Genomic DNA, 57,671 nt, shown 5'->3' on the forward strand with positions numbered 1-57,671 from the left:
AAGAACAGGACCTGGTGCGGTCCATGCTCGAGGAGAAGGCGAAATCTCCGGAGAACGGGCACCTGGCCGAATACGTCCAGGAGTGGGACCGGCTGAAGGGGATGGTGGGGGAAGGGTGAAACGCCTCCGCGATGATCGTACAGACCGGATAGTTACTACGTGGTGGAACTCGATCAGCACCTCGCGGTCTGACGACGTTACTGGTGTAGATAATGGTGGAGGCTCCGACGGCTTTGTAGACCGATGTCCACGTGTATCGTCGCGTGTGCCGACAAGTTCCCCGAGGAGGCCGTAACTCGCGCCGTGCCGGTCGACACCGCCGTCACCAGGCCGGTGGCGTCCACCGTGACGATTTCAGGGTGGCTGCTCGACCAAACCACCGCCGCGCCCGGGATGATCCTGGTGTTCGAGTCGTAGACCACAGCCGTGAACTGGTCCGTCTCGCCCGGATGCGTCAGCGTGATGGAGGATGGCAGAATTTCGATACTGTCCACCGTCTGCTCCACCGAGACTATCGCGATTGCCCTGGCGTCACCCGACGTGACGTAGATTTGCGTCGTACCGTTCCCCGCGGCCGTCACCACGCCCCGGTCGCTGACCCTGGCGACGTTTTTGTCCGCGCTTCTCCAATGCACCGTGGCGTTGGTAAGCACCCCGCCGTCCTGGTCCAGAACCGTGGTGTCGATGAGTACATGGTCGTTGACGGCCGTGAACACGATCCGGTACGTCGACAGCGTGATCGTGGTGGGTTCCTGCGCCGGCGGACTGGACGGATTGGTCAGGCAGGCCGACAGGCAGGCCAGGGACAGGGTCATGAAAACGGCCAGGAATCGAGTTCCGGGAGCGTAACTCACCATACCGTAATCCCGAACGGATGGTTCAACATCGATGTGGCACAAGGTCGTTAACGATACCATTAGACCACGAACAATGCCGGTCAATTGACGACTCCTGCATACGTTTTGAGCGATAATTTCACAAGTTGATCTCTTTTCTTTCATAGTCAACATCAATTACGAAGTTTTCAACTTCATCATATTGCGTCGTCCAATTTCATATGAACATCTCCAGGCACCACGTCTTAAAGCCGTGATTTCGGTAGAATTTGAGCACGCGGTCCAGGTCCATGGTGGCCGAGTGTACGCGGAACCGCCGGATGCCGTTCCGCCCGGCAACCTCCTTCATGCGTTCAACCAGCTTTCCGCCGATTCCCGCGCTTCGGTAGGGTTCCCTGACGTACAGATCGTATATTTCCAGGTGTTGCTCCCCCTCTTCGAATACACACAGGTCGCGGCTGACGTGGACCTCGCCACGGCTGTACCCGATGATTTCGTCGGCCGCAACGGCCACGAGCAAATAGGGCCCCAGGGCTTCCCTTATTTCGTCCGGAGAACTGGGTCCGAAGCCGTATGTCACCCCTTCGGATTCCCAGTCCAGGTCCAGCTGATGAACGGCTTCCACGTCTTCGGGTTCGCATTCACGAATGACCGGGTTTTCCATTTGTGCGTCTCTCCTTGAATCGCGTTGGAATCGCGTTACCATGTTGAAATAGCTGATGTCGATTTATATTGAGGAATGATAATGGTTAAATTGGAACGAAGGCGACTGTATTTTCCGGGAGGCGGGTCAAGATGAGCGACAACGCGTTGGCCGGCCGGATTCGGCCCATACTTTCACCGTATCCGGGATACTCCGAGAAAAACATGTTCGGTGGCGTCTGCTTCTTGATCAACGGCAACATGTGTGTGGGGACCTGGAAGGGCTCGCTCATCGTGCGGCTCGAGCGGGAGAAACACGAGGAGACGCTGGCCGAACCGCACACCAGACCCGCCGACATCGCGGGTCGGACCATGAGGGGATGGGCCCTGGTGGAGCCGGCGGGCATCGCGAGCGAGGATGACCTGGCGACCTGGGTGGCCCGGACCGCCGATTACGCCGCGTCCCTGCCGGCGAAGTAGCCATACGGAAGCCGCGTCCCTGCCGGCCAGTTGATGTACGGTTCCGTCTGATTGCAAGTTTTATGCCGTCCAATTGCAACCTTCATCGAAAATCCCGGCTTCTGAGCCGCAGCGTGCGGTCCTCCAGCTTCGGGTCCCAGACCGCCTCGACCACGAGGTGGACCACGCCCTCGCCCACCTGCAGGTTGCCGGTCACGCCCATGCAGTGCAGCGTCCTGGCCAGCAGGGCGTTGCGCTCGAACACCTTTTCCCAGATGACCAGGTTCACGAAGCCGGTCTCGTCCTCCAGCGTCATGAAGGTGACGCCCTGGGCGGTCCCGGGGCGCTGGCGGCAGATGACCAGGCCCACATAGCGGACCGAGCGTCCGTCCGGCATGCCGTTGAGTTCCCGGGCGGTGGGCAGTCCCCGGGCGGCGAGTTCGGCTCGGCGCGGCTTGAGGAGGTGGCCCTGCACGCTGTGGCCGGCGGCCTGGTGGTCCCAGAGGATGGTCTCCAGGCTGTTCAGGGACTGAAAGCGGGGCTGGGCGTCGCGGTTCTTCAGCGGCAAGGGGGGCGGCCCGCCGGTTTTGGTCCCCAGGACCTGCCATAAGGCGCCGCGGCGGTCCGGGCCGAACGGGCCGAAGCACGCGAAGGCGCCCGCCTCGGCCAGGGACTCGAGCTTGTCCGCGCCCAGGCCGCTCCGCCGGGCGACGTCGGCGATATCGCGGAAGGGCGCCTGCTCCATGGCCGCTTCCAGCCGCGCGCCGTCTCCTTCCCCCAGTCCGCGGACGTAGCGCAGGCCCATGCGGACCGCGAAGGGGAGACGGGGCTTGCGGCCGGCCGCCTCTTCCAGCGTGCAGTCCCAGCGGCTGCGGCGCAGGCTCACCGGGCGCACCTCCACCCCGTGTATCCGGGCGTCGTTGACGATGGTGGAAGGCGAGTAGAACCCCATGGGCTGGGCGTTCAGCAGGGCGCAGGTGAACTCCGCCGGGTAGTGGCAGCGCAGGTAGGCGGTGGCGTAGGCGATGTGGGCGAAGCTGGCGGCGTGGCTCTCCGGGAAGCCGTACTCGCCGAAGCCGCGGATCTGCATGAAGACGTGCTCGGCGAATTCCTCGGCGATGCCTTTTTTGATCATGCGCGAAACCAGCCGTTCCCGGTGCCGCTCGATCCGTCCCGACCGCCGCCAGGCGGCCATGTCCCGCCGGAGCTGGTCGGCCTCGCCGGGGGTGTAGTCCGCCGCCACCATGGCCAGTTGCATCACCTGCTCCTGGAAGAGGGGCACGCCCAGGGTCTTCTCCAGGACGGGCACGAGGCTTTCGTGGGGATAGGTGACCTCTTCCTCGCCGTTGCGCCGCCGCAGGTAGGGATGGACCATGCCGCCCGTGATGGGCCCGGGGCGGACGATGCTGATCTCGATCACCAGGTCGTAGTAGGTGCGGGGCTTCAGGCGCCCCAGCATGGCCATCTGGGCTCGGCTCTCGATCTGGAACACGCCCACCGTGTCGCTGCGGCAGATCAGGTCGAAGGTGGCGGCGTCCTCCCGGGGGAGCGTGGCCAGGGAGAGTTCCATCCGGCGGTGCCGCCGCAGGAGGTCGAAGCCGAGGTGCAGCAGGTTGAGGGCGCCCAGGCCCAGGAGGTCCACCTTGAACAGGCCCGCGTCCTCCACGTCCTCCTTGTCCCACTGGATCACCGTCCGCCCCTCCATGGTGGCGTTCTCGATGGGCACCAGGTCGTGGACGGGGTGGTGGCCCAGCAGGAAGCCCCCGGGGTGGATGGAGAGGTGGCGGGGGAAGTCCTGGATCTCCAGTACCAGGGCGGCCAGGTGGCGCAGGGCCGGGTTCTCCGGGTCGAGGCCGGCCTGGCGGATGAAGTCCTCGTCCCAGTGCCCGTGGGACACCTGCCGGGCCAGGCGGTCCAGGCCGGTGGCCGGGATCTCGAGGACCTTGCCCACCTCCCGGATGGCGGACCGGTGGCGGTAGCGGACCACGTTGGCCACCATGGCGGCGTGGGTGCGCCCGTACTTCTTGTACACGTGCTGGATCACCTCCTCCCGGCGGTTGTGCTCGATGTCCAGGTCGATGTCCGGCGGCTCGGCCCTTTCCCTGGAGATAAACCGTTCGAAGAGGAGGTTCACCTGGGTGGGGTCCACGCCCGTGATGCCTAGGGCGAAGCAGACGGCGGAGTTGGCCGCCGACCCGCGGCCCTGGCAGAGGATGCGCTCGCGGCGGCAGTACTCCACGATCTCGTGCATGGTCAGGAAATAACCCTCGTACTCCAGCTCCCGGATCAGCGCGAGTTCCTTCTTCAGCTGGGGGACCTGCGTTTCGAACTTGCCGCCCAGGCGGCGGGCCGCGCCCTCGAAGGTGCGCTCCTCCAGGTACTGGATGGACGTCTTGCCCTTCGGCAGGCGCTCCAGCGGGTAGCGGTAGCGCAGTTCCCCGAGGGAGAAGGTGCACCGGGCGGCCACCTCGCGGGTCCGTTCGAGGGACGCCGGGTCGTCGGCGAAGAGGCGGGCCATGTCCTCCGGCCCCTTGAGCGCGTGCTGGTCGTTCGGCCGGAGGAGCCGCCCGGCCGCGGGCAGGGTCACCCCCTCCCGGATGCAGGTCAGCACGTCCTGCAGGGGGCGCCGTCCGGGCGTATGGTAGAGGACCTCCACGGCGGCCACGGTGGGCAGGCCGAACCGGTCCGCCAGTTCCCGCAGGCGGATCTCCTTCAGGGTCTCCTCCGCCCGGCGGTGCCGGGCCAGGACCACGTACAGGCGGTCTTCGAAGGCCGCGCGGAGCGGTTCGGGGAAGGGCGGCCCCGTTCCCCCGATCCACAGGGCGATCAGCCCCGGGCTGTGGCGGCACACCTCCTCCCAGCCCACCCGGCAGTTCCCCTTGGCGCCGCGCAGGTGTCCGGCGGTCAGCAGCCGGCAGAGATGGGCGTAGCCTTCCCGGTCCTGGACCAGCAGCACGATCTCCGAGCCGTCCCGGAGGCTGACCTGCGATCCCACGACCAGGTGGACGTCCAGCTCCCGTGCGCGGACGTGGGCCCGCACGATGCCGTACACCCCGTTGCGGTCGGTGAGGGTCAGGGAGGAAAGCCCCAGGCGCCGGCAGGCCTCCACCAGTTCCTCGGGATGGCTGGCCCCTTCCAGGAAGGAGTAATTGCTCTTGCACCAGAGGGGCGCGTAGGGGCTGGCGCCGGCCCGGGGCGCGCAGGTGGGGTTCGTGGGCGCCGGGGCCGCGACGGTGCGGGACGCCGGGGCCGCGCGTTCACGGGGCGGATCTGGAGACGCAAATCCATTCGAGGGCGCCGGCTCCGCGCGTTCACGGGCCATTATTCCACCCGGCCCTGGACGTACCAGCGGCCGCTCCCGTGGTCGTAGTAGATCCAGAGGGTTTCGCCCCGCGCGGTGTCGACGAAACGGTAGTCCCTCCGGACCTCCCGGACCCACCATCCGCCGCTGACCAGGTGTTCCGGGGGCGGGCCGGGGCCCGAAGGCGACTGCCAGTTCACGGGCTGGCCTTCCAGGAGCCGGGGACTGGCGTGGGCGCGGCGCACCAGGGCGCGCACGGCCACCGGCCGGGGGGCGGGCGCGGCGAGCTTGCCGAAGGGCTGCCACCCGAAACGGGCTTCCGGGAGATGCCCCGACGCCAGTTGCGCCGTGAGGACCGAGCCGGGGCCGAACTCGGCCCGGACCCGCGCAAGGGCCCGCATGGCCGAACCGGTGTCGCGGTCCGGATTCTCCTGCAGGAGGTTCAGCTTGTCGGCGGTGACGCGCACGCCCTCCACCTCGAGGGCCAGTTCCACCGGGGGGAAGGGGAAGGAAATCGTTTCCAGGCGCAGGCCCACCAGTTCCAGCAGGACCCTGGCGTCCAGCGTCGGTTCGGCCGCCTGGACCCGGCAGCGATGGCGCGTACCGTTCTCCTGCCGGAACGCCAGCCGGAGGGCGGCGGCCGCCTGGTATCTTTCGCCCGCGGCCTTCAGCAGGGGCGCCAATAGCTGGGACACCCGGAACTGGAGGCCCCGGGCGTCCGATTCGTTCGCGTCCAGTTCCATCCGGGCGCGGAGCGGTTCGGAAAGGCCCCGCGGCTGAAGGGGCAGGGACCGGTCTCCCGCCGCGAAGCGGTAGAGGGTCCGGGCCTGCTCGCCGAGATGCCGGGCGATCCGCTCCCCGGGAAGGGCCAGGAAATCCCCCACGGTATACACGGCCAGCTTGTCCAGCCGTTCCCGCAGCTTCGGCTCGAGTTGCAGATCGAGCAGCCGAACCTTACGGCTCTCGGCATCCTCGACCGCCATGGTGGGGAGCACGGCCACCGCGTCCCTCGCTTTGGCGACGGCATAGGTGCCGAAGCGGCTAAAACCGACCGCGATGCTCGCCGGCAGTTCCAGCCCGGAGAGGGCGGCGTGCATCTGCCCGGCCCAGTCCTCCAGCGACGCGTAGAGCAGGTCCAGTCCCCCCGCGTCCACCCAGAAGATCCCCGGCTCCTCCGCGCTCGGCTCCACCCGGGGGCTGAAACGGTCCAGCGCGCCGTGGACCTGCCGGACCGCCGCCCCGACCTCCTCCTCCGAAATCGTCCCGGCGCACAGGCCGCGGTCCAGGGAGAGGGCCGCGGCGTACTTCATGCCCGGCCGGATCCCGCCCCGGACGGCCGCGGCGTTGAGCCACAGGATGGGACTCAGGGGCTTATCCTCTTCCACCACCGCCACCGGCCGTTCCCGCCACTGCGGATGGCTCCTCAGCAGGAGCCGGAGCGGCAGCGCCCGGATGTTAATGCAGGCCGTCCGGCCCGCGGCAGATTTCGGTGTGGCGCCAGCCCGGTCCATGGCGTTTGTCCTTCAGGATTTCGATTTCGCATTGAAAACGGTCCACCGCCAGGCGGCGGCAGGAGGTCTGGCCCCTCAGGGTGACCATCGGTCCCAGCGAAGGCGCCTCGCGGGACTTGGCGGTGAGGCACAGGAGGGCGGCATGGTGGTCCCTCGCCTGCCGGGCCAGGCGTACCTGCAGGGGCACGGGGATCCTGGAATCGGCGTGCAGGTCCAGCACCACCAGGCCGAAGCCGCCCGAACGCAGGACCCGGTCCGCCGCCCGCGCCGCGGCCCGGGCGTCCGGCACGCGGATGACCACCAGGGCGTCCAGGTCCACGCCGCTCTCCGCCGCGTCCGGCGCGAAGAAGGTGTCCGGCGTCGCCGTGATCCAGGCCGCCGGCTCGCCCTCGAGCTGGGCGTCCAGCACCAGCCGGAAGGCGGCCGTCAGCAGGGCGGCGCCCGGGACGGACGAGAGCTCGCAGAGGCGCCCGGCCAAATGCGACCGCGACCAGCGCGGCCGCTCCTCCCGCTTTCCGGCGGGCATCCGCGTGAAATAAGGTTCGAGATCCTGCAGATCCCGGTCCTGCAGGGACGACATGATGATTCCTTCGGTTGTGCGATGTGCTCGATGTGTTATTCGACGCGCCGGGCTGGCCGTCCTATTCAACGCTCCGCCGTATCTCGATGACCTTGCCCAGCAGCGAAAAGGGCGCACCGTCCTCCCGGGGGATGATCGGGTCGAAGGCCTCGTTCTCCGGATGCAGCTCGACGCGGCCGTCCCGCTCCCGGTACCGCTTGACCGTCGCCTCGTCACCCACCAGGGCCACCACGATATCCCCCGGACTGGCTGTCGGCTGCCGACGCACGATCACCATGTCCCCCGGCAGGATGCCGGCATGGAGCATGCTCTCCCCCTCCACGGTCAGGGCGAAGAGTTCATCGTCGTCGAAACGCGTCTGCGCCATGATGTATTCTGGCGGATCCTCCATGGCCTCGGTCAGTTCGCCCGCCTGTACGCGTCCCAGCATGGGGATCAACTGGGTGGGACTGGCCTTGCCGAACTCCGGCAACCGGTAACCCCGGGACCTGCCGTCCACCTTGGCGAGTTTCCCCTCGAACACCAGCTTCTCCAGGTGCTGGCGGGCGGACTGGACCGCACGGAACCCGAATGCGCGCTGCACGTCCCGGGTCGTGGGCGGGGTCCCGCTCAGGATACGCTCCCGCACGAAATCGTAGATCTTCTCCCTGGTCTTCCCAGGCGATGTGTAGGCCATGATGGTCTCCTCGGTCCGCGGATGAGGAAAACAGAGCGGCGCGTCACTATGGGACGGCGCGATCGGCCGCTGAAATGGGCCGGCGCCATGGGCTGACGAATTGGGCCAGCGCAACGGGCCGGCGCGCCAAAACGACCGCCTGAAAATCCATAAAACAGACATTTGTCTGTTATGTCAAGCAGTTTTTAGGGAAAATGAGGATTGGAACAGGTGGGTGCCATGAGTGGAGGGGGAGATTAAAAAAAACGAGTCGGGAGCGGCCTATGAAATGGCAATCATGCGTTAATGTGCTATTTCAAGGTAAGTGGATTTCGCTGTGGGCTCGGGTATGGGATACCCTTCTTCTTTCATCCCGTCGAGATGAAACTCAATCGCTTCCTTCATGTTCGATTCTACTTCAGACCGTGTAGTTCCAGTTGATACGCAACCTGTAAGGTCAGGTGAATACGCTGAGAGTCCAGTTCCGGTCTTTTCAATAACGATAAGGTAACGACTCATGATTCTCTTCCCCTGGCAGCCAGGGCCTCGCGCTTGTTGAATTCCAATGCTTCTGAAAGCGATTCGACGAGACTTTGCCGTAATTCCTGGTGGGTACGTTCCTGGCAATTGACACCAGGCACTTCCTCAATCCAGCCAATCCACCATTCGCCAGTGTGTTTCACTACTGCGGTGTATTCCAAGTTCATTTGTAACACTTAATATGAGTACATTCGTTGACACAATTAACGTTAATTGTGCCAATAAAATGATTGAATTTACATTTCTCAGGCTCGATACATCCAGCTCCACCTGTCTACCGTACACCTACTCAACTGCCATAAACCTACTCAACTGCCACACACTAGCCAATAACCGTCTCCGCCTCGTGATCCACCGGGAAGTTCACTGACCGGGCGATGAAGCACATGGCATTGGCCCGCTCGTGCAGCCGCTCCGCGGTGGCCGCGTCGCTCTCCGCCGAAATCGTAACGCGGGGCCGGAGGGTCACGCGCGCGAACTGGCCCGAGCCGTCCTGATTCAGTTCCAGCACGCCTTCCGCGCGGTCCTCGTAGGCGGTCACCACGACCTTGCTCACCGTGCAGAGATGCAGATACCAGAGCATGTGACAGGCCGATAGAGAAGCCAGCAGCATGTCCTCCGGATTATGGCGCGCGGAGTCGCCCAGGTAGCCGGGGTCCGCGGAACCCTTGACTACCGGCTTGCCCTCGCATGCGATATCGTAATCCCGCGTATAGCCCCTGTACGTACTCGTGCCATCGCCCTGATTCCCCGTCCACACCACACCGATCTGGTACGTATGTTGCTTATTCATAATGCCTCCGAATGCCTCCGATTATCAGCCGGATAAACCGGGCGAACTGTGACCGACGCGTTGTACCAATCATAACTCATACCGTTCTAGCTTCTCCCAATTAGGCGGCATGTTGATGATTTTGAAAGTATATTGGTAACATGGAATCAAAAGACAGACAGGAAACCTGGACGCAGACCAACAGTCTCCTGCTCCTGGGCATCGTCGACCTGCTCGAAGAGAAAGGGTTGCTGGACAAGGACGATTTCCTTGAGCGTCTGGCCGCGTTCAAGGACGAATCCATCGATATCGGCCTCTTCTGGAACACGGAAGACGAACTGCGGGGAGACGCGGGTTATCACTGCGGCGGGCAACAGGCCACGGTGCGCATGGCTGAGCGGACCGGCCTTTCATCGGAAGACCTGGTGCTGGATGCGGGGTGCGGCGCGGGCGGACCGGCTCGGCACCTGGCGGAAGCATGGGGCTGTTCGGTGGTCGGGCTGGACCGGGAATACGACCGGCTGCTCATAGCGACCATCCGTACGCGATTGATGGGCCTGCTGGACAAGGTGCGTTTCAAGTATGGGGATGCGGCCCAGATGCCCTTCGAGGACCACAGCTTCGACGTGGTATGGAGCCAGGGAGCCTTGCCCTTCACCGGCGATGTGAATAGGATCTTCCAGGAATGTTACCGCGTGTTGCGTCCGGATGGCAGACTCGCGGTACAGACTTCTTTTTTTTCCGCCCGCCACACCGCCGAAGACGACCGGCGCCATCCCGATTTCCTGCCGATCGGGCCGCGGAATTACCTGGAACCGACCCTGGACTGCCTGAAAGCCGTGGGTTTTGACCGGGTCGAATCCGCATGGGTTGAGGAATCGGTCGCCTTCTACAGCGAAAGATACCCGAAAGCGTCCGCCTGGTTCCGCGATCGTAAGTACGGTTCATATATGGTGACGGCGAAGAAATCCGAACATTCGTGAAGGAGCAACAACATGACCACCTGGCGTGAAGTCACCTTTGCAATCGAGTCTCAGGGCGTCGCTGAACTGGTTATCGAAGGTGATCGTGCAGATGTCATCCTCGATCCTCTACGCTGGCGTATCCTCGAGATCCTCGAAGCGGGAAAATCGATCACGGAAATCTCGGAAGCACTCGATGTTACGGATGCCCGGGTGCTGTACCACATTCAAAGGCTGGAAGAGACGGGTGTCGTACGCCTGGAGAGTGATGGGGCGGAAGATCCCCGGAAATGGCGGTGTCTGCCCACGGCGGGCGTGATCCGCGTCCGGGCGGAGCAGGAAGCGGGCAATTCAATTGGCCCGGGGGACGGCCGATACGCGGTGGGCGGCCAGCCAAAGGGCAGCCAGCCACGGGAGGCCATCCCGGCAGCCGTGGCCGGCCAGTTCAACCAGGCATTCCGCGAAGTCGCCGAAGGGATGTACGGACCTTCCTTCCAGGTGTCGATCAATCACAACCGCGCAAGGCTGTCGGAAGCCCAGGCCGCCGAATTCAACCGCCGGCTGCTAGCGCTCATCGAGGAGTACTTCCCGCCCGGCAAGGGAGACCGGTCGGGCGTCAAGTACGGATTCCACGGCGTGCTCACGCCGATCGATCTGCACCCGTTTGGGGATCCGTGATTTAAGGAGTTGACATGCAAGTGTGTACTTGCCTATTATGAATGATGTGGATGTTTACCGCGCAATCGCTGACCGAACCAGGCGGGTCATCCTGGATGAACTCGTGGAACGGTCGGGTCAAACGCTCTTCGAACTCTGTGGGCGCCTGATTATGAAACACGGCATCCACTCCTCGCGCCAGGCGATCTCACAACACCTGGACATTTTAGAGGCCGCCGGACTCATTCGCACGAAGTTCGAGGGAAGGTCGAAGCTTCACTGGTTCGTAGGCGCCCCGTTGAAGGCAATCGGGGAGAGGTGGCCCATCTCGGCAGACGAGGACACTTCACAATCATCGGAGGAGGGCATCGAGAAATGAGAATCCACGCGACCAGCGTCATGGTAGACGACCAGCAAAAGGCGCTTCGCTTTTACACGGAAACGCTTGGCTTCCAGTTGAAGCATAACATACCCCTGGGAGAATACGCCTGGATCACCGTGGTATCCGAGGAAGATCCGGAGGGGACGGAATTGGTGCTCGAACCTGATGCCCATCCCGCAGCGCGTCCGTTCAAGAAGGCCCTTGTGGAGGACGGTATCCCCTATACCGCCTTCGCGGTCGACGAAGTTGAAGCCGAACACGAGCGTCTTCTGGCAAAAGGAGTGCGATTCGTGCAGCCGCCAACCGACCTTGGGACGGTCATTTGCGCAGTCTTCGACGATACATGCGGCAACTTGATCCAGATTGTAGAGGAGAAGCGTCAAGATTAACCATCAACGGATCCCGCCGACCAACCTGGCACGCTGTCCCATTACAGCCGGAAGGGTACGCCGAACCGGGCTTGAGCGTACCGGAGTTGTCCTCGTAAGCGACCGGGCCGCGGTCATTGCTGGTTCTCGACCGCTTGCCGGCGCACCTCGTCATTCATCAGCACATCCGCGACGATCGCCACGATGTAGAACTTTCCTTCGAGCAGGTGTTCGTTGCTGTAAATGGGTTCCAGTTTTATCCACCTTCGCAGGTTCAGGTTCCCCCGGACCGTGTTGAATATAACGTCGTAAAACTTCTGCGTATCGTCAAACACCCAGTCCTTCGTAAAAATGATCCAGAATCCGATCTCTTCGGGTATGCCGTCCCAGTCGTTCGCGACCGCCCAGTTGATCTCGATTTCCGGATCGCTGTCGTATTTGATGGACTTCGATTCCGTGCCCATGACGATGCGGATATGCAGATCCATATTGTTGATCCGGCTGAGCACGCCGTTCACGTCCTCGATGATGGCCATGTGCGCTCCGTTAAGTTAAGCCTGTCCGATTCACGGTCCCTCCCACGGCCGTATCCTCGGTATCCAGCGCGGTACATTCGCCTTGTACAGCCGGTAGGGTTCGCCGAACCGCCGCTCCAGGCCCGGTTCCTCGTGGAGTGGGAAGTAGATCGCGCACACCACGAAGAACACGCACATCCAGCCCGCCAGGTGCCATGAGCCGAAGAGCAGGGACTCGGCGCCGAGAATGAGCAGCATGCCCGAATTCATGGGATTGCGTAGGTGGCGATAGGGGCCGAGGACGACCAGCTTCTCGGGCGGGGCCCACGGCGCCGGCGTGCCCTTCCCGATGTACTTTACTGCGTTTTGGTCTGATGTTGTAAACCTAGAACTGATTTTACATGCCCGGTAAACATTCATTAAATCAACTTGACTCTAAATCTCCTGAAGTTGATAGTTTTCTGGCGTAATCTCATACATGTGAAGTAACTTCCCACTGTCTGTTTTAATAAACACCGGAAAAGTAAAGACAACTTAAATGTTAAAGCTCGTCTCTGTCCATTTTAGATCAAGGATGACTCTATAGTCCTAACGCATCGTTATGATAGAAATTGAAGTCAGTGCCATTAATCTGGAGAAATGCAATGCCTCAAATAGTAGGTCCGTTTAGCATCGTTGGCAGCAGCGCGATACCTATCGAGACACATGCGGCATATCTTAGACATCTCGCTTCATCGAAAGTTGCAAGGATGTTGCTTCAAGAAAAGTACACATTTACTCCAAAAGAAGCCCAAAAATACAGTGCCGATATCAGTTCTTTCGTCGGACAAGCGCTGAATTTCTATGAAGATAGCCTTGATTGTTCGAGGCGCATACGACCTGTATTGCAGTATTATTGCTACCTGAATCTCGCCGTTGCGGTTGTACTAGCATACAGACCCAATTACTATGAAAAATACAGAAGGCATGGTGTGGTAGACAAGTCACATGCTTTGAATTCCTTGAACCTGACATCTGTACTCGTAGAAGCCAACGTAGGTGCCGTTCCTCTTTTTCATTCTATACTTTCTGGTGTTTCAATTAGGAACCGTAAGTTCAGACTAAATGAACTTTTTGGTGCTATACATCTTGTCCAATTTGAACTTACCCGACTTTTCAACATCAGTACTCAACAAATCAAAGTGGATATAAGTACATTTCAAGAACGTAACACTACCCTCTATCACAACAAGGTCGAATACATAATTACGAGTCCTCTAGAATCGGAGCCTCGTATATCAAAATCCCGTATAGAAAATGCAATGCCTGATCTTGTTCAGCATTACAAATTGCACGATGCTACTAGTAATAAGCTTGTTTACCATTCACACACAGGATATGCAGACGAGAACGACGCCATACAAGACCACCAGTCGAAATGTCTTCGGCTAATCAACTTCGGTGGTCATGTTGTTTTAGAGCAGGGACAAATAAACCGCGGTCTAGTGTATAGTTGGCATGGAATATCAAGAAAAGCGCTATTACCTACAATGACCGCTACTCTATTACTCTCCTTCGCCTTGGCTTCAATTTCGAGATACAGATCTACACTACTGAGGCGCATTGATGAATCCGAAATACAAGTATTGTTGGACGTGTTTATGTCAGAAGCGGATTCAATTGTACTTCCCACAATGAGGAATCTTCTATTTAAAGAGGAAGTTGCTTGTGACATGATCTCGGTGTAACCCTACAGGGAATTTGGTAAACTGAGTCAATTTGATCGTATAGGAATAACTGAATTTACGCTGAGATCTCGCGATGCTCGGCGCACCCCTTGATTACGGCCCTTCCCACGGCCGTATCCTCGGTATCCAGCGCGGTACGTTTGCCTTGTACAGCCGGTAGGGTTCACCGAACCGGCGCTCCAGGCCCGGTTCCTCGTGGAGCGGGAAGTAGATCGCGCACACCGCGAAGAACACACACATCCAGCCCGCCAGGTACCATGAGCCGAAGAGCAGGGATTCGGCGCCGAGGATGAGCAGCATGCCCGAATTCATGGGGTTGCGCAGGTGGCGATAGGGGCCGAGGACGACCAGCTTCTCGGGCGGGGCCCACGGCGCCGGCGTACCCTTTCCGATCCGCTCGAACAGCGCCATGGTCCACGCCGCCAGGACCAAGCCGTCCAACGCCATCGCGATCCCGATCCAGAAACGGAACTGCGTGGGCTCTGCCGGCGACAGCGCGCCCGGTGTATCGGCCAATACCCACAGGATCACGGCCGGGACATAGATCGTAGCCGCCGCCGGAAGAAGGACGACAGCCTTCGCAGTGGTCCATTTCACAGGTGGCGCTCCCTGCCTCAATCGATGGTGTCAGCCCTATTCATGGCACCGGTTTTGTACGTTCTCCCGCCCGGCCGCACGATGGTGTCATACCGCGGCCCTGGCATCCATGACAAAGGGCTAAAAACGGCTGCTCGTGTCAAGCGATTGTGACCGCGTGACTGAGCCCTCGGCCTGGCCTCCTGAAATAAACGACTTGCAAACGTTTGTCGTTTTTGACAATATACTTAATCCATTCTAAGTTATGTGAATTCGTTCCAATGTACACAGCCGGGAGGATACACGTGCAAAAAGCCGGACAAAACTACCCGTTGGGAAACGAGCGGACACCTGAAGACGGCCCGGACCAGGCGGACGGTGCGCATCAGCCGGACCAAGCCGTTGACGATACGATCCGTTTGAACTGGCGTGAGAAGCTGGTTGAATTCGGCATGTTTATGGCGATGATCATGTGCGGAATGATCATCGGTGTATTCGTTATCTTAGCGGTGCTGCTCACCATGCAAAGTACCTTCGAGGAGCGGATGCCGGGATTCAAGGAAGCCGGTTCGATTCCGTTTATCATCCTGGTCGTAGTAGCCGTGATTATCGGCAATGTCTGTTCGTTCAGCTGCGCGCCCTACATCATACGTATCCTCTTTCGCGGCAACGAACTGCAGGACGAGCGGATGGACCGCGCCGTGAAGCGCTTGATATCCGTGACCGGGATGGACATCAGGGTCGAGAAGATCTACGCCATAAAAGGCAAGACGGCCAACGCCGTCGTGGCCGGTCTTTTCCGCAAGGTACAGTGTATCTTCTTTACGAACCGACTGCTGGAGCGAATGAGCGAAGGAGAGATCATGGCGGCCCTGGCGCACGAATTAGCCCATGGGCGGCATCGGCACATGACCAAAGTATTGGTGGCGATCGTGTTATGGGCCCTCGGCGTCCAGGTACTCTTCCGGCTGATCGATTTTCACGCTTACTTCGGGGCGCAGGACGTATACTGGCAGATATGGGCGAATGGCGTACTAAGCGGATTGAACGTCTTCCTGCTTATCCTTCTCGTCCTGTTCCCGCTTTCGAGGCGGCACGAACACCAGGCGGACGCGACCGCCGCCCTGTGGGTGGGCACAGACCTGTACAAACAAGCCCTTTACCGGCTGCACCAAATCAACGACCAACTGAAACCGCCGCGAAAGTTCCTGGCGAAGCTGGGTACTCATCCGACGTTGCAGGAGAGGCTGGAGCAGGTGGAGAGGCTGGAGCGGGTGGGGAGGTTGAACGTGAATTAGGACAACATGTGTCATAATGAATATACGCAGAAGCGTAATCAGGAATGATCGAAGTCGTCTCTGAGTTAGGGTAACACTGCGAGTTCGTTTATTTTCTCTATCATGATCTTGGCTCTTTCACTTAAAAACACTTCATAACGACTCTCAGGGTCGCCGCTTGAAACCAATAACTCATATGGAACCAGGTGGGTCTCCACCCTCTGTCGTAATTCGCTATCAGTAACACTGGACTGGTTCAATAGGTTATTCATATATAAAGCCGGATCATTTCTTGAGAACGATCGATTAGTGATCTTTTTAAGAACAACACCGTTTAATCCTAGATTTATCCTCCCGACATCTATGTGCTCTTTTAAAAAATCCTTTGGGAAAACGTGATGTCTCTCCAATTCTCCCGAGTTTTCTAAGCTCCGAACAGTTTCTGTATCTAGAGTTTCACCAGTAGCCCAGTCTTTGGGATTGTTTGCCAAGGTAATCGCAGCTATGGCACGTCCTCGACGTGATTTTAATCCTATCCAAGACCAAGCCGTGTCTAATAAATCATCTTCACTCGGTAATGGATGTAGGCTATCGTTCAACATTGGTGGTAACATCGATTCATCTGTTGTTCCGGTATTTCTTATTGAAAATAGGCACTGACGTAACTGTTTATAGTCTTCATACAGTCTGTCATTTGCTTGAACCTCGTACCTGTCTGTTAAAAACGCACGCCACAGATAAGTAGATATAAGTTTGTTCGCTGTACCTACTCTCGCGGCCCTTGAACGCGCAGTACCTTCGACACCTTTCAGCTCTTCCTGTATCGCAGCGACAACATGAACTGGTGGCCAAGATGCCAACGTTCTATGGGTTACTCCGCCATGTTTAGCGGCAGTTGCAAGAGCAAACTTCAAGTCAATAAGTAAACTGTCAATGGGTCTGGGTGAATCTTGATCGCTCGCAAATACAGCCGTTAATGCCTTCTCGTAATTGGCCTCTTTGGGAGGTAGACCTAATGGGTGTTGCTCTGTTCTTACTTTAAGGCAAGCAACTTTCAAAATCCACTCACCAATTTCCGGTATAGTTTCCTGCTCATCACCTTTAAAATAATTGCTTGTCAAATCGTTGTCGTTATGGAAATCCTCAATACACTGGCGTAGATGCTCCTCATATTGTCTCTGAGCGGTGGCAACTACGATATCAAATCTTTTCACAGTAACAGAGGAACTATTTGTTTCAATGAATACGTCAATCGCTTCTTGTTTTGAAGTTTCAGGGGGAAGTGCACAATAATGTAGCTCTCTGTTGAGCAAGTGTTCTTTTTGTAGTCTTCCTATTGCTCTTTCGAGTCTACGTGCTTCATCGCTATCAGTACTACAGGCACTATTGCTCCAGTCCCAGATCTTTCCCAACTCGTCTCGTTCTGGGTTGTTTTCGTCCATGTCCTCCCAAAGTATATCAATCGGCACGAGATTCTTATCATATGCAACTGCTGGTTCCCTTAAAACCCGATATTGCGAAGACCTTGTTGAATAGGTATGAACATTGCTTACGTCCATTTCCCTTGAACTCAGGTCACTAACTTCCACAAAAAACTGATGGTCAGGCGTTCCTCGAAGAGCATGCCAAAGCGAAGTGAGACGTTGTTGGCCATCAAGTACAAGCTCAGTTGGGTTACCATCCTCGACGTTAATACCCATAAGCGGACGCGATACAAACTGAGGTTCGTCTCTGATAGGGAGAATTAGAAATACACCAGTAGGCCGGTTTTGAAATAGAGCTTTTAAGTAGTTTGCTATCCGTTGATTGTTCCAAACATAACTCCTTTGGAAATCGGGAAGCGAAATCGTCCCTTCATTGGCCCTCTGAAGCCAGTTCTTTACTGGACGTTTGTCATAATGAGCAGGATTTACATAGGTCATAGGACCTTCACTTTTTAAAATTCACGATTGGGTCTACATACGTCAGGATTTAAGTTGCTGATTGAAAACACTCACTAGTTTAAGACTGACCTCATTACATCGTTTATTTCTACATCATTTAGAATGCTAAGTTCTCGAGTGCCTTGATGTACAGCTACTCGTCGACAGGCGCGTTCTAACTCCTTGGTCTTACGTAGTTCAGATTCAGGGTTTTCAGCGATTTCTTGAGCCAGTGCTATGACGAATGCGTTACGAACTTGAACTGAGCCAAAAGTCGAGTTTCTTGAGACGATTAACTGTATGATTTTCTCCCAATACGTTTGATGTATACGGATTATATGGCGTATCTGTTCAGCGAGGGTTAAGTCACCATTTGCGATCTGGGCCACCAAATGTTCTCTCCACCAAGCCCGACCAAATGGTGTGTCTACGTATACTGTTCGATTACCTCTTGCCTCGGGAATACCACCCATACGTCTCAAAACCGTACGCACACAAGTGTCTATTGCAATGTATTGGTTGACGTCTTCGCCTAATTGGAGAACACGGTCGATACGTTCCGCTCCACTTCGAAAGACGCCTCCGTTTGAAGCAAGATACGAGGATTCGATCTTATGCCCTTCAATATGGCGACATGTTAGATATGTCCAGAAAGTTGATCTGCATGCTGTCCGAGGTTTTAACTTGCCCCAGGAGCGATACAGTCTGTTTTCGGTATCCATAGGTGGCGCTTTGAATTCGTCTTCTGTCATAGGATCGGGTGAAAGTGGTATATCGAAAGAGCCTATAACAGGAATCTCAGCCATATAAGCGTTAAAGTCGTTGCTGTTCCGGACAACTTTCAAAAACTCGATCTGGTGCTTCCCGCCTTTTGTCCTTAGTAACCTTCTACGCAATCTAGTGTAGTCAACATCACTTAGTTCAGTGAATGAGAGAGATGTCACTCATCCTCCTCCTCGTCTCTCGATGGTAACAAATGTTCGTAAAGCTCTGTTGCAACTTTCTCCGGTCGAAACCCTTGATCGTACCAACAAGGTAGGCCTTTGTTTGTCAAAAAGTCGGAAAGTGCACGAAGACTACGATGAGTGTTCCATCCTTCTTCATCATTGTCATCGTAGAAGTCCCGCTGAAGAAGCGCTAGGCAAGCTGTGACGATATGTGTCATAATGTTTTTTCTTATAGGATCTTCAATCCTAAATCGCAAAAAGTCATGAAGATCTGGGCTCGTTTTAACCAAAAAACGAAATGGCTCAGTCTCTGCATCTACAAAAAACCTGCCGTTGCCTAATGTTTCATCTTTCTGAATCGATAACATTTGAAATATGGAAGATTGTAGACGTACTACCGAACCCACTGCTAGCCGGGAGCCTTTCTGAATCGATATTAAAGATCCATCCCATACACTGTGTACACCGTCAGTCTTACTGTTAACAACATACTCACCGGTTATACCACTTAAAATCATTGGTGTAAAAAGAGGTGGCTCTCCTAAGTCGTCAGCATTCCATCTGACTTCATGTCTAGATTCATTACTTAGGTGTGTGCGCCGATATGATGAAATGGGAGATGACACAATACAGGCGTAAACCGCTTGTCCGTTTTCTATTAACCGAGAAACAAACGGTGATCCATCCACATTGTGTGCTAGATAGAATGATGATTGGTCGTTACCCGGCTCAAACACCACAGTATATCTGCCATCAGGATAAGACAGATTTCCTGTTTCTAAAACCGGATGGGTGTGGCACCTAATTCCATTGGATGTAGATCTTGCTACAGTTGTAATCTGAGTCAACGTGTTGCCTCTGTATCAATGCCTGCCTCAAACACATCGACCCGTAGAGAAGGGGTTGTTCCCTCAATCATTCCTATTCCTTTATCGATTTTGTACTTTACTTCAACTTGGACTAGATTACCTGGCAGGATATTACCAAGGCGCAAACCAACCGCATGCCCGTTTTCTCGGATAAGGTCAGAATCGTCTGTCAGTTTCCCGTTTATCGAAGCTTCACTTAGAAAAACAGGTACGATTTGATCATAGCGCAGTCGATCACAAGTAGCATCAATGTTCTCATCAATACGAAGCCGAAGTTCGGCGTTTTCAATCCCCTCCTTACTGTCTATCAATATCCGCCGTTTATTCGAGCTAATAGGCACAGAAACAGCTTGTAGAAATGAATGAAGAACTGGACTTTTCCTCGTGCGTTCTGTATTAACTCGTCCTGATCGCTTCCTTGACATCGGATCATTGGGCAGTGATGCGGTATTTGAATGTATGTTTCTACGATCGGGCACCCTATTCTCGACAACCATGGGAGTACCCCAGAAGGAACTCCGGCTTGACCCAGGTGACCCCTTTCCTCCATCACCGAAATCGAGATTTAAATAATCACTAGGATTAAAGGAGTTACTTTCTGCTTCTTTCGTATTGCTTAGTATCCAATTACGGATTTCCTCAAGAGCTTGTCGTAACTTACCCTGATCGACTTTGTTTAGGTTTTTAATGCGAATGGAATTATGCAATGGGCCTTCAGCATCACGAATCAGACGATGAAGTTCCATTCCATTTAAGGAATCAAGTAGCAAAACCGCGTGAAATGGCGCACGCTCCTTAAACTTATAGTAAAAACCGGGTATCTTGTATTCATCGGCAATCCACATACCATTGCGACAAAGATCAATTCGGGTATTCCCTGATCTAGACGTGTGTATATAAACACGTATATCACCTTGCGAAGTTTTCACTGAATGATTACTACCATATCGAAGAACATGGTGTGCCTCAAAAGCTCTCTCGCCGTTTAGAAATGCACGAGACCTTTTGTTCTTTTTAGATTCCTCTAGCGTCTCAGAAAGAGTGATATGATCCAGAACATATGATTGACGGTTTTCTCTGATTCTGAAGTCTTCAACCTTTACAACAAGTCTTCGTTTTAATAGCGCTTCGAAAAAGTTGCACGCCGCAGACTGAGACACCATATCCCACAGAGTCTTCTCGTATTCACGGAAATGATTGAAGGCTGGGATCACCACAACAGCGCCGTGACCTGAGTTCTTCTTTATTACCTTGAGGTCTTTAGAAATCAGTTCGGGTATATTTCGACCTGTTACATAGTCGTAGAGGTCGCCGTTTTTTCCATCCAAAAGACCACGCACGTAAAACCCATCGCCCGCTCGAGGGAATCGTTCCCCTTCGACAGTGTGAGAAGCCAATACAGCATGTCCAGCACCTATACTTCTACCACCTTCAGTTACGCCGCCATACAGGATGTACCGTAGATCAGATGCAGGAATTACCACAGAATGTCCATTGCCATAGGTACCTGTAGCGTCATGCTCTTTGGCACTTACTCCATCACTTAAGAGTGCAGTCATTCGACGCTTGTCTAGTCCAATACCGTTATCGACAACCGTCAAAACGTCAATCGATTCTTGTGTCAATGCGTTTTTAATGGTACGAACTACATTCTCTGCTTGGCTAGGAAGCTTACCTTTCCCCAACTTCCTTTGAGACATACAAGCATATTTAAAAGCCCGAACGTAACTCTTAATTCCAGGAATCTCTCTTATGTACATTCTGGTAAGTCGAAATCGTACAACAGCAGTCTTAATCTTTGCTTCATGAGCCGAATCAAGAGCATTCTGCAAGGTTTCACGAACAACGGCTGCTGGATGTAGTTCATCAAAAGCAGCTATTCCTGCTGGTGTAAATCCGGAACTGGTCCCTGGTCCGAATATCAAGTCAGAAGACGTGTTTTTCACCACATAATCCCCTTAAACTGTGTCATTTAATTCGCTAAGCACCACAGATGCCGTTTCAATTTCCTGGGATGTAGTAAACCGACCAAGACTTATACGTATGCCAGTTTCTGCGACCTCTCGTGAATAGCCTAAAGCAATAAGAACTCGAGATGGTTCATAGATTGCTGATGAACATGCTGATCCTGTAGAAATTGCAATCCGATTCGAAACCTTCTTTACGATATATTGGGCACTTAGGCCTAATAGACCTACATTAAGATTCCCAGCAATTCGTTTTTCGGTATGACCAAACAACTGAAGATTTGGGAAACGTTTTTCCAGACAACAGTAAAGTTGCTTAGTAAGTGAATCGATGCGTCTAGCATCATTGGCAAATTCATAATTCGCGAGTTCGCAAGCTTCACCGAAGCCAACTACCAGTGCTGTAGGTACTGTGCCAGATCTAAGTCCGAATTCTTGCATACCTCCAGTTATGATTGGATCGACTTTAACACCTGATCGTATATACAGGGCGCCAATACCCTTCGGGCCATAGACTTTATGTGCTGACATGCTGAGCAGGTCTACTCCCCAGTTCTCCACATCCACGTCTATCCTACCAACTGCTTGTGTTGCATCAGTATGAAAGATCGCACCGACGGAGTGACATATCTCGGCAATCTTCTCAATGGGTTGAATCACACCAATTTCATTGTTGGCAGCCATAACCGATACGATCAGTGTTTTATCGTCAAGTGCATCTTTAAGGACACTAAGATTTACCAGTCCATCTCTTTCAACTGGAAGAATGACTGTATCGAACCTTGATCTTTGAAGATCCTTTACAGTCTCCAGTACTGCAGGATGTTCTGTTGCAACCGTGACAATCCTATTACGAGATTCGGTATCTGCTTTCACTAGACCTCGTATTGCGAGGTTGCAGGATTCGGTGGCACCTGAAGTAAAAACAACTTCATCGTCGTCGGCATTGATTAACTCAGCGACTTTAGCACGTGCACTCTTGACTGCGTCAGATGCTTCCCAACCAAACACATGCCCATCAGAGTGAGGATTGCCAAACTTTTCCTCAAGGTATGGTAACATCGCTCGACGTACTCTTGGGTCAATTGGAGTAGTCGCCTGATAGTCAAGGTAAATAGGCATTCTATTAGGTGTGGCTCACTCTGTACAGTCACATGGTAACAAAGTATCGGAGTACTGTTCTAATTCGGCGCTAGTACACACGGAAAGTGTATCGTACGAGAATCCATTCATACCAAAAAAACCAATACTTGTATGCTCATGGTTTCCTTTTATTTCCCTGTTTTCAGCTATTAAATCACGGCTATAATCGTTTTCGATACGACTCCACCAAGTAATATCACACGGCGTATCTCGAAGAGAGCCAAACCCATCGAAATTATCATTTAGAGTTTCTGTCATCTGCTCATGTACGCTTTTTAGATTTCCTACCCCTTTTAAGAAACAGTATACACAGTTAGAAAGACTGCCCTCTTTGGGTAGCGAAAGATCCCAATCTTGCCATTCCCAGAAGTCGTTAACGTCTTCTCTGGTTACATTCATGTCTGCTAATGGCATATAGACATGCTCACCTTCGTAACCGGACGCACCAGGTCCTGCACTGCGTGCTTCAACTCGTTTTACTCGCATTGGCTCATCGCCACGTAATCCTACATAAGCAACGTATTCGACACCTCCGTTTCCGAATTTGACCTTGTCACCGAATGTATTCCCAATTAAGTCATCGTTTTCAATTCTACGCCAGACTGGTGAGAAGTCAGAGTACGACTGCTCAGGTCTTACATGTGGTCTGGTTAAAACGTATGAACGTTTTCTGAGAAAAATGTGTTTGGGTACAGCTCCTTGATTACGTATATGTCGCCGATATAAGGAATCAGGATCGATACGCGATTGGCTACCGTAATGACCGAGACGTGGGATACTTTCGTTAAATGCGAACCAATCTTTCAGAAATGTACGAGTTACTTCTAGTTTCATATTCTTCGTACATATCCGACTGAATTGGTTTGGGACATAGCCAGCCCAAGAAAGAAGTTCTTCAAATACCTCGCCGCGCCAATGGAATCCATCAGGATTTGTGGTTGAATATGGTTGATCATTGACGAGCCTGTAAGAAGGCAACCTAGTCCATTCACCATTTCGTGCATCCTCATATGTCTGAAACTCGATCCAATAAAACGGTATCCCATACTGGTTTGATATTCTGTTACAGGTCCGTGCAAAGCGATAAGTACCGGGATGCTCTGCTGAAGTATTGTTGAAAACAATTACATCACCTCGATCCGCATCTAGAAGGTTGTTCTCCAGTAAAGCAAACAACATCATCGCACTTGAACGCCCTGCGGAGAACTTTACGACATGCGGGAGGGTTGCATGTTTTTTACTTCGGTATCGAATAAAATGAGCCTTATCTGAATTGTACCGTTGAGGGGTTTTTACCACACGTCTCGAAACCAACAACTTGGGAACTTTCTTTATACCGGGCTTATATTTAGTCATTCTTGTTCTTCCTATAAATAGACCTATCTTATCAGGTAAATTTGGATACTAACGTACTTTATGGTATTGGCGTATAGACCACATGTCAACTCAACTCATTAATCGTAGACGACAACCATCTCAGACATCAATCTTGGCAAGGTCGGTCTTCTACTTAAATCAAGTCTAACTCCAACGCACCTATCACATGTATTAAATACATAAATCATAAATGCTCGGCAAAGTACCGTAAAAACAGGTATTTAAGGCCCTGCTAGGTATCTCAGTTTTACATCTTAACTGAAAACAACCTCCCGACTATGTCTTTATTCAAAGTTTGAAGGTAATAGAGGGCATGCCCTACCACTAATCTCAATCTTTGCTTCCCACCGCCTCCAGCAGCGCTTCCCGCGTCATGCCCGCGGGAGGCGTGTTCAAACCCGATTCCTCGCCCGGGTCGGCGACGAGCCAGATGCCGCGCTCGAGGGCGTAGCCGCCTCGACCGGATGCCTTTCGCAGGAGGTCCTGCAGGTCTTCACCGCCCATCAGGCCCAGCAGCCCGACGGGGATCATCCGGGCGGAGACGCCCCGATCGCGCAGGAAGCCGGCGTACCAGTCCGGCGGACGTTCGTAGGAGAACACGAGGAAGGGACGTTCCGGCGTGCCGGCGCCTCTCCAGAAGCCCAGTCGAAACCAGTTCGGCCGCAGGGAGCGGACGAAGGCGCCGTGGCGCAGAACGGGACTGATTTCGTCCATGGACTGCCGGTAGAGCACGCCGAGGCGCTCGGCGTTGGCTTCCTGGAGCTGGATGTAGGTCTCCAGGTATCCCGATTTCAGCAGCCACTCGAACCGGTCCTCCGGGCCCAGCCCCATGAGCGACCTGAATTCGTCGCCGTGGTACAGTCCGTTCCGGACGAGATGGCGGATGAAGTACCGGAAATGCAGGTCGTCGAAGGCGTCGATCGCGGCATAGGCCTCCGCGGGGCGTGTGATATGGGGCTCCCAGTCGTGCACGATGGCCTTCAGGGCCCGCTGGCCGCGGCTGTGCCGGGCGATGGCGCGCGCCGGCTCGAAGAGGTGCCGGTTCAGGTAGGCCATGTCCAGCCGGGAGGGCAGGCCGACCGCGTCCCCCCGGGCGTCCCGGGCGGCTTCGTATTCGCCGGTGATTTCGCGTTCGCGCGGGGCGCTCACGCCGGCGTACCAGGCCGTAGTCGTGCCCCCCAGGCGGTTGAGGATGGGCAGCGCCCACGATTCGAAGCGCACGTCGCCCGTCGTCACGGCACCCCCCGTGTAGCTGGCGGCCGGCGCCACGGTCCAGAGGAAATCCATCCCGAGGCCGGGTAGCGTGCCGGCGAGATCGCCCATATGTTCATGCCGCCTTGCGACGAAATCCCAGACGCCTCGAAGCGGAACGGCAGCCTCCGCGTCTTTATTCGCCGCACCGGCTGCTTCCTCGACGGCAGGCTCCGCACCGGCAGCCGGACCGGAGTCCCAGTCGGCATTCGCGGTCGCGCCCGGACCGGACGCCGCACCTGCGGTGTCGCCCGAGCCCACGCCACCACTGCCACCCGGACCGGACGCCGCGCTACGTACCACGCTGACCCGTTCGGGCAATACCGTACCTACGGATACGTTGTTGAGGGAGATATCCGGTTTCCGGTTGCCAGGCATCTGGGCTGTGGCATACCTGTGGTCGGGAGACCAGTCCCCCGGGGGATCGACCAGTGCGCGGACGTACCGCGCGAATCCGCCCAGAAAACCTTCCAGGCCTTCGGTGCCGGAACCCGCGGGCGGGATGCCCAGGGGCGACAGGGGCCGGTCGAGTCCGGACAGCGCCTGCCGGTCCACGGCCAGGACGAATCCCTCGTTCAGCCGCCCGGTCCGTCCCGCGGCCGCCACCGCCAGGCGACCGAAGGTCTCTTCGTCGTCCCGCATGGACGCCAGGTCTGATGCGGACCGGATCTCTTCCCGGGTCTCCCGGTCGGCGAAGGCGGCCGCGATGCCCCCCACCGGAACGCCGACCAGGGCGTATTCGGATCCCCAACGGTTGCCGGACATGCGCACGGTCAGCGTGTCCTTCGCGTCGGAGACGACTTCCACCCTGCCCCTGAACCTCGCCGTGGTCCAGTCCACCGGCACGGGCCGTTCCCGGTTTCGGTAGTACAGGCTGGGCCGCAGATCCTGCTCGCCGCGCAGCAGCAGCTCGACCTCTTCCCCCGGCACCGCGCCGTCCGGCGGAATGCGCAAGGTCCTGCGGACCACGCGGTATTCGGGTTCGGGCGCGGGTTCGGGCTCGATTTCTTCTCCGGGCGGCGGACCTTCAGGCTCCACGAGCAGCGGTTCGGCTCCGTCGCCCACGAGCAGACGGGTGCCGGCGCGGGCCGCCACGCTGCTGCCCAGGCCCCGGCCGGCCGGGTGACCGGCGGCCAATTCGAAGTCCACGAAGGGATTCAGGACGGGACCGGTTTCATGGTCGGCGTTCAGCGCGTGCAGGTTGATATCCAGGCGGGCCAGGACCTCGTTGAACTGGTACCGGTCGTGGACGCCGGGATTGACCTTCCTCCGTTCGCCGTAGGGCCCGTCGGAAGGCATGGCCAGCACGAGCACTTTGCCGCGCGAGACGAAGTTGATGGCCAGGTCCACTTCCTGGATGCTCATGCCCGGATCGCCGCCGCCCAGCAGCACGATGGCGTCGTAGTCCCGGGCGTCCCGTTCCACCATGGCGGGGTAATACGGCCGGTAGTCGATGTCGAATCCCGCTTCCGAGAACGCGCGGATCATCCCGGCGTGCTCTTCCGGATAGGCCATGGCGTAGTCGACGACGAGTAGTCGGGCACCGGCGTCTTGGCGGGCGCTCGACTCCTGTCGCACGGACGTTTCCTGCCCCGTGATCGCTTCCTGGCGGACGCTCGACTCCTGTCGCACGGACGTCTCTTGCCGCGCGCTCGCCTCCTGCCGACCGGACACCTCCTGCGACGCGTTCGAGGCGTGAAGGGGCGACAGGCAGCATACCAGGAAAGGAATCAGGAAAAAACGCCGTATGATCCGCATGAGGTTCATTCCGGGGTGTTGTTTCAGGCCGAATTACCAAATTACAGCCATGCCAGGGTGATCACAAGCCGATAAACTGCCCAACGCCCGGCAATCACAGGACCGCGCTCTTCCGCGAAGTCTGGTGGGCAATGGCCCGTTGCCGGCAGGATGTCCATGCCGTCACCGGTTACGCTAAATGAAAAACCACAGGCAGGTTAAAAACCAGTTTTTTGGTGACAAACGTTTGTAATTACCGCGATATTCAGAGACAAACAAACGCATGCCCGCCTTTCGCGGAATTGCGCGAAGGTAAGCGCGTTTGCAGAACATCCGTTTCCTGTCCGGTCGGCCGGTAGGTCGAACTTACGCAAGGGATGGAATGAACGCGTGGTGGACAAACACGAGAGGTCAGCACATTGAGTGCACGCGATGATCCGTTACGGGAGGTAGAGGCGCTGCGCGCTCGCAACGCCGCGCTTAACGAGGCGATCCTGCGTATCAGTGCGAACCTGGACCTCGAGACCGTCCTCGATGAGGTCGTGGAGCGTGCCAGGTCGCTCACCGGAGCGCGCTTTGGCGCCATCGCCACCGTCGACGAGGCCGGTGTTCTCCAGGATTTCGTCTCCACCGGTCTCTCCGACGAGGAGCATCGGCAACTGTCGGCATGGCCCGACGGGCCGCAGCTCTTCGAATACTTCCGCGGCCTGGCCGGTCCACTGAGACGGGCGGACTTGTCGGAATACGTGCGTAAGACCGGCAATTCGGCGGACATGCTGCCGGCTGCCTGTGCCTTCCAGGTCGCGCCGATGCGTCATCGCGGCACACAGACCGGGATCCTCTTCCTGGCCGGAAAGGCGAACGGCGGCGAGTTCACAGACGAGGACGAGGAGATCCTCCTTTTGATCGTCTCGCAGGCGGCCGCCGCGATTGCCAACGCCCGTAAGTACTGCGCCGAGTTGCGCACCAGGGCCGACCTCGAGGCGCTGATTGAGACTTCCCCGGTGGGCGTCGTGGTGTTCGAAGCGGTGACCGGCAGTACGGTGTCTTTGAACCGGGAGGCGAAGCGGATCGCGGAGAACCTGCGCTTGCCGGGCAAACCCATTCAAGCCATACTCGAGGTGGCGACCTGCCGCTTCGCCGACGGACGGGAAATCGCGCTGGACCAGTTCTCCCTTGTCCAGGTGCTCCGCAGCTCCGAGACGGCGCGCGACGTGGAGGTCGTGATTACCATACCCGACGGCCGTAGCGTGACAGTGCTCGTAAGCGCCACCCCGGTTCGCGGCGAGGACGGCGCGGTGACGTCGATGGTGGTCACCATGCAGGACCTGGCGTCACTGCAGGAACTTGACCGGACGCGGGCCGAGTTTCTCAGCATGGTGAGCCACGAGCTGCGCGCGCCACTGACCTCCATCAAGGGGTCGGCGACGACGGTGCTGAATGCCTCGCGGGAACTGGATCCGGCCGAAGTGCGCCAGTTCTTCCGGATCATCGATGAACAGGCCAATCTCATGGACAGCCTGATCGGCGACCTGCTCGACGCGGGACGCACCGATACGGGCACGCTGTCGGTCACCCCGGAACCCTCGGAGGTGAGCTTCCTGGTGGACCAGGCCCGCAACACTTTCCTGTCCGCCGGCGCCAGGCACAACGTCCTCATCGACCTGCCGCCCGATCTGCCCCCGGTGCTCGCCGACCGGAAACGTATCGTGCAGGTGCTGAACAATCTGCTGGCCAACGCCGCCCGCCATTCGGCGGCAACGGCCCCTATCCGTATCTCGGCCGAGCGGGACGGCGTGTACGTCGCGGTCGCGGTGGCCGACGAGGGCCGGGGCATTGCACCGGAACTGCTGGGACGACTGTTTCGCAAGTACGGGCGCAACGTAGTAGACTCCGGTGTGTCCGGTGGACTGGGCCTTGCCATATGCAAGGGGCTGGTCGAGGCTCACGGCGGGCGCATACGGGCGGAAAGCCCGGGTGTGGGCAAGGGCACGCGCTTCATCTTCACGATACCTGTCGCGGAGACGGCCGCCGTAGACACCGCGGCCGGCGATGCCCGGTACGCCCCGGGTCAGGTTTCCGAGGGACGCCAGCCGACGAAGGTGCTCATCGTGGACGACGACCCGCAGACGCTGAGTTACGTGCGCGACGTCCTCGCCGACGCGGACTATTCCGCCGTGGTGACGGCCGATCACCGGGAGATATCGAGCATCATCGAAGCGGAGAAGCCCAAACTGGTCCTGCTCGACCTGATGCTGCCCGGATCCGACGGGATCGAACTCATGCGGAAGATCCCCGAACTCGCCACCCTTCCGGTGATCTTCATTTCGGGTTACGGACGCGACGAGACGATCGCCAGGGCGCTGGAGGCCGGCGCCGAGGACTACATCGTCAAGCCCTTCTCGCCGACCGAACTTACGGCCCGGATCGGGGCCATCCTCCGCCGGCGGGCCAATCCGGATCGTTTCGTGCTCGGCGAGCTGGCCATCGATTACGACCGCCGCGAGGTCAAGCTCGCGGGTCGGCCGGTGGCCCTGACGGCTACCGAATACGAGGTGCTGCGCGTGCTTTCGCTTAGCACGGGGCGGATCGCTACCTACGACACCCTGTTGCGCGAGATCTGGGGCCGGCGCGGTCTCGGTGACGCGAGGCTCGTGCGGGCCATCATCAAGCGACTACGCAGAAAGCTTGGTGAAAGTGCCGACGACCCGTCCTACGTCGCCAACGTGCGCGGCGTAGGCTACCGCCTGATCCGGCCGGGGGATGGGTGAGGAAAGTTGCCTTCGGTCGGGAGATGGGAAGGCGGCCTGTAGATCGCATGGGCCAGCCAGGTAACGCGTGCAGGGCTGCCCCATCCGGCCGGTAGATCCGCAGGCCGGATGCCGCCGTCCAACCGCTACCAATCGGACGGATCGGGAATCCCGGTGCTGACGACGATCTCGAGGCCGGGTTCGGGCAATGCACGTCTCGCGGCCTGAAGAGACGATCCCGGCCCGAACCAGTCGTCCAGGACGCCGCGAAGTTCGCCCGTGAATCGATCGAGCAGGAGCGCGGTGGACCGTCCGTCGTCCCGGGTCATCGCCACGAATCCCCCCGGGCCGGATAGTTCCAGTTGTTCCAGCCGGCCGGACCAGTCCGCCCTAACGGGAACCGCGAAGACGAAACCGCCGGCTTCACCACCTTCGCCGCACGCGATTTCCTTCATGGAGAAACTCAGGTCGAAAAGTGTGTTGCCTTCGACGTCTCCGGCGGCAAGCCGGTAGGGTCCGCGCTTATCCGGAAGGGACGGCGGCGCGTCGACCACGAAAGTAGGCTCTAGGTAGAGCTCGCCGAACTCGTCCCTGCCTCCCCAGACCAGCAGGCTTCTCCCGGATGGCGCGTGCGATAAGGCGAATGTCGGTTCGCCTTCCAGGATCTGCCTGCGGTTTACCATCCTGATGAAGCTGTAGTCGCTGGACCAGTCGGGCGGTCCGCAATAGGACATGAAATCGGGCATGGACGGTGGTACAAATACGTCGTTCCTGTGATCGTACCCCCAGACGCCGATGCTTCCGTCCATGTAAGGGAAATCTTCTTCGAGAAACGATGGACCGCCGCAGGGAGCGTGCTGCATGTTCAGATTATGCCCCAATTCGTGTGCCATATACGCAGCGTTCAACTCGGATACCGTTGCGGAACCGGGTCGCCAGCCGAGTCCTCCGCCACGGGTGACAATGCCCATGTAATAGTCTTTCGAACCGTCCATGGTGCGAATCATCCCCACTTTTTCCAGGGTCTTGACCGAACTGACGGGATCATAGGAGACCGCCACCGGGCTACGAATGTTGACGTTGAATTCGTTCACGGGCAGGCGATCCTTCGATGGGTTAAAGTAATCCGAATCTTCCGTAAGGCTCTGTACCGTGGACACCAGGCCCATGTCCGGGTTATTCATCCAGTAGAGGGGCACCACGGTCAGATTGAAAGGGGGCATGTCGACTACTACCACGGACAGCCGTCCCGCGGCAGGCAGGCGGCCTGATGAACCCAGTTCGATGACCATCTCCAGTCCCGGCTGGATGACCGAACCTGGAATCGGCGCGTTGGACGTGGCCTCGCTGTCGCCCATGTGGAGCAACGAAGTAATAAATTTGTCCGTATTCTCCATTTCCGCGGTGAAAACCTCGACATCGTCATGAAAGAAACGCGCGGTCACCTGAGGCATAGGTACGGTGCCATCCCTTTCCGATGCGATGAAGACACGGAGCAGGGCGTCTCTTCCCGCCACCAGGGGAACGGAGCCTTCAAACGTCTGGATCGCCTGGATGAGCATGGCCGTCGATTTCATCAAGAACCCCCGGCAGAAGTCAACATCGGCCATGGGAATAGCCTGTAACCAGTCCCGGGTTTCGGCATCCTCCCTCAGGCACAGACCGATTCCCTCGAACCGCAGTTCGTCCAGCATCAACTGTGTAAAGGACGGCGGCAGTACGCCAAACATGCGCCCGTTGCCGTGCAGGTATAGTTTCTTCAGTCTTGCGAGTCCTCCCAGGGATTCCGGTACGTTGCCCGAAAAACTGTTATATTGAAGGTACAACTCCTTAAGGTTTTCAAGACCGCCCAGTTCCTCCGGGATGACCCCGCTCAACTGGTTCCGGTTCAAATACAGTTTTTCGAGCCGGACAAGCCGTCCCAGTTCGGGAGGGATTTCGCCGGTCAGTCCGACATTGCCCAGATAGTCTCTCTGCCCGGAACCTGAAACGGAAAGAACCAGCAGGTTTTCGAGATCCCCCAGTTCGGGCGGGATTTCGCCCGTCAACGCATTTGCGCCCAGGTCCAGGGTTGTCAGGTTTCTGAGCTGGCCCAGTTCAGGAGGGATTTCGCCCGATAACGCGTTTCCGCCCAGATGCAGGGTCGACAGGCTTTTAAGCTGGCCCAGTTCAGGAGGGATTTCGCCCGTCAACGGGTTGCTGGTGATATCCAGCCACTCCAGGCGGGCGAGCCGGCCCAGCTCAGGAGGGATTTCCCCTTCGAATTCGTTACTGCCCAGGGACAAGGTCGTCAGGTTTTCAAGATCACCCAATTCAGGTGGTATGGAACCTGACAACTGGTTGACGCCAACCGCCAGCCTCGAAAGGTTTTTAAGCCGGCCCAGCTCGGAGGGAATCTCGCCGGTCAACGCGTTACCGTGGATATTCAGATCGGTCAGGTTTTCAAGACGACCCAGCTCGGAGGGAATCTCGCCGGTCAACGCGTTGCTGGGAATAACCAGATCCGTCAGGTTTTCAAGCCCGCCAAATTCTGATGGGATTCCTCCGGACAACTGGTTATCGCCCAGATCCAGCCATTCCAAGCGGGTGAGTCGGCCCAACTCGGGTGGGATGCTTCCCGACAGCTGGTTTCCGTTGAGCGACAATCCCGCAAGGTGCTCGAGCCGGCCTAATTCGGAGGGGATCTCTCCGGCCAACTGGTTACCATGTAGATCCAGCCACTCGAGGCGGGCGAGTTGGCCCAACTCGGATGGAATAGTGCCTGACAACTGGTTGTTTGCCAGCTCTATCTGCGTTACCCGTCCGTCCACGTCGACGGTAATCCCATGCCAGGTATCAAGCGGCTCATCACTCAACCAGTTCGTGTTGTTCGACCAGTTCGGGCCGTCCGCGGCGTTGTAAATTGCGATCAAGGCATCCTGTTCCGGATCCGGGGCCGTATCCGATACGATAATCGAGACTGTGGCCGATGCGTCTCCCGATCGGGCGGTAACCCGGGTCCTGCCTTCCCCGGCCCCGGTCACCAGCCCTGCCGGACTGACCGCGGCCACGGTCTCGTCTTCACTTGACCAGGTTGCGACGGCGTCCATTACAGGATGATCGTTCCGGTCCAGCACGGCCGCGGTCAGTTGAACAGTCGCACCGACAGACACGATAACGGCCGGACCCGGTTCGATGACGATACGGTATATCGCCTGCGCCACCGTGATTTCCGCGTTCGCTTGAACATCTCCCGAACGGCCCGTGACGCGTGTCGTCCCGTTACCCGCTGCGGTCACCAGGCCCTCCGGACTGACCGTGGCCACGGCCGCGTTTCCGCTCGACCAGATCACCGAAGCGGAGGCCATGACCTTGTTGTTCTGATCGTAGACCGTGGTGGTAAGTTGCTGCGTCTGGCCGATGGCGTGGAAAGTGACGGATGATGGGGTAATCTCGATCCGGGTCGCTACCGGCGCCGGCGGCGGAGGGGGAGTTGTCGGTGGTGTCGGCGGGCTGGTCTTCGTCGGACCGTCTTTGCCGCATGTGATACTCGCGAGCAAAGCCAGAGAGACAAAGACCACAGCATAACGGCAATAAATGCGCTTCATGATGGTTTTGACGGAAGGAGAAGATCGAATTACATAAATATCCCTTTGGAATTTAAAGTAAATCTAATGCACTTTCCCGTTTCTGGAAAGTCAACAATTTTAACTGTTTGCCATTTTAATAAAGCGGTGTGTCTGGCTGGCGCAGATCAAGGCAGGATGTTTCTGGGTCGCACCGTACTTCGTTACACTTTCGCCAGCCGCTCCAGCAGGTCGACGCAGCGGTTGGAGTAGCCCCATTCGTTGTCGTACCAGCCGCAGATCTTGACGAGGTTGTCGTCGATGATCATGGTCAGCTCGGCGTCGAAGATGCACGAGGCGGGGTTGTGCACGATGTCGACGGAGACGATGGGGTCTTCGCAGTACTCGAGGATGCCTTCGAGGGGGCCCTGTGCGGCGGCCGCGAAGGCGGCGTTGACTTCTTCGGCCGTGGGCACGCGGTCGACCTGGGCCACGAAGTCGGTGAGGGAGCCGTCGGGGACGGGCACGCGGACGGCCATGCCGTTCAGCCGGCCGTTGAGTTCCGGGATCACCTCGCCGATGGCCTTGGCCGCGCCGGTGCTCGTGGGGATCATGGACAGGGCCGCCGAACGGGCGCGCCGGGGGTCACTATGGGCGAAGTCGATAATCTGCTGGTCGCTGGTGTAGGCGTGGACCGTGGTCATGGACCCGCGGACGACGCCGAAGTGCTCGTGCAGCACGGACACCATGGGGGCGAGGCAGTTGGTGGTGCAGGAGGCGTTGGAGACCACGCGGTGCCCATCGTTCAGGATGCCGTCGTTCACGCCCATGACGATGGTCGCGTCCACGTTGGTGGCCGGCGCGGAGATCAGCACCTTCTTCGCCCCGGCCGACAGGTGGGCCGAAGCCTGTTCCCCGTCGGTGAAGATCCCGGTCGACTCCACCACCAGGTCCACGCCGCGGTCGCCCCAGGGCAGGTTCGCCGGGTCCCGTTCGGAGACGATCTCGATCTTGTGGCCATTCACCGCGAGTCCGCCGTTCACGGCCTCCACCGGATGGTCGTACCGGCCGTGGACGGAGTCGAATTTAAGCAGGTGCGCCAGCGTCGCGCTGTCGGTCAGGTCGTTGATGGCGACCACGTCGAAGCCGCCGCGCTCCGTCATGGCGCGGAAGACCATCCGGCCGATGCGGCCGAACCCGTTGATGCCGACCTTGATTCCCATGATGCTCATTGCCTCCAAAAGTTTCGGGAAACCGTCCCGCGCTTGCGGGCCGATTTCCCTTTTTCAATCCCGGCGCTGGCCGGTTCGTTATCTTGTTTTTTCAGGACGTTCCGCTATGCTCCCGATTTCAGCAGGCCTCGCAGCACATATTGCAGAATGCCGCCGTGGCGGTAGTATTCCACCTCGACCGGGGTGTCGATGCGCACGATGGTGTTGAATGTTCTCGTGGCGCCGTCCGCGGCGGTCACGCGGACACGGACGCGCTGCCGGGGGGTGATGCCGCCCTCGATCCCCTCGAAGTCGTAGGTCTCGAAACCGGTCAGCCCGAGCGATTCGGCGCTGTCCCCCTCCTCGAACTGGAGGGGCAGGATGCCCATGCCGATGAGGTTGCTGCGGTGAATGCGTTCGTAGCTTTCCACGATCACGGCCCGGACGCCGAGGAGATTGGGCCCCTTGGCGGCCCAGTCCCGGGATGAGCCGGATCCGTATTCCTTGCCGGCGATCACGATCAGCGGGGTATCCGATGCGCGGTACGCCATGGCTGCATCATAGATGGCGACCGGTTCGCCGTCGGGCGCGGTCTTCGTCCAGCCGCCCTCCGTGCCCGGCGCCAGGCGGTTGCGCAGCCGGATGTTGGCGAAGGTGCCCCGCATCATGACTTCGTGGTTGCCCCGCCGCGCCCCGTATGAGTTGAAGTCCTTCGGCGCCACGCCGCGCTCGACCAGGTACCGGCCCGCGGGGCTGTCGGCCTGGATCGAACCGGCCGGCGAAATGTGGTCCGTCGTGACGGAATCGCCGAGTACCGCCAGCACGCGGGCGCCGGGTATGTCCGTGATCTCGCCGGGTTCAGCCGGCATGTCGTCGAAGTAGGGCGGGAGCTTGACGTAGGTGGAAACTTCGTCCCAGGCATAGGACTCGCCGCTCGTCGCGGCCAGTTCCGCCCAGCGGTCGTCGCCCGTGAAGACGTCGGCGTAGATCGACTGGAACATCTCCCGGCGCACGGAGGCGCGCACGGCCTCCCGCACTTCCCCGGGTGTGGGCCAGATGTCCCGGAGATAAACGTCGTCGCCCTTCGGGTCGGTTCCGATGGGCTCGTTGTACAGGTCCACGTCCATGCGGCCGGCCAGAGCGTAGGCCACCACGAGCGGCGGCGAGGCCAGGTAATTGGCCTTGACGATGGGGTTCACGCGGCCTTCGAAATTCCGGTTGCCGCTCAGTACCGCGGCCGCGACCAGGTCGGATTCCCGCACCGCGTCACCGATGGGAGCGGGCACGGGGCCGCTGTTGCCGATGCACGTGGTGCAGCCGTAGCCCACGACGTGGAACCGGAGCTGCTCGAGGTAGGGAAGGAGGCCCATGTCTTCCAGGTAACGGGTCACGACCTGCGAGCCCGGCGCGAGGCTGGTCTTCACCCAGGGCCGGGTGGACAGGCCCCTTTCGACGGCCTTCTTCGCCAGGACGCCGGCGGCCGCGAGCACGGCCGGGTTGGACGTGTTCGTGCAGCTGGTGATCGCCGCGATCACCACCGAGCCGTGTCCCAGATTGAAGGACGATCCACCCATGTCGACAGGCGTTTTTTTTGTCAGTGTGCCCATCTCGCCGGGTGCGTGTCCGTTGCCGTCCACCCACTGCTCGACGGTCTCGTCGGCCAGGTCCGGGTTCTCGTCGGCCAGCATGGCGGCCAGTTCCTTCCGGAACGACGGCTTGACGCTGGACAGCGACACGCGGTCCTGGGGCCTGCGGGGACCCGCCATGCTCGGTTCGACGGTGCCGAGGTCGAGTTCCAGGGTGTCGGAAAAGACCGGGTCGGGGGTGCCGTGCGTCCTGAACAGGCCCTGTGCTTTCGTATAGGCTTCCGCCAGTTCGATCTCGCCTGCGTCGCGGCCGGTCAGTTCCATGTAGGAGAGCGTCTCGCCGTCCACCGGAAAGAACCCCACGGTGGCGCCGTATTCGGGGGCCATGTTGGCGATGGTGGCCCGGTCGGGCAGGGACAGGCTGTCCAGTCCGGGACCGCAGAATTCGACGAACTTGCCGACGACGCCGTGTGCCCGGAGCATCTGGGTCACCGTCAGGACCAGGTCCGTCGCCGTGGCCCCGGCCGGGAGGGCGTCGGTCATCCTGAACCCCACCACGGAAGGGATGAGCATCGATACCGGCTGGCCGAGCATGGCCGCTTCCGCCTCGATGCCGCCCACGCCCCAGCCGACCACGCCGAGCCCGTTGATCATGGTCGTATGGGAGTCCGTCCCCACCAAGGTGTCGGGATAGGCGATCGATTCGCCGTCCCGCTCCCGGGCGAAGACCACCTTGGCCAGGTACTCGAGGTTGACCTGGTGCACGATGCCCGTGCCGGGCGGTACCACGCGGAAGTTGTCGAAGGCCTGCTGTCCCCACTTGAGGAAGCGGTAACGCTCCAGGTTCCGGTCGAACTCGCGGTCCACGTTGGCTGCGAAGGCGCGGTGGGAACCGAACTCGTCCACCTGGACGGAGTGGTCGATGACCAGGTCCACGTCCTGCAGGGGATTGATGCGGTCGGCCGCGCCGCCCAATTTCCGAATGGCGTCCCGCATGGCGGCCAGGTCGACGACGGCCGGCACGCCCGTGAAGTCCTGCATCAGCACCCGCGCCGGGCGGAAGGCGATCTCCCGTTCGGAGGGCCCGCCCGCGACGCTTCTGGCGACGGCGGCCACGTCTTCGGCGGAGACCGACACGCCGTCTTCGTGGCGCAGCAGGTTCTCCACCATGACCTTGAGGGAAAAGGGAAGGCGCGATATGTCTCCGGCGCCGCCTTCCTCGGCCCTTGAAAGCGAGTAGAAGGTACTGGCGCTTCCTCCCGCGTTCAATGCGGCACGGGCACCGAAGCTGTTCAGGTTACGCGGCACTGTTGCCTGTCTCCCGTTCATCGACGCATGGATTTTTCAAGAATCCTCAAACTAACGGCTTCAACCGGTCGGTGTCAAGGACATTCCCGTAGCCGGCCACGCCCGATATGCCCGTTCCATCGGGGTTTGCGGCAGATACAGATGTCTTGACACCGGGTGTGTCCCATCCTATCATCGGTACGCTCTGAATCCTAAGATCCCGGATTTCACCACGACGCGTACCGACTGCGTTCTATCGTTCATAACCCGTTGATATCATGGCGTTTATTTCCACTATCCTGCGAAGGTTCCCGTGGTTCGCCGGCATGGGCCTTCTGTACCTTGCCGTGAGCCCGGCCGTTGACGCGGCGGACGCATCCGGCGGGACCTGGCGCTTCGCCGCCCCTCAGCAGCGGCTGTTCCGCCCGCTGCTGGCCGACCCGACCGAGGCGCGCATGGCGGTTACGTCCAACCTGGGTGACAGGCTGAACGGCGACATCGGCGGTTCCTGGGAGGCCGCCGACTATGCGTGGAACGGGAACGGCGGGCTGCGGTTCAGGACCGGGATCCATGCCGGCGTCTTCTCGAAGCTGCGCCGATCGGGAACGACCTTCCCCCTCGAGACCGCCGACTACCTGATCGGCTTCCACGCGGACCTGGGCAACGACCGAACCACCGGGCGGTTCGAATACGCCCACGTGAGCGCCCACCTGGCCGACGGGTACGAAGGGTACGGCGGGTACAAAGGGTACGAAGGGCCGAGCCACGCGGACCAGTCGGGCAAGGCGGACAAGGCAGACCGAACCATGCGGACCAGGCGGACCATGACCTACAGCCGGGAGTATTTCACGGTGTACGGCGCCCGCGAGTTGCGTTTCGCGCCAGGATCCGCCGTCGGATCCGCGATCGGTTCCGCCCGCGTCTACGGCAGCCTGCGGTGGTCGAACCACGCCATCCCAAACGTGCGGCGGTGGCGGGTCCAGGGCGGCGCCGAACTGGTCTTCCGTCCCCTCTCGGGCGATGGCGGCGCAACCCGGGCCTACCTGGCCTGCGACGTGCGGCTGTTCCGGGACGGGGACATCTCGGTCAACCGTACCGCCCACGCGGGTCTGCTGTTTCACAACGTGGCTTCACGGGGCCTTCGCATCGCCTTCGTATACCACGGGGGCCGCAGCGAGCACGGACAGTTCCATCACCTGGAGGACGACTACGCGGGGATCGGGCTGTTCTTCGACCTGTGAGAAGGAACGTTCATGAGCTTCCTCATCCACCTGGAATGCAGCGACTGCGGCAAGCGGATGTCGGCGGACCGGTTGCGGAACCTGTGCCCCGACTGCGGACGGCCGCTGCTCGCTCGGTACGACACCGAAGAAGCAGGCAAGGCATTGACCCCGGACATCCTGGCGATGCGCGAACCGACCCTGTGGCGCTACCGCGAGATGCTCCCCGTACGCGACCGGACGGCAATCGTCACACTGGGCGAGGGCGGCACGCCCCTGATGCATGCCCACCGCCTGGGTGAACGGCTGGGCATGGACGGGCTCTACATCAAGGACGAATCCGCCAATCCCACCGGCTCGTTCAAGGCCCGGGGCCTGGCCATGGCGGTATCCCGTGCCCTGGAACTCGGGGCGGAATCCCTGGCCATCCCCTCCGCCGGCAACGCGGCGGGCGCGCTGTCGGCCTACGGCGCCAGGGCGGGCATCCCCGTGCACGTGTTCATGCCCCGGGACACGCCCCGGTCCTTCATCGTGGAGTGCCGAGCCCACGGCGCGTCGGTGGAACTCGTGGACGGCCTGATCACGGATTGCGGCAAGCTTGTGTCCGCACGGAAAGACGCGGAAGGCTGGTTCGACGTCTCCACCCTGAAGGAACCCTACCGCGTGGAGGGCAAGAAGACCATGGGGTACGAACTGGCCGAACAGTGCGGATGGGTCCTGCCGGACGCGATCCTCTACCCCGCGGGGGGCGGGACCGGACTGATCGGCATGTGGAAGGCCTTCTCCGAGATGGAAGCCCTCGGGTGGATCGGGCCGGAGCGGCCCCGCATGGTCGCGGTGCAGGCCTCAGGATGCCAGCCCATCGTCCGGGCCTGGGAACAGCAGTGGCCGGACGCCCCGGAGTGGGAGAACGCCCGCACGCTCGCCAGTGGGCTGCGCGTGCCCGCCGCCGTGGGGGACAAACTGATGCTGGCCGCAATCCGGGAGAGCGGAGGAGACGCGGTGGCCGTTCCCGACGGCGACATGGTGCGCGGCGTGCGGGAGATCGGGGCCTGCGAGGGCATCTTCGCGGCGCCCGAAGGCGGCGCAGTGCTGGCCGGACTGCGAAAGTTGATCGCGCTGGGACGCATCGACCGGTCCGACCGGGTGGTGCTTTTCAATACGGGCAGCGGGCACAAGTACGTGGACAACCTGGATGCGTTGCACGGCGACCAGGACGCCTGAGGTTTTTTTCGCACCGGTTGCTAGATTGCAGTTCACGCTCCGACTACTCATTATACAGGGCCGCTCTAAATATAACAGGGCCGCTGTAAACTACGTTACCCATGCGGGTTCGAATCCGTGAGGCGATAACGGGGTACGCGATCTGTTTCCGTTGACCATGGGGAAAACCCGCGTCATATTTTACCAGCGGACGGTGCCGCTGGGCTGCTTCCAACGGTCCGTATGGCCCGCACGGTCCGCGCAATCGAAGAGAAGATCACCATGAAGACCAGAGTTACCGTTGTCATTGAAACTGACGGCGAACAGTTCCATGCGTTCTGCCCTGCATTGCCCGGTATCCACAGCAATGCGCCCACGTTCGAGGAAGCCCGTGATCGGACGATACCTGCGATAGAACGGTATCTGGACTTTCTGGACGAGCAGGGAGGTCCAAATCCCGTGGGGCCGGACCTGAATATGGATGCAGGCAAGGAGATCATCCATTTCCTGCCCAGTTCGACCGAATCGACCATCCAGAGCGTCGAGGTTCCCTGGCCGTCAGACGATCCTCGCTAGCATGACGGCTCAATGAGTCGTCCTTCCGGTCCATCCTGCTTTCATCTCAAACGATAAAACATGCGTCGACTAACCTTCCTGTTCGCACTGCTCTTCCTCCTGCCGGCCCCCGCCAGCGCCCAGAAGATGCTCATCTTCATGGACCTGGAACAGCAGGACCATCTCAAGGCCTACGGCATCGCCTTTCAGGCTCTGGAGCAGGGCTATACCGTCGAATGGCTGCTGAACTACCGCGGCGGGTCCTTCGTCATGGACCCCACGGCCGACCGCGTGCGGTCCTGCCACCTGCGGGGCGTGAGCTTCCAGGTGATCGACGGCGCGGAACTGGTCCGGATCTACGCCGAAATCGAGGAAAGCAACATGGACCGGGTGCTGCTTGAAAAAGCGCCCGAAATCGCCGTATACACCCGGCCCGACCAGCGACCGTGGGACGATGCCGTGACCCTGGCGCTGGAATACGCCGAGGTGCCCTACGGGAAGATCTTCGACCAGGAGGTGCTGGACGGAACGTTGAAGCAATACGACTGGCTGCACCTGCACCACGAGGATTTCACCGGGCAGTACAGCAAGTTCTACAGCTATCACCGCACGCCATGGTACCAGCAGCAGCAGGCCACCGACGAGGCCCTGGCGCGGAGCCTGGGATATCCCTCGGTCGCGGAGGCCAAGAAGGCCGTGGCACAGGGCATCAAGTCCTACGTGGGGAACGGCGGTTTTATTTTCGCCATGTGCGCGGCGACGGAAACCCTGGAGATTGCGCTGGCCTCGGCCCAAACCGACATCGTGGCGCCGGAGTACGACCACACTCCCGTCGATCCGGAAGCCCAGTCCAGGCTGGACTTCGGCCAGACCTTCGCCTTCGAGAACTTCACGCTGCAGCTGAACCCGCTCGTCGGTTCCTTTTCCAACATCGACGTGAACCAGGTCAACGCCGGAAAGGTACTGACCGGACCCTTCACCCTCTTCGATTTCTCGGCCAAGTACGACCCGGTGCCCACCATGCTCACGCAGAACCACGTAAACTACATCGCCGGCTTCTACGGCCTGTCCACTTCCTTCCACCGCGACGTGCTCAAGCGCACCGTGGTCGTCCTCGCCGAAGAAGCCGGGACCGACCACGTCAAGTACCTCCACGGCAACTACGGGATGGGGACGTTCACCTTCTACGGGGGGCACGATCCGGAGGACGAGGAGCACCTGGTGGGCGATCCGCCGACCAATCTCGCCCTCCACAAGAACTCCCCCGGTTACCGGCTCATCCTGAACAACGTCCTCTTTCCCGCGGCCAAGAAGAAGAAACGCAAAACCTGACTGCAATCCCTGCTGAAATTCAAAAACACTTGCAGATCCGCGCCGCATCGGGTATAATGACTGTTACCTCACACAGGTTTCCAGCAAAGTCATTTTAAAAGAACCTTTGCTATACCATAGGGAATCCTGCTCCGGGTATCAATGGCATGCCTCACCAGAACGGAGGACGTCAGAACTGCCCGGGGGGACAACCACTGTTCCGAACAGGTTCTCCTAAAAATACTTATGCTCGCCTGTGTGGGGTATTTTATTGCCTGAACGCGACCGTGGAGCGTCGACCGTGGAGCGTGACGTTCCCGTCCTTCGCGGCCTGCTCTTCCCGGTCCGCTTGGCGCGCCTGGCTCATCCCGCCTTGCAGATGATTTCAGTACAAGAACCCCCATGCTCCAGAACCTGACGCTGGGACAGTACTATCCCGGCGAATCTTCCATTCACCGGCTGGACCCGCGCACGAAGCTGTGCGGTGCCCTGGCGCTGATGGCCGCGCTGATCTGGATAAAGACCCTGCCGTTGTTTTTTTTCATGCTGGCCGTGGTCGCGGTCCTGGTGCGGATCTCCGGCGTTCCGCTCCATCTGCCGCTGAACAACCTGAAGGCCTTCCGGGTCATTCTGATCATCACCTTCGCGGCGCATGCGTGCTTCACGCCGGGAGAAGCCGTGATCATCGCGGGATACACCGTGCCGGGACCCACCTGGGAGGGGATGTTCCAGGGGGCGGTGTTCAGCATGCGTTTGGTGGTCATCATGCTGATCGCGGCGCTGTTGATGCTGACCACGGCACCGCTGGACGTCTCGGACGGCATCGAGCGGCTGCTCAAGCCCCTGGAACGGTTCGGACTGCCCGCCCATGAGCTGGCCATGATGATGGTCATCGCCCTGCGGTTCATCCCGACGCTGGTGGAGGAAGCAGACCGCCTGCAGAAGGCCCAGGCCGCCCGGGGCGCGGACTTCACCGGCAATCCGATCCGGCGCGTCCGGAAGATGACCGCCCTGCTGGTGCCCCTCATGCTCTCGGCCTTCCGGCGGGCGGAGGAACTGGCCGTCGCCATGGAATCCCGCTGCTACCGGGGCGGCGCCGGACGCACGCAGTTCCGCGTCATGGCCCTGGCCCGGAACGACTTCGTGGCCATCGCGGCGGTGACGGCCCTGCTCGTCCTCGGCGCGGCCTTCAACCGCATTGGTCCCGTCGACCATCTGTTCTGATCCACTGTTATACTCACCACTATACTTCTTCACCACTCCCCAACCGCCATGCGTACCCTGGTCCTCACGATCGAATACGACGGCACCGACTTCCTCGGCTGGCAGCTCCAGCCCGACGGGCGGACCGTTCAGGGCGTCCTGGAGGAAGCGATGCGCACCATCCTGCGGGCCGACCTCCGGGCGACCGCGGCGGGACGCACGGACGCCGGGGTGCACGCCACCGGGCAGGTCGTCCACTTCAGGACGGATTCGGACATGGTGGTGGACCGGCTGAAGAAGGGGCTGAATGGGGTGCTGCCGCCGGACGTGCGTGTCCTCGAAGCCACGCAGGCGCGCGATGATTTCCATGCCCGGTTCAGCGCGGTGGGACGACGGTACGTTTACCGGATCATCCGGCGCCCGAGCGCCATGCGAAGGCACCAGGCCTGGCACGTGGCCTACCCGGTGGACGTGGACGCCATGTGCCGGGCCTGCGCTCCCCTGTTGGGCCGCCACGACTTCACTTCCTTCTGCCAGGCCACGTCGACGGCCGACGGCACAATTTGCGAGGTGCGGGAACTGGAATGGATCGAGGCGGAGGACGAACTCCGCCTGCGCATCGAGGCGAACCGTTTTCTCCACCACATGGTGCGGACAATCGTGGGCACGGCCGTGGATATCGGCCGGGGTCGGTGGCCGGAGAGCGTCATGGCGGAGATGCTGGCGGCGAAAGACCGTCGTGCCGCAGGCGCCAATGCCCCGGCCCACGGGCTATGCCTCGAGGCGGTGCGCTATCCTTCCGAATTCGGGATCTGAGGGTCGGACTGACCGGGTGGGCCGGACTGACCGGGCGGACCGGGTGGATCAGGCGGACCAGAGGATTCCGGCGGACCGGGCGATGCCGAGCGGCGATCCACATACGCGTCGATCTCGTCGCATACCTTGTGCAGCACGGCGACGTCGCGCTGCTCCAGCCGCAGGCTGCGGCGCAGGACGCGGCGGATGGTGCGCAGGAAGGTCTCCTCGTTCGGCGTGGACTCAAAACCGATCCGGAGCAGCGCCTCGTGCACGCGCCGTGTAACACGCTCCACGGCCCGGTGATCCGCCAGGCGCACCTCGGAAGGGGGCGGCGCCTCGCCACTGTGGCGAAAGAGTTCGTACGCGCAGACCATGACCGACTGGGCCAGGTTGAGGGAAGGGTAGGCTGTTGCCGCGGGGATCCGGGCGATGACGTTGCAACGTTGGAGCTCGTCGTTCAGCAGGCCGCGGTCTTCCCGCCCGAAGAGAATGCCGCAGGGCTGGTTCCGTGCCACGGCGGAAAGCTCGGCGCAGGCCGCTTCCACAGGCTGTATGGGGCTCAGCCAGATTCCGCGGGTGCGGTTGGTCGTGCCGACGACGAGGGCGAGATCATTCACCGCCTCGTCCAGCGCCGGGACGACGCGGGCGTTGTCGAGGATCTCCCCGGCGCCGTGGGCCATCCAGCGGGCCTCGGCCTCGTGGCGGAATTCGACCGGATCGACCAGGACGAGGCGGGAAAGCCCCATGGTCGTCATGGCCCTGGCGACGGCGCCGATGTTCCCCGGCACTTTCGGTTCTACGAGAATGATGTGTATGTGCGAGAAATAGTCCGGCGCGGTACTTTCCGTTCGATCGGCCATGGGTCAGATCCGGGTCAGGTCCGAGTCAAGTCCGGGTCAGGTCCGGGGCCGGACCAGCGTCAGGCCAGCGTCAGCTTCGGGCCAGCGTCAAGCCCGTCCCTACTCTTTCGACTCCAGCTCCTCCACGGCGGCCTTCAGTTCAGCGATCTCCGCCTCCAGCTTCTTTTCGCGGCCGGCGATCGTGAAGAGGTACAGGAACAGCCCGACCCATATCAGCGTGTAGGCGGAAAACAGGTACCAGAAGTTCTGATCCACGGTTCAAACGCTCCTTTTTTACTCAAGTCCCCGCACGATTATCTCTCGAGTTCGCTGCGCCTCGGGCGCTTATACGTACAGGCCCTCAAATCCCCACGGTGCCGGGATGCCGGTGCTCCACGCGTTCCCGCAGGGCCTCGGTCTCGTCGCGCAGCCGCTCCAGCGCCATCCGCCGGCTCATGAGATAGAAGAACAGGAGGGTGAAGACAACCGCCGATACGCCCAGCGCGATGCGCATGTCCACTTCCATGCCCGCGCCGAGGCCTTCCTCCGTCATGACCAGGGAGTCGGGATGCAGGCCCCGCCACCACAGGGTCGCGAAGTGGATGAAGGGGATGTCGATGGTACCGAGGATGCCCAGCACGGCGAGGAAAGTCTTCACCTGCGGAAGGTCGTCGCCGTAGACGCGCAGCATCAGGTAGGCGACGTAGATGAGCCAGAGGATCATGGAAAAGGTGAGCCGGGGGTCCCAGGTCCACCACGTGCCCCACACGGGCTTGCCCCAGATCGGCCCGGTGATCATGACGAAGCAGCAGAAGACGAATCCGACCTCCGCGGCGCTGTAGGCCACGATGTCCCACCTGCGCTCCCGCAGCCACAGGTAGATGACGCTGGAAACGCCCACCAGCACGAAGGCGAACTCCGCGATCCAGGCGGAAGCGACGTGAAAATACATGATCCGCTGCACATCCCCCATGACCCGCTCCCGGGGCGCCCAGATCAGCGACAGGTACAGCGTGGCAACAAGTCCCACGAGGCAGATGAGGCCGAAAGGTGTGATGCGCAGGCGGGCGGCTATGCCGGCCATAATCATTCCTCCACGATGTACTCGAACAGCATGACGGACGCGACCAGGAAGACGACCGTGAAGACCGAAAGCAGCCTGATCCAGTTTGTCATGTCCTGCCAGTCCCCGCCCTCGAAGGTGGTCCGCGTCGTTTCCACCAGCGCGATCAGCACCGGCGAAGCGACGGGCAACAGCAGGACAGGCAGCATGACGTCCCGCATGCGCGTGTTGACGGCCACGGCCGCGAACAGGGTAGCGACGGACGAGAATCCGACGGTTCCCAGAAAGAAGATCACCAACAGTTTAGACAGATACGGCAGGATTGTCATGTTGAAAAACAGGACGAAGAGGGGAAGCACCGCCAGCTGGACCAGGCCGATGAGCGTGACGTTGCCCAGCAGCTTGCCCAGGAAGATGGATCCCCGGTCGATGGGCGCGAGGAGCAGTCCTTCGAAGGTGCCGCGGTCTTTTTCCGGTGAAAAGGACCGGCTGGCGCTCAGCATGCCGGCGAAGGCGAAGGCCACCCAGATCATGCCGGGCGCCACCCGTTGCAGCACGTCCGCCCCCGCGTTGAAGGCGAAGTTGAAGATGATCACGACGATCAGCGAGAAAACGAACATGGTCACAACCCGCTCGCGGGTCCGGTATTCCACAAGCATGTCCTTGCGGTAGATCTGCCAGGACTGGGCGAGCATGGATCTCATCGTTGCGGCAACTCCCGTTACATTTCCGTATTCGGCGGATCGGGCGGACCGGGCGGACCGGACCGGCCGGCTCTACACCGCGTGATCGCGGTAGGTCTGCTCGAAATCCGAGGTCGACAGCTGGCTGGCCTCGGCCTCAAACACCAGCCGTCCATGGTTCAGGATGGCGACGCGGTCGGCGGATTCCAGTCCGCGGACCAGGTCGTGCGTCACCAGGAGGACCGTCTTGTTCCGGGTGGCCAGGACCGTCTTGAGCATGACCATCGCATCCTGGTCCAATCCCGAGTAGGGCTCGTCGAGCAGCAGGATATCCGGATCGTGCAGCAGGGCGCGGGCCAGGGCTACCCGTTGGCGCATGCCGCGCGACAGCGTCCGTACCGGGCTCCCCGACCGGGCCTCCATGCCCACCGTGGACAGCAGTGATCCTATCCGCTCCTCGCGGTTTTCCACCCCGAAGAGCCTCCCGTAGAACCGCAAATTCTCCAGCACGGTCAGTTCGTCGTAGAGATAGGTCTGGAAGGACAGCACGCCGATGCGTTTCCCCAGGTCTTCGTCGCGGTCCTTCGTGATTTCCTCGCCGTCCAGGAACACCTCGCCGCGGGATGGGCGCACGAGCCCGGCAATGATGCCCAGCAGGGTCGACTTGCCCGCGCCGTTGGGGCCGAACAGGGCCAGGAAGGATCCCGGCGCCACGTCCATGTCCACCCGGTGCAGGGCCCGGAAACGCCCGTAGGACTTCGTAAGTTGGCGGATGCTGATGCCAGGGGCGGATCGATCACCCATCGCCGCTCCCGGGTTGGCGCAGCCGGAGCGCCCGGTCCTTGAGGCGGGCGCGGCGGGTCCCGTAGGCGTCCGGGTCCAGTCCTCCCGCCGCGAACTGGTCGTCCAGGGCGGCCAGGGCCTGGACAATCGCGGCGTATTTGCGTTCGTCCTCCGGCGTAAGATCGCTGAGGGCGGGCGGTTCGGCCGGCTGTTCGGGCTTGACGCGGATGCCCACCACCAGCCCCGCGGCCACGATGAGCACCACGAATCCGAGCATACCCCACTTCATGACGTCCTGCCAGGCCAGCACGCTGGGAAAGGCGACTTCCACCGACATGCCTCTGCCCACGCCCACGCGGTTCGAAAGCAGCAGGTATTCGTCGGCGGCGATCTGCTGTACGCCGTCGTTGGTCAGATTGGTGACGGTCACCGTCTGGGTGCTCGGTGAAACCAGCACCTGGACGCGTTCGATGTCATAGTCCATCTGCCGGTTGAACCGGTGATCGATGGATGCCCGGTCCACGTTATAGGCGTAAACGACACGCGAGACCCCGGGGGGTACGGGCGCCGAGAACAGGAGGCCGCGCTCGGTGTGCTGAAGCCCCTCCATCATCGGCTGCAGTCCGAAGGCGGCCGCGGGCAGGTTATAGACGAGGCCCAGCCCCACGCCGGGCGGCGGCGCGAAGGTGAGGATGCCCCGGTTCTCCACCACGATGATTTCCGTGACGTTCAGGATCTCAGGGCCGGCATCGATGACCAGGTGGACCGCGCTGTGGACCAGGGCCGTTTCATCGGTCGTGATTTCGAAGACCTGTAGCAAGGTGTCTATGCGGCCGGTTCCCGGTACGAGGGGGATGTGGCCGGTCAGGTAGGGTATCTCCAGGTACCGGGTGGCGACCACGTAATGCGACCCGTCGGCCCTCAGTCCGGTGAATTCGTAACGCCCGTCACCGTCGGTAACGACCCTCGCAAGGGTCTGATCCGGGCCCTCTTCGGCGCTGTGATTCAGCAGCACCACCTCGTGTCCCGCCATCGGCTGGCCCGTCGTGCCGTTCACGACGGTGAGCCCGATGCTGCCCGTTCCCTGGGCCTGCGCGGTCCGGACCGGACAGAACACGCAGACCGCCAGTGCGGCCCAGGCCGCCAGGAGCGCTCCATAAACAAAAAGCCCCGAAGGGCCGGAAAGCGGACGGTACTTCATGAGGCTACCTCTAGGACAGTTTGCCTCCGCACTGGGCGCAGAACCTGGCCGACGCCGGGTTTTCGGAGCCGCAACCGGCGCAGGTGATAACTTTCAGCGATGCGCCACACTCGATGCAGAATCGGGCGGACTGCTCGTTGACCGTGCGGCAGATCCTGCATTCCTGGACGCGAGCGGACGGAACGGGCCGCGCGTCTTCGGCGGGTGCATCTTCGGCGGGCGCGGAATCGGCGGCCTCAGCTTCACCGGCCACGTCGCCAACGGCCTCGTCTCCAGCAACCTTCTCTTCCGCTGACTCGTCATCGACGGTCACGGGTTCGCCGGACGCCGGGTCACGGCGTTGCCGGATCTCCCGGACCGCCCGCACCGCCTCCTCGATCTGCTCCTCCACGGGCAGGTCGCTGTCGGCGGTCCGGTCCAGTTCGTCCAGCACGTCCGACGCTTCCTTCATGTACTCCTGCCGGAGCGCTTCGTGATCCTCGGCGGCCAGCTTGCCCATGTTGAAGTCGATATTCAGTTCGCGTATGGAAGAATAGATGAAATCCTTCTTCTTCAGCAGGTCGTCCCGGCGGGACCCGGCGGACCTGGCGATCCCGGGGCGGTGGACCGACCGGTCCAGCATAGGACTGATCATGTAGGCGAGGACGCCCAGTGCGAGAAGTCCGCACGCAACCAGTGTCATAGTCTAAGACCGGCTCCTCTCGTGCGCGGCACGGCCGGACAGGCTCCTCTCGTGCTCCTCTCGTGCGCGACACGGCCGGACCGGATTGCCGGCCGGCTAGGATTGGGGAAGCGGTTCAGGCGACTGCGGCTCAGCCTGCTCATACTGGCCGTATCCCCCCTCGGCCTCGTACTTGGACGGACACTTGGCGTACAGCGTATGGGCGGTGAAGGTGCCGTCCCGGCCGTATCCGCCCTCCACGACCACTTCCGAATCGTCCTTGAACGTGTCCGGGACTACGCCGGTGTAGACGACGGGGGCCTCGACACCGCCCTCGTGGGCGACAAAACGGATGCGCATGGTGCCGACGTCGTCACGCTGGATCGATCCGTTTACGACCTTGCCGTGCAGGCGCATGTTCTCGTCGTAGGCCACGTCGCCCGTTTCCACGGCGGCCTTCAGTTCGCTCACGGTGAGGTAGTACATGGTCGCGTCGGTCGCACCGGTATAGATCAGGTAACAGATGGCGGCGATTACCAGGCCGAAGCCCACCAGGAATTTGCGCTGCTTCTTCCGCTTGCGGTCATTCATGGCTTACTCCTGTGTTTTCTGAATTGCGAGACCCCCGCAATATAGACAATGCCGTCCGATTCGGCAAGCACATTTTGGTCTGGAGCATGCGGCCGCGACGGCCCGTGGACAGGGGTCTTCGGCGTCGTGATCACCGGCCGGGCGGGGAGGTAAATGTGCTTGACTATCGCCCCGGCCGCGCCTACCTTACGCCGGAGTCGACGCCCGACGAAATCACGTCCGGGGATCATGGCGCCTGTACTGTAACCTCCCGTTTTCGCGCCCCGATTCGTCTTTGCCTTCAGGAGCATCATGACCGCTTTCACATCTGCCCAGGATGTCATCCAACGCTTCGAAGCCCAGCACTATATCTGCGGACCCGATCTGGCCACGCCCGTGTTCCTCATGGAGCGGCTCGAGAAGCCGCTGCTGGTCGAGGGACCGCCCGGCGTGGGGAAGACGGAGATCGCGAAGATGCTCGCCGGTGCGCTGGGCCGCCGCCTGATCCGCCTGCAGTGCTACGAGGGGCTGGACGAATCCAAGGCCCTATACGAATGGGAATACACCAAGCAGCTGCTGTACACGCAAATGCTCAAGGACCGCATCGGCGAACTGCTGAACAGTACGGACACGCTCGGTAACGCGGTGGAGACGCTCAACCGGGAGGACAGCGCATTCTTCTCCCGGAATTTCCTGCTGCCGCGCCCCCTCCTCGAAGCCATTCTCGCGCCGGAACCTGTCGTCCTCCTGGTCGACGAGATCGACCGGTCGGACGATGAATTCGAGAGCTTCCTCTTGGAGGTGCTGAGCGATTTCCAGGTCAGCATCCCGGAACTCGGCACCCTGACCGCGGCCCGGCGCCCCCTCGTGGTGTTGACGAGCAACGCCAACCGGACGCTTTCCGAGGCGCTCAGACGGCGGTGCCTGTTTCTTTACATCAACTATCCCTCCCTCGAGCAGGAAGTCCGAATCGTCCTTCGCAAGACTCCGGGCATCGACGAGGAGTTGGCCAACCAGGTCGTCCGGTTCGTCCAGAAGATCAGGACGCTCAACATGCGCAAGCCCCCGAGCATCGCCGAAACGATCGACTGGGCGCTGGCGCTGGTGGTCCTGAACGCGCAGCACCTCTCGCGCGACATCCTTTCGAGCACGCTGAACGTCCTGATGAAGGACCGGGAAGACATCGAACGGATCATGCGGGACGGCTACCATGATCAAGCGGCTGGTTGAGTTCGCCAGGCTGCTCAGGCAATCCGGCGTCCGCGTATCCATGGCCGAGACCCTGGACGCCGCCGAAGTACTTCGGCACGCGCAGGTCACCGAACGGCCGGCCTTCAAGGCGTCCCTGCGGACCACCCTGGTCAAGACCCGCGAGGACATCCCCGCCTTCGACGAGGCCTTCGAACGGTTCTTCCTGGTCCAGGTGGGCGAAGACGCGGAGGAGCTCGATGATCCCTGCGGGGAAACCGAAGGGCCGCCCGACGGCCAACCCAACCTCGACGACGGGCAGGAAGAGGGGGACCAGGACATCCGGCGTCTCCAGGATGAGCAGGGCGAGACCGTGGCGGGGGACGGCGAAGGGGACCCTGCGAACGACGACGAGACTGGGGAACTCGAGAGCGAACTGGAGCGGATGCTCGCCCGCGTGCAGGTGGGTGAACAGGCGTCCGACGCGGTTACCGAGCCCGGCACGCAGCCGAACCAGCAGGCGGAGGATGTCGACCTCTACCAGGAACTGCCTCCGGGCGACGTCGAGAACCTGTACGAGGCGGTGGAGGAACTCGCCCGGAACCTGGTGACGCGCAAGTCCCTGCGATTCAGGAAGTCGCGCCATGGCCGTGTGGACATCAAGAAGACGATCCAGCGGAGTTTCCGCACGGGCAATTTGCCCTTTCACATCATTTACAAGCACCGCAAGATCAAGAAGAACGAACTGGTCGTGCTGTGCGACGTTTCGGGATCGGTCTGGGAGGTCGCCCGGTTTTTCATCAAGCTGGTCCACGAAATGCAGAACCAGTTCAGCCGGGCCCGGAGCTTCCTCTTCGTGGACCGGATCAACGAGGTGACGGACGAGTTCGACCGCAGGCCCTTCGAAGAGATCGTCGAGAACATGAAGGACGACCACGCGCTGAATTTCTTCGGCCTGAGCGATTTCGGCAGGGCCTTCTACCAGTTCCACGACGAACATTTGCTGTCCCTCTCCCGGGACACGGTGCTCGTCATCCTGGGCGACGCGCGGACCAACTGGTTCGACCCCCAGGACTGGGTGCTGGGTGAAATCCAGGGAAGGGTCCACCAGACGATCTGGCTGAACCCCGAGCCCGTACAGTACTGGGATACCGACGATTCCGTCATGTCCAGGTACAGCCCGCACTGCGATCACGTGCTGGAATGCCGGAACCTGGCCCAGCTCCAGGATGTCGGCGAACTGATCCTCAGGGCGTGAGCCCGATCGGATGGAAATGAAACGCGCACACCTTCTCAAGCACATCGGCGTGGTCCTTGCAGTCTGCCTGGTCTGCCTGGCCGGTGTGGCGCTGTGGACGACCCGCGGCAGCGGAGATTCCGGCCACGACCTCTTTCTGCGCAATGACTTCACCTTCGGCCGGGTCGTGTACCAGAACTCCGGCGGGTTCTACCGGGGATGGGGATGGGGGCGGTGGTCGGTGGATTTCCCGTCGGCCGACGCCAACGTGATCCGCGCCCTGCGGGCCACGACCTCCCTCAAGATCAACGAACCGCAGGCCGTGGAACTCACCGATTCCGATCTGTTCGATATTCCCTTCCTGTACATCCTGGAAGTCGGATCCCTGCAGTTCAGCCAGGAGGAAGTGGACGCCCTGCGGGAGTATCTGCTGCGCGGCGGGTTCCTGATGGTGGACGATTTCCACGGTTCCCGCCAGTGGGCGAACTGGGAATCCCAGATGAAGCGGGTGTTCCCCGAACGCGACATCGAGGAAGTCCCCGCCGGCCACGCGATATTCCACAGCTACTACGATTTCGACGAGTATCCCCTGGTGCCCGGAACCGCGGCCCTGTGGAGAATGGGTAACTACGAGCAGGACGGCGGGTTGTACGGCCATCGGCTGCGGAGCATAACTGACGACGGCGGCAGGCTCATGGTGCTGATGAACTGGAACGCGGACCTGGGCGACGGCTGGGAACACGCGGCCGATCCCGGGTACCCGCGCGCGTATTCCGTGATCGCGTACCGGCTGGCCGTGAACTACGCCATCTACGCGATGACGCACTGAGCCGGCGCCGGAGAACCCGGCGGTTCGTTGGGGAGGCCTCCCGGTGCCATAGTTCCCGACGAACCATGGATCAGAACCGCCACCGTATCTGTATGCGCAGGCCCTGGTCAACGGATTGCGAGCTCTGGTTTACGGGCTGCGGACCTGCCGGCTCCTGTCGCAGACCTTCCAGGTTCACGGAGAGTCCCGTGATTGTGTCGCGGGACAATTGCAGCCGCGTGCCGACTCGGTACCTCCGCGCCGCGCCTTCGGCCAATTCGGAGCCCGCATAGGGGGTCAACAGTCCCCTGCCGAAAGCCGCGACCCCATAGCCGACTTCCGTGGCCAGACGACCGGTCCGGACCTGCCGGGGTGTCTGCGGCGCGATCCCAGCGGTAGTCTGCCGAGACCACATGCCCTCCACCCCGCTCGCGACCGTACCCCAGGCCGGTGCCAGGGTCATTGACAGTCCGCGTCCCTCAGGGTCCCGGGAAATCTGCAGCCTTCCCGAGGCACCCCATTCCCGGTAATCGCTATCTTCGTGCGCCAGCAGACCCCTGACCGTCCCTTCCACGGTCAGGCCCCACACGGGGTCCGCGTATCGCACCCGTCCGCCCACTTCCAGGCCGAACCCGGTCTCCGCGTCGCCCCGGTCATGCCGCAGGCCCATTTCAATCGTAGGTGTCAGGCGCCGCCCTTCGGCCCATTCGAACCCGCTGGCGCCTTCCAGGATCACCCGCAACCGGTGCGCGTCCACATCCGTACCTGCAAGATTCCCCGCGTGTCCGGTCACCGCATCCGACGTAGTCCGCGTCAGCAAGGCATCCATGCGCGTTGCCAACTGAATCCCCCCTGTGGTCGCCGCCGGCAGCACGATCCCCCGGCCGCCGAACGCCCCCATCAGCAGATTCGCGTCGGTCTGCAGAGCGGCGCTGCCCACCGGGGTCAGGGTCAATTCGCCCCGGCCGTACCCGAACACGCCCCACACGTCCAGCCGATCTTGGACGGCAAACCGCAGGTACGGATGAACGCTCGTCAGCGTCTGGTCCACCGCGCCCCGTCCATGGGTGGCCATGCCTTGAGCGGCCTTGCCCTGCGCGGCATAACTACCGTCGCCGCGGCTGTGCGCCACCGCCACCCCAGTCAGCCACCGATCCCATTCACCATCCACCCCCACGGTGCCCGTGAGCACGTCGCCGTCTACCTGCAAGGCGTCATCGCGCCCGTCAAACCGGGTTACTGCAACCAGGCCCCAGGCGGTCAGGCGCGGGGCCCGGTCCCCCGGTTCCGCTCCGTTCAGGCTCACCCGGAAGTTACTATCCAGGAGAACTCGTCGAAGGTCGAAGCGGTCTCCGAACTGGAAGGTCCGGCTCTGCACCGGTCGGGGGGTGTCTGCTAGCGGGCCGGAGGTATCCGCTGCCAGTCTCCCTCGCTCTGCCGCATAGCCCGGTCCCAAACCAAGAAACCGCACCGCTTCCAGGAGCACCTCCGAGGCGACACTTACTTCCCCCGCATTCCGGGGCACCTCCGATTGGACGCCCCATTCCGCCGCACCTGGCTCGCCAGCGGAAGGGCCCGTCCCATGACCGATCCGGGACGTGCCCCTCCCCTTGTCGCCCAGCGGCAACCGGTAACCGCCGATGACCACTTGCGACCCCTGCCCGGGGCCTGACCGCAATCGATCACCGACCGCGTCAGTGACGTGCGAACTCACGGTCCGGCCGAATCGGGCCAGCCATGCCTGTGGCATGGGATCGCAGTTTTCGATGGTGCCCGTTGCAGTCGCATCCGCGAGGTACGCCCCACTTGGGTTCGACAGGGTCACGGTCATGTATTCGTTGCCCTCGTTGAGGTTGTCGTCAAGCACCGTGACACTGAAGACCTTCCCCTTTACGCCCGGTGCGAAGGTTACGGTCTCGCTCTTCGCGACGTAGTCATCGCCCGCGGTCGCACTGCCGTCGGACGTGCTGATCCGGACCGTCACGGTCTCCGAGGAGACCCGGCTCAGCCTCAAGATGAAATCGAGTGTGGCGCCCGCACCCTCCTCGACCTCGGTGTCCGCCACCGACAGCCCGTGCGGACCCGGGACCGTCACCTTGGCGGGGGTGGACAGCGCCTTGCCGTCCGGCGTGCAGAGGGCATGCGGAAAGTCGCACGAGGCAGAGGCCGGCAGGATTACCGTCACCGTTCCATTGCCCGACGGCTGGACATGGAACTGGAAGAGGTCGCGGCGCTTGTCCACCCGACGCACCATGCGCACCGCACCGCCCGCCGCTGCCAACCGCTGCGTGAGCCTGCGCTGCGCGCCCCCGGATGCCAGCGCCTCGCTGAAACGCACCCGCATCGTGAACACGCTTGACCCGTCGTGCGACGACGGCGCATCTTCGAACGATGCCGTCAGTACCGCCGGCTGCGGCGGCGGTACCGGTTGCGGCGGTGGCACCGGCTGCTGGATGCCGGAGTCCGGCGCGTCCAGGATCTGCAATTGCACCGTGTCGCCGGCGTTCCAGTTCAGATCGGCGTTCCACCACGTCCGCACGTGGTATCCTCCGGCATCGGCGTCCTGGAACGGAAACCGCAACCCGTCGAGCACCAGCACCAGGTTGTTGACCTCGTAGTCCCTGAGTTCCCTGATGCCGCCGAATACGATGGCCAGGATCTCGCCCTGGTCGAGTTGCAGGCGGTCCGACCATCCGGCATGGGTCAACTGCAGGTCGACGATCTCAAACTCCTTCGCCACCCCGCCGGCGTCGGTGCTGACGAACGTGTTGTTTGCCATCACGTCCGGGTCGGAACAGTCGTTGACGTTGTTGGTGCTCGCGCACCCCAATGTCCTGCTGTTCCCGCTGCGGAGAAGCCCTACCGTCAGCGTCGTTTCGAGGAGTGTGCTACTCGCCTCCCGTACCGCCGCCGGCGTCGGCTCGCTCTCGAGCGGCCCCTCGGCTACGCCCCTCGCGTCTGTGAAGCTTACTTTCACCTTGATTTTCTTGCCCACGTCCGCTGCGACGGGTGTGTAGGTGCCCGACGTCGCCCCCGCGATGTCCTGGGGATTGGATATGCCGTCCCCATCCACCCGCACCCACTGCAGATCGTAGTCGTCCGGGAAGGTCCCCGGCAGGCCGCCGCTGTCCTTGATCGTGCCCAGTCCGGCCCTCAAGAGCCCGCCCACCCGGGGGAAGCCGGAGACCGACGGCTGCCCTGTGGCGGCAGTATTGAGCCTGGACAGGCGGACCCCCACCCTGGTGCCGATATCGGCCGCGCCAGCGAGGCGGGTTGCACCGGGGCCGGTGAATGGACGCAGGAGAGGCACGTCCGACAGCGAGCCACCCGGCGGTACGATGAGCGCATCGGTGAAGAACCAGAAACTGGGCGAGGATTGCGCTTCGCTGAACGGCAGGATGAGTTCGCCCGAGTACTTCTGGACGTGCAGCACCAGGTTCCTCGCCGCGTCCGCCGGCAAGGCCGGCTCGGTGATGAGCCACAACGTGTGACTCGATAGTGGAAATGCGATCAAAGACGTGATCGTGTAATTGACGCCCTCGTGGGTGAAGGTAACGTCGTCGAGGCTGCCGTGGCCCGATCCGAATCCGACGCTCTTGGCTCGGCCGAATTCATCGAAGTCGTGTCCCACCGTCAGCACGCCGCACCAGAAGGTGTCCGCGCCGCAGTTCGACACAGCCGCCGGCAGGACCAGTGAGCTTTCGCCGCTGATGCGCGTCTCCTCGGTACCGCCATCGTCGGTGAAGGTGACCCTCACCTTCATGTGGTGGCCCTGGTCGGCCGCGGTCAGCGCGTAGTTGCCCGTGTCTGTACCGACGTTCGTCTCCGTGCCGTCCTCGGTCACCCGGATCCACTGGTAGGCGTAGACGGCCCCGGTCAGCCCGTTGGCGTCCATGATGTCCGACGTCGACGCCGTCAGCGTCATGCCCACCTGCGCCGCACCGATAATCGCCGGGTCTCCCGTGGCGGGGTAGTTCGGCGTGACGGTGCCCCTGATCTTGATCATCACTGACGACGAGTCGTCCCTTGCCCACGATCCGGGATCGATGTAAACGTATCTTGCGTTTCCGATGCTCCAGCCGTCGGCGGCCCCGCTATCCTGGGCGTCCGAAGAGGTAGAATGAATGCTGATCCCCGCGTCATCGGTGCCGGCGGAGTCGCTGATCACGACTGCGTACGTCGTGTTTGCGGAGAGCGTCGAACCGGTCGGCGCCGTGAACGTGGCGACCGAGTCGCTCGTGATCGTCGTTGGGCTGACAAGAACGTACAACAGGTCATTCGGCCGGTTACTAGCGTTGGTCGAATAGATCCGAACCGAGACGTCCGGGTTTTCTACAGTAGTCCTGGTGTTGTAGACGCGCACGCCGACGGTCGTGAGCACGTAACCGGGCCCGTTGCTGCCGGTTCTGAAGGGCTGTGACACACGATTAATGTCTATAAGATAGTACGGCTGGTTCGTGTTGGACACCAGCGTCCGTTCCGTCTGCGCCTGCAAATCGGGAACGAACGGCGCGGAGAGCGCGATGGCCAGGACGGGCAGCAGCGCCGCCGCGGCCATCCGCACCGCTAGTACACGCCGGCGGCGTCCGGCGAGCACACGCCAGCGTCTAGTGCACCGTGTGATGCTGGTCGGCACGCTCGGTATAGACAGGCGGTCACTGGATTTCGGTTCTTGTGTCAACAACTCGTACTTTCTTGTGTCATCGGTCGTCTTGAGTGGGATCAAAACAACCAGCCTCGGTGATTCCTACCCAAGTAGGGAACGCCGCATGGTTCTGTCGTCACGGACATGCGAAACCGGCCGCTGAGTACTCGGCCGGTGAATGCTTTTCGAAATCGGCTTTCACGGCGGCGTTGATGGTCCGTTCCGCTGTGGACTTGACCTGTGGTGGTAACGCTTACACGGTTACCGCCAAAGTTCTGTTATCCATATAGAAATAACATCTAACAAATAGATGATCTTGTTATAAGAAATACTAAATATATTGAGGTTTGA

At 60.3% G+C, this 57,671-nt stretch carries 47 protein-coding genes and 1 pseudogene (1 of these 48 running past the window's edge); 18 read left to right on the forward strand and 30 right to left on the reverse strand.

Annotated features, from left to right (window positions below; translation table 11 throughout):
* On the forward strand, positions 1-119 hold the final stretch of the coding sequence (locus F4X08_01140) for a hypothetical protein (GenBank protein MYD24407.1). 739 nt of this gene lie to the left of the window's left edge; 119 of the gene's 858 nt are visible here — the last part of the coding sequence; the start codon falls outside the window, past its left edge; it ends in the stop codon at positions 117-119.
* A 78-nt stretch (positions 120-197) separates the two neighbouring features.
* Here F4X08_01140 and F4X08_01145 read toward each other — a convergent pair whose 3' ends face one another.
* Positions 198-1,010: an Ig domain-containing protein gene (locus tag F4X08_01145; GenBank protein MYD24408.1), complete on the reverse strand. Its 813-nt coding sequence runs from the start codon at positions 1,008-1,010 to the stop codon at positions 198-200.
* A 43-nt stretch (positions 1,011-1,053) separates the two neighbouring features.
* Positions 1,054-1,542, reverse strand: coding sequence for a GNAT family N-acetyltransferase (locus tag F4X08_01150; protein ID MYD24409.1), 489 nt, complete (start codon positions 1,540-1,542; stop codon positions 1,054-1,056).
* Positions 1,543-1,631: 89 nt separating this feature from the next.
* Between F4X08_01150 and F4X08_01155 the strand changes: the two genes are divergently transcribed.
* Positions 1,632-1,958 (forward strand): TfoX/Sxy family protein, encoded by a 327-nt coding sequence (locus F4X08_01155; protein MYD24410.1) that lies wholly within the window; start codon positions 1,632-1,634, stop codon positions 1,956-1,958.
* Between the two features lie 82 nt (positions 1,959-2,040).
* Here the strand turns inward: F4X08_01155 and dnaE are convergent, their stop codons facing one another.
* The 7 genes from dnaE to F4X08_01190 form a co-directional block, all read right to left on the reverse strand.
* A complete protein-coding gene (gene dnaE / locus F4X08_01160; protein ID MYD24411.1) occupies positions 2,041-5,259 on the reverse strand; it encodes a DNA polymerase III subunit alpha in 3,219 nt (1,072 codons plus the stop codon).
* Positions 5,259-6,749 carry a DNA polymerase Y family protein gene (locus F4X08_01165; GenBank protein ID MYD24412.1) on the reverse strand — a complete coding sequence of 497 codons (1,491 nt, stop codon included), beginning with the start codon at positions 6,747-6,749 and terminating at the stop codon, positions 5,259-5,261. Before F4X08_01165 ends, dnaE begins: the two co-directional genes overlap by 1 nt.
* Entirely contained in the window at positions 6,694-7,329 is a 636-nt protein-coding gene (locus tag F4X08_01170) for a recombinase A (protein MYD24413.1), read from the reverse strand. Before F4X08_01170 ends, F4X08_01165 begins: the two co-directional genes overlap by 56 nt.
* A 61-nt stretch (positions 7,330-7,390) precedes the next feature.
* A complete protein-coding gene (lexA, locus tag F4X08_01175) occupies positions 7,391-8,005 on the reverse strand; it encodes a repressor LexA (GenBank protein MYD24414.1) in 615 nt (204 codons plus the stop codon).
* 282 nt (positions 8,006-8,287) lie between these two features.
* Complete coding sequence (locus F4X08_01180) at positions 8,288-8,503, reverse strand: type II toxin-antitoxin system HicB family antitoxin (protein MYD24415.1); 216 nt, start codon at positions 8,501-8,503, stop codon at positions 8,288-8,290.
* Positions 8,500-8,691, reverse strand: a complete 192-nt coding sequence (locus F4X08_01185) for a type II toxin-antitoxin system HicB family antitoxin (protein MYD24416.1) — start codon at positions 8,689-8,691, stop codon at positions 8,500-8,502. Before F4X08_01185 ends, F4X08_01180 begins: the two co-directional genes overlap by 4 nt.
* Positions 8,692-8,846: 155 nt before the next feature.
* Positions 8,847-9,320, reverse strand: a complete 474-nt coding sequence (locus F4X08_01190) for an OsmC family peroxiredoxin (protein ID MYD24417.1) — start codon at positions 9,318-9,320, stop codon at positions 8,847-8,849.
* Positions 9,321-9,457: 137 nt separating this feature from the next.
* Here F4X08_01190 and F4X08_01195 point away from each other — a divergent pair, with 137 nt between their 5' ends.
* The 4 genes from F4X08_01195 to F4X08_01210 are packed head-to-tail and all read left to right on the forward strand — an operon-like array spanning position 9,458 to position 11,686.
* Positions 9,458-10,279 (forward strand): methyltransferase domain-containing protein, encoded by an 822-nt coding sequence (locus F4X08_01195; protein MYD24418.1) that lies wholly within the window; start codon positions 9,458-9,460, stop codon positions 10,277-10,279.
* A 12-nt stretch (positions 10,280-10,291) separates the two neighbouring features.
* Positions 10,292-10,936: a winged helix-turn-helix transcriptional regulator gene (locus tag F4X08_01200; protein ID MYD24419.1), complete on the forward strand. Its 645-nt coding sequence runs from the start codon at positions 10,292-10,294 to the stop codon at positions 10,934-10,936.
* 37 nt (positions 10,937-10,973) lie between these two features.
* Positions 10,974-11,294, forward strand: coding sequence for a helix-turn-helix transcriptional regulator (locus F4X08_01205; protein MYD24420.1), 321 nt, complete (start codon positions 10,974-10,976; stop codon positions 11,292-11,294).
* Positions 11,291-11,686, forward strand: a complete 396-nt coding sequence (locus F4X08_01210) for a VOC family protein (protein ID MYD24421.1) — start codon at positions 11,291-11,293, stop codon at positions 11,684-11,686. The genes F4X08_01205 and F4X08_01210 overlap by 4 nt, the downstream gene beginning before the upstream one ends.
* Before the next feature lie 113 nt (positions 11,687-11,799).
* Here the strand turns inward: F4X08_01210 and F4X08_01215 are convergent, their stop codons facing one another.
* A complete protein-coding gene (locus F4X08_01215; GenBank protein ID MYD24422.1) occupies positions 11,800-12,201 on the reverse strand; it encodes a hypothetical protein in 402 nt (133 codons plus the stop codon).
* Positions 12,202-12,231: 30 nt separating this feature from the next.
* Positions 12,232-12,600, reverse strand: coding sequence for an isoprenylcysteine carboxylmethyltransferase family protein (locus F4X08_01220; protein ID MYD24423.1), 369 nt, complete (start codon positions 12,598-12,600; stop codon positions 12,232-12,234).
* 224 nt (positions 12,601-12,824) lie between these two features.
* On the opposite strand from F4X08_01220, the gene F4X08_01225 reads away from it, so the two are divergent.
* Positions 12,825-13,907: a hypothetical protein gene (locus F4X08_01225; GenBank protein MYD24424.1), complete on the forward strand. Its 1,083-nt coding sequence runs from the start codon at positions 12,825-12,827 to the stop codon at positions 13,905-13,907.
* Positions 13,908-14,000: 93 nt separating this feature from the next.
* Here the strand turns inward: F4X08_01225 and F4X08_01230 are convergent, their stop codons facing one another.
* A complete protein-coding gene (locus F4X08_01230; GenBank protein ID MYD24425.1) occupies positions 14,001-14,504 on the reverse strand; it encodes an isoprenylcysteine carboxylmethyltransferase family protein in 504 nt (167 codons plus the stop codon).
* A gap of 260 nt (positions 14,505-14,764) precedes the next feature.
* Between F4X08_01230 and F4X08_01235 the strand changes: the two genes are divergently transcribed.
* On the forward strand, positions 14,765-15,781 hold the full coding sequence (locus F4X08_01235) for a M48 family metalloprotease (protein MYD24426.1): 1,017 nt from the start codon (positions 14,765-14,767) through the stop codon (positions 15,779-15,781).
* Between the two features lie 65 nt (positions 15,782-15,846).
* On the opposite strand, the gene F4X08_01240 is transcribed toward F4X08_01235, so the two are convergent.
* From F4X08_01240 to F4X08_01265, 6 genes are all read right to left on the reverse strand, one after another.
* Positions 15,847-17,682, reverse strand: a complete 1,836-nt coding sequence (locus tag F4X08_01240; GenBank protein MYD24427.1) for a DUF262 domain-containing protein — start codon at positions 17,680-17,682, stop codon at positions 15,847-15,849.
* 940 nt (positions 17,683-18,622) lie between these two features.
* Positions 18,623-19,477 (reverse strand): hypothetical protein, encoded by an 855-nt coding sequence (locus F4X08_01245; protein ID MYD24428.1) that lies wholly within the window; start codon positions 19,475-19,477, stop codon positions 18,623-18,625.
* The gene (locus F4X08_01250; protein MYD24429.1) at positions 19,474-21,447 is read right to left on the reverse strand and encodes a hypothetical protein; all 1,974 of its coding nucleotides are present in this window, start codon (positions 21,445-21,447) and stop codon (positions 19,474-19,476) included. The genes F4X08_01245 and F4X08_01250 overlap by 4 nt, the downstream gene beginning before the upstream one ends.
* Before the next feature lie 9 nt (positions 21,448-21,456).
* The gene (locus F4X08_01255) at positions 21,457-22,587 is read right to left on the reverse strand and encodes a cysteine desulfurase (protein MYD24430.1); all 1,131 of its coding nucleotides are present in this window, start codon (positions 22,585-22,587) and stop codon (positions 21,457-21,459) included.
* Positions 22,588-22,602: 15 nt separating this feature from the next.
* A complete protein-coding gene (locus F4X08_01260) occupies positions 22,603-23,964 on the reverse strand; it encodes a hypothetical protein (GenBank protein ID MYD24431.1) in 1,362 nt (453 codons plus the stop codon).
* A gap of 351 nt (positions 23,965-24,315) precedes the next feature.
* Complete coding sequence (locus F4X08_01265; GenBank protein ID MYD24432.1) at positions 24,316-26,994, reverse strand: hypothetical protein; 2,679 nt, start codon at positions 26,992-26,994, stop codon at positions 24,316-24,318.
* A 398-nt stretch (positions 26,995-27,392) separates the two neighbouring features.
* On the opposite strand from F4X08_01265, the gene F4X08_01270 reads away from it, so the two are divergent.
* Entirely contained in the window at positions 27,393-29,744 is a 2,352-nt protein-coding gene (locus F4X08_01270; GenBank protein MYD24433.1) for a response regulator, read from the forward strand.
* Positions 29,745-29,869: 125 nt separating this feature from the next.
* Here the strand turns inward: F4X08_01270 and F4X08_01275 are convergent, their stop codons facing one another.
* From F4X08_01275 to acnA, 3 genes are all read right to left on the reverse strand, one after another.
* The gene (locus F4X08_01275; protein MYD24434.1) at positions 29,870-33,310 is read right to left on the reverse strand and encodes a hypothetical protein; all 3,441 of its coding nucleotides are present in this window, start codon (positions 33,308-33,310) and stop codon (positions 29,870-29,872) included.
* 182 nt (positions 33,311-33,492) lie between these two features.
* Positions 33,493-34,491, reverse strand: a complete 999-nt coding sequence (gene gap, locus F4X08_01280; GenBank protein MYD24435.1) for a type I glyceraldehyde-3-phosphate dehydrogenase — start codon at positions 34,489-34,491, stop codon at positions 33,493-33,495.
* Positions 34,492-34,604: 113 nt separating this feature from the next.
* Positions 34,605-37,394: an aconitate hydratase AcnA gene (acnA, locus tag F4X08_01285; GenBank protein ID MYD24436.1), complete on the reverse strand. Its 2,790-nt coding sequence runs from the start codon at positions 37,392-37,394 to the stop codon at positions 34,605-34,607.
* A 236-nt stretch (positions 37,395-37,630) separates the two neighbouring features.
* On the opposite strand from acnA, the gene F4X08_01290 reads away from it, so the two are divergent.
* The 6 genes and pseudogenes from F4X08_01290 to truA all read left to right on the forward strand — a co-directional run bounded on the left by F4X08_01290 (position 37,631) and on the right by truA (position 43,660).
* The gene (locus F4X08_01290) at positions 37,631-38,593 is read left to right on the forward strand and encodes a DUF1207 domain-containing protein (GenBank protein MYD24437.1); all 963 of its coding nucleotides are present in this window, start codon (positions 37,631-37,633) and stop codon (positions 38,591-38,593) included.
* A gap of 12 nt (positions 38,594-38,605) precedes the next feature.
* Positions 38,606-39,796: a threonine synthase gene (locus F4X08_01295; GenBank protein ID MYD24438.1), complete on the forward strand. Its 1,191-nt coding sequence runs from the start codon at positions 38,606-38,608 to the stop codon at positions 39,794-39,796.
* Positions 39,797-40,057: 261 nt separating this feature from the next.
* Positions 40,058-40,216, forward strand: a pseudogene (locus F4X08_01300) (type II toxin-antitoxin system HicB family antitoxin).
* 195 nt (positions 40,217-40,411) lie between these two features.
* The gene (locus tag F4X08_01305; protein ID MYD24439.1) at positions 40,412-41,662 is read left to right on the forward strand and encodes an asparagine synthetase B; all 1,251 of its coding nucleotides are present in this window, start codon (positions 40,412-40,414) and stop codon (positions 41,660-41,662) included.
* Between the two features lie 381 nt (positions 41,663-42,043).
* Complete coding sequence (locus F4X08_01310) at positions 42,044-42,865, forward strand: energy-coupling factor transporter transmembrane protein EcfT (GenBank protein ID MYD24440.1); 822 nt, start codon at positions 42,044-42,046, stop codon at positions 42,863-42,865.
* A 48-nt stretch (positions 42,866-42,913) separates the two neighbouring features.
* Positions 42,914-43,660: a tRNA pseudouridine(38-40) synthase TruA gene (gene truA / locus F4X08_01315; protein MYD24441.1), complete on the forward strand. Its 747-nt coding sequence runs from the start codon at positions 42,914-42,916 to the stop codon at positions 43,658-43,660.
* Here the strand turns inward: truA and F4X08_01320 are convergent.
* The 8 genes from F4X08_01320 to F4X08_01355 all read right to left on the reverse strand — a co-directional run bounded on the left by F4X08_01320 (position 43,636) and on the right by F4X08_01355 (position 49,463).
* Positions 43,636-44,502: an RNA methyltransferase gene (locus tag F4X08_01320; protein MYD24442.1), complete on the reverse strand. Its 867-nt coding sequence runs from the start codon at positions 44,500-44,502 to the stop codon at positions 43,636-43,638. The genes truA and F4X08_01320 overlap by 25 nt on opposite strands.
* A 99-nt stretch (positions 44,503-44,601) precedes the next feature.
* Positions 44,602-44,757, reverse strand: coding sequence for a CcmD family protein (locus F4X08_01325; GenBank protein MYD24443.1), 156 nt, complete (start codon positions 44,755-44,757; stop codon positions 44,602-44,604).
* A gap of 85 nt (positions 44,758-44,842) precedes the next feature.
* Positions 44,843-45,571, reverse strand: a complete 729-nt coding sequence (locus F4X08_01330; GenBank protein ID MYD24444.1) for a cytochrome C assembly protein — start codon at positions 45,569-45,571, stop codon at positions 44,843-44,845.
* Positions 45,568-46,239, reverse strand: a complete 672-nt coding sequence (locus F4X08_01335; protein MYD24445.1) for an ABC transporter permease subunit — start codon at positions 46,237-46,239, stop codon at positions 45,568-45,570. Before F4X08_01335 ends, F4X08_01330 begins: the two co-directional genes overlap by 4 nt.
* Positions 46,240-46,320: 81 nt before the next feature.
* Positions 46,321-47,031 (reverse strand): heme ABC exporter ATP-binding protein CcmA, encoded by a 711-nt coding sequence (ccmA, locus tag F4X08_01340; protein ID MYD24446.1) that lies wholly within the window; start codon positions 47,029-47,031, stop codon positions 46,321-46,323.
* Complete coding sequence (locus tag F4X08_01345) at positions 47,024-48,211, reverse strand: carboxypeptidase regulatory-like domain-containing protein (GenBank protein ID MYD24447.1); 1,188 nt, start codon at positions 48,209-48,211, stop codon at positions 47,024-47,026. The genes ccmA and F4X08_01345 overlap by 8 nt, the downstream gene beginning before the upstream one ends.
* Before the next feature lie 10 nt (positions 48,212-48,221).
* On the reverse strand, positions 48,222-48,662 hold the full coding sequence (locus F4X08_01350; protein ID MYD24448.1) for a zinc ribbon domain-containing protein: 441 nt from the start codon (positions 48,660-48,662) through the stop codon (positions 48,222-48,224).
* A 327-nt stretch (positions 48,663-48,989) separates the two neighbouring features.
* Positions 48,990-49,463 carry a cytochrome c maturation protein CcmE gene (locus F4X08_01355; protein ID MYD24449.1) on the reverse strand — a complete coding sequence of 158 codons (474 nt, stop codon included), beginning with the start codon at positions 49,461-49,463 and terminating at the stop codon, positions 48,990-48,992.
* A 291-nt stretch (positions 49,464-49,754) separates the two neighbouring features.
* Between F4X08_01355 and F4X08_01360 the strand changes: the two genes are divergently transcribed.
* Genes F4X08_01360 through F4X08_01370 form a run of 3 tightly spaced genes read left to right on the forward strand, consistent with a single transcriptional unit; the run spans position 49,755 to position 52,696 of the window.
* Positions 49,755-50,672, forward strand: coding sequence for a MoxR family ATPase (locus F4X08_01360; protein MYD24450.1), 918 nt, complete (start codon positions 49,755-49,757; stop codon positions 50,670-50,672).
* Positions 50,653-51,888 carry a VWA domain-containing protein gene (locus tag F4X08_01365; protein ID MYD24451.1) on the forward strand — a complete coding sequence of 412 codons (1,236 nt, stop codon included), beginning with the start codon at positions 50,653-50,655 and terminating at the stop codon, positions 51,886-51,888. Before F4X08_01360 ends, F4X08_01365 begins: the two co-directional genes overlap by 20 nt.
* A gap of 10 nt (positions 51,889-51,898) precedes the next feature.
* The gene (locus F4X08_01370; GenBank protein MYD24452.1) at positions 51,899-52,696 is read left to right on the forward strand and encodes a DUF4159 domain-containing protein; all 798 of its coding nucleotides are present in this window, start codon (positions 51,899-51,901) and stop codon (positions 52,694-52,696) included.
* A 70-nt stretch (positions 52,697-52,766) separates the two neighbouring features.
* Here the strand turns inward: F4X08_01370 and F4X08_01375 are convergent, their stop codons facing one another.
* The gene (locus tag F4X08_01375; GenBank protein ID MYD24453.1) at positions 52,767-57,239 is read right to left on the reverse strand and encodes a hypothetical protein; all 4,473 of its coding nucleotides are present in this window, start codon (positions 57,237-57,239) and stop codon (positions 52,767-52,769) included.
* Between the last annotated feature and the right edge of the window lie 432 nt (positions 57,240-57,671).

This window comes from Gemmatimonadota bacterium (genome assembly GCA_009841265.1).
GTDB lineage: Bacteria > JAAXHH01 > JAAXHH01 > JAAXHH01 > JAAXHH01 > JAAXHH01.

What these genes read in the sequence shown, in the direction of transcription:
- F4X08_01145 (MYD24408.1), bottom strand. Translation starts at nt 1,010, where the DNA reads ATGTTGACTATGAAAGAAAAGAGATCAACTTGTGAAATTATCGCTCAA.
- F4X08_01150 (MYD24409.1), bottom strand. Translation starts at nt 1,542, where the DNA reads ATGGTAACGCGATTCCAACGCGATTCAAGGAGAGACGCACAAATGGAA.
- F4X08_01155 (MYD24410.1), top strand. Translation starts at nt 1,632, where the DNA reads ATGAGCGACAACGCGTTGGCCGGCCGGATTCGGCCCATACTTTCACCG.
- dnaE (MYD24411.1), bottom strand. Translation starts at nt 5,259, where the DNA reads ATGGCCCGTGAACGCGCGGAGCCGGCGCCCTCGAATGGATTTGCGTCT.
- F4X08_01165 (MYD24412.1), bottom strand. Translation starts at nt 6,749, where the DNA reads ATGGACCGGGCTGGCGCCACACCGAAATCTGCCGCGGGCCGGACGGCC.
- F4X08_01170 (MYD24413.1), bottom strand. Translation starts at nt 7,329, where the DNA reads ATGTCGTCCCTGCAGGACCGGGATCTGCAGGATCTCGAACCTTATTTC.
- lexA (MYD24414.1), bottom strand. Translation starts at nt 8,005, where the DNA reads ATGGCCTACACATCGCCTGGGAAGACCAGGGAGAAGATCTACGATTTC.
- F4X08_01180 (MYD24415.1), bottom strand. Translation starts at nt 8,503, where the DNA reads ATGAGTCGTTACCTTATCGTTATTGAAAAGACCGGAACTGGACTCTCA.
- F4X08_01185 (MYD24416.1), bottom strand. Translation starts at nt 8,691, where the DNA reads ATGAACTTGGAATACACCGCAGTAGTGAAACACACTGGCGAATGGTGG.
- F4X08_01195 (MYD24418.1), top strand. Translation starts at nt 9,458, where the DNA reads ATGGAATCAAAAGACAGACAGGAAACCTGGACGCAGACCAACAGTCTC.
- F4X08_01200 (MYD24419.1), top strand. Translation starts at nt 10,292, where the DNA reads ATGACCACCTGGCGTGAAGTCACCTTTGCAATCGAGTCTCAGGGCGTC.
- F4X08_01205 (MYD24420.1), top strand. Translation starts at nt 10,974, where the DNA reads ATGAATGATGTGGATGTTTACCGCGCAATCGCTGACCGAACCAGGCGG.
- F4X08_01210 (MYD24421.1), top strand. Translation starts at nt 11,291, where the DNA reads ATGAGAATCCACGCGACCAGCGTCATGGTAGACGACCAGCAAAAGGCG.
- F4X08_01215 (MYD24422.1), bottom strand. Translation starts at nt 12,201, where the DNA reads ATGGCCATCATCGAGGACGTGAACGGCGTGCTCAGCCGGATCAACAAT.
- F4X08_01220 (MYD24423.1), bottom strand. Translation starts at nt 12,600, where the DNA reads ATGAATGTTTACCGGGCATGTAAAATCAGTTCTAGGTTTACAACATCA.
- F4X08_01225 (MYD24424.1), top strand. Translation starts at nt 12,825, where the DNA reads ATGCCTCAAATAGTAGGTCCGTTTAGCATCGTTGGCAGCAGCGCGATA.
- F4X08_01235 (MYD24426.1), top strand. Translation starts at nt 14,765, where the DNA reads ATGTACACAGCCGGGAGGATACACGTGCAAAAAGCCGGACAAAACTAC.
- F4X08_01240 (MYD24427.1), bottom strand. Translation starts at nt 17,682, where the DNA reads ATGACCTATGTAAATCCTGCTCATTATGACAAACGTCCAGTAAAGAAC.
- F4X08_01255 (MYD24430.1), bottom strand. Translation starts at nt 22,587, where the DNA reads ATGCCTATTTACCTTGACTATCAGGCGACTACTCCAATTGACCCAAGA.
- F4X08_01260 (MYD24431.1), bottom strand. Translation starts at nt 23,964, where the DNA reads ATGACTAAATATAAGCCCGGTATAAAGAAAGTTCCCAAGTTGTTGGTT.
- F4X08_01265 (MYD24432.1), bottom strand. Translation starts at nt 26,994, where the DNA reads ATGCGGATCATACGGCGTTTTTTCCTGATTCCTTTCCTGGTATGCTGC.
- F4X08_01275 (MYD24434.1), bottom strand. Translation starts at nt 33,310, where the DNA reads ATGAAGCGCATTTATTGCCGTTATGCTGTGGTCTTTGTCTCTCTGGCT.
- gap (MYD24435.1), bottom strand. Translation starts at nt 34,491, where the DNA reads ATGGGAATCAAGGTCGGCATCAACGGGTTCGGCCGCATCGGCCGGATG.
- acnA (MYD24436.1), bottom strand. Translation starts at nt 37,394, where the DNA reads ATGAACGGGAGACAGGCAACAGTGCCGCGTAACCTGAACAGCTTCGGT.
- F4X08_01290 (MYD24437.1), top strand. Translation starts at nt 37,631, where the DNA reads ATGGCGTTTATTTCCACTATCCTGCGAAGGTTCCCGTGGTTCGCCGGC.
- F4X08_01295 (MYD24438.1), top strand. Translation starts at nt 38,606, where the DNA reads ATGAGCTTCCTCATCCACCTGGAATGCAGCGACTGCGGCAAGCGGATG.
- F4X08_01305 (MYD24439.1), top strand. Translation starts at nt 40,412, where the DNA reads ATGCGTCGACTAACCTTCCTGTTCGCACTGCTCTTCCTCCTGCCGGCC.
- F4X08_01310 (MYD24440.1), top strand. Translation starts at nt 42,044, where the DNA reads ATGCTCCAGAACCTGACGCTGGGACAGTACTATCCCGGCGAATCTTCC.
- truA (MYD24441.1), top strand. Translation starts at nt 42,914, where the DNA reads ATGCGTACCCTGGTCCTCACGATCGAATACGACGGCACCGACTTCCTC.
- F4X08_01320 (MYD24442.1), bottom strand. Translation starts at nt 44,502, where the DNA reads ATGGCCGATCGAACGGAAAGTACCGCGCCGGACTATTTCTCGCACATA.
- F4X08_01330 (MYD24444.1), bottom strand. Translation starts at nt 45,571, where the DNA reads ATGATTATGGCCGGCATAGCCGCCCGCCTGCGCATCACACCTTTCGGC.
- F4X08_01335 (MYD24445.1), bottom strand. Translation starts at nt 46,239, where the DNA reads ATGCTCGCCCAGTCCTGGCAGATCTACCGCAAGGACATGCTTGTGGAA.
- ccmA (MYD24446.1), bottom strand. Translation starts at nt 47,031, where the DNA reads ATGGGTGATCGATCCGCCCCTGGCATCAGCATCCGCCAACTTACGAAG.
- F4X08_01345 (MYD24447.1), bottom strand. Translation starts at nt 48,211, where the DNA reads ATGAAGTACCGTCCGCTTTCCGGCCCTTCGGGGCTTTTTGTTTATGGA.
- F4X08_01350 (MYD24448.1), bottom strand. Translation starts at nt 48,662, where the DNA reads ATGAAGGAAGCGTCGGACGTGCTGGACGAACTGGACCGGACCGCCGAC.
- F4X08_01355 (MYD24449.1), bottom strand. Translation starts at nt 49,463, where the DNA reads ATGAATGACCGCAAGCGGAAGAAGCAGCGCAAATTCCTGGTGGGCTTC.
- F4X08_01360 (MYD24450.1), top strand. Translation starts at nt 49,755, where the DNA reads ATGACCGCTTTCACATCTGCCCAGGATGTCATCCAACGCTTCGAAGCC.
- F4X08_01365 (MYD24451.1), top strand. Translation starts at nt 50,653, where the DNA reads ATGATCAAGCGGCTGGTTGAGTTCGCCAGGCTGCTCAGGCAATCCGGC.
- F4X08_01370 (MYD24452.1), top strand. Translation starts at nt 51,899, where the DNA reads ATGGAAATGAAACGCGCACACCTTCTCAAGCACATCGGCGTGGTCCTT.